The 41,889-nt window shown below is 69.5% G+C and carries 25 protein-coding genes; 13 read left to right on the top strand and 12 right to left on the bottom strand.

The window, feature by feature from the left end; genetic code table 11:
- Positions 1–77: 77 nt before the first annotated feature.
- Together FMQ63_RS28205 and FMQ63_RS28200 are read right to left on the bottom strand one after the other, a co-directional pair.
- On the bottom strand, positions 78–899 hold the full coding sequence (locus FMQ63_RS28205) for a glycerophosphodiester phosphodiesterase (RefSeq protein WP_011552662.1): 822 nt from the start codon (positions 897–899) through the stop codon (positions 78–80).
- Positions 900–933: 34 nt separating this feature from the next.
- Positions 934–2,805 (bottom strand): Ig-like domain-containing protein, encoded by a 1,872-nt coding sequence (locus FMQ63_RS28200; protein WP_228556511.1) that lies wholly within the window; start codon positions 2,803–2,805, stop codon positions 934–936.
- Between the two features lie 395 nt (positions 2,806–3,200).
- Between FMQ63_RS28200 and FMQ63_RS28195 the strand changes: the two genes are divergently transcribed.
- The 3 genes from FMQ63_RS28195 (at position 3,201) to FMQ63_RS28185 (ending at position 7,929) form a co-directional block, all read left to right on the top strand.
- The gene (locus tag FMQ63_RS28195; protein WP_228556510.1) at positions 3,201–4,298 is read left to right on the top strand and encodes a hypothetical protein; all 1,098 of its coding nucleotides are present in this window, start codon (positions 3,201–3,203) and stop codon (positions 4,296–4,298) included.
- 205 nt (positions 4,299–4,503) lie between these two features.
- A complete protein-coding gene (locus FMQ63_RS28190) occupies positions 4,504–6,966 on the top strand; it encodes a serine/threonine-protein kinase (protein WP_020477643.1) in 2,463 nt (820 codons plus the stop codon).
- Between the two features lie 216 nt (positions 6,967–7,182).
- Positions 7,183–7,929, top strand: a complete 747-nt coding sequence (locus FMQ63_RS28185) for a hypothetical protein (protein ID WP_020477644.1) — start codon at positions 7,183–7,185, stop codon at positions 7,927–7,929.
- Positions 7,930–7,954: 25 nt separating this feature from the next.
- Here FMQ63_RS28185 and FMQ63_RS28180 read toward each other — a convergent pair whose 3' ends face one another.
- Both FMQ63_RS28180 and FMQ63_RS28175 read right to left on the bottom strand, forming a co-directional pair.
- Positions 7,955–9,160 (bottom strand): hypothetical protein, encoded by a 1,206-nt coding sequence (locus FMQ63_RS28180; protein ID WP_026113971.1) that lies wholly within the window; start codon positions 9,158–9,160, stop codon positions 7,955–7,957.
- A gap of 92 nt (positions 9,161–9,252) precedes the next feature.
- Positions 9,253–10,821 carry a hypothetical protein gene (locus FMQ63_RS28175; protein WP_026113970.1) on the bottom strand — a complete coding sequence of 523 codons (1,569 nt, stop codon included), beginning with the start codon at positions 10,819–10,821 and terminating at the stop codon, positions 9,253–9,255.
- Positions 10,822–10,995: 174 nt separating this feature from the next.
- Here FMQ63_RS28175 and FMQ63_RS28170 point away from each other — a divergent pair, with 174 nt between their 5' ends.
- The gene (locus FMQ63_RS28170; protein WP_011552670.1) at positions 10,996–11,364 is read left to right on the top strand and encodes a hypothetical protein; all 369 of its coding nucleotides are present in this window, start codon (positions 10,996–10,998) and stop codon (positions 11,362–11,364) included.
- Here the strand turns inward: FMQ63_RS28170 and FMQ63_RS28165 are convergent.
- The 3 genes from FMQ63_RS28165 to nadA all read right to left on the bottom strand — a co-directional run bounded on the left by FMQ63_RS28165 (position 11,357) and on the right by nadA (position 13,840).
- A complete protein-coding gene (locus FMQ63_RS28165) occupies positions 11,357–12,091 on the bottom strand; it encodes a class I SAM-dependent methyltransferase (RefSeq protein ID WP_020477645.1) in 735 nt (244 codons plus the stop codon). The genes FMQ63_RS28170 and FMQ63_RS28165 overlap by 8 nt on opposite strands.
- A gap of 138 nt (positions 12,092–12,229) precedes the next feature.
- Complete coding sequence (locus tag FMQ63_RS28160; protein ID WP_011552672.1) at positions 12,230–12,829, bottom strand: hypothetical protein; 600 nt, start codon at positions 12,827–12,829, stop codon at positions 12,230–12,232.
- A gap of 78 nt (positions 12,830–12,907) precedes the next feature.
- Entirely contained in the window at positions 12,908–13,840 is a 933-nt protein-coding gene (gene nadA / locus FMQ63_RS28155; protein ID WP_011552673.1) for a quinolinate synthase NadA, read from the bottom strand.
- Positions 13,841–14,194: 354 nt separating this feature from the next.
- Here nadA and FMQ63_RS28150 point away from each other — a divergent pair, with 354 nt between their 5' ends.
- The 4 genes from FMQ63_RS28150 to FMQ63_RS28135 all read left to right on the top strand — a co-directional run bounded on the left by FMQ63_RS28150 (position 14,195) and on the right by FMQ63_RS28135 (position 21,849).
- The gene (locus tag FMQ63_RS28150) at positions 14,195–16,609 is read left to right on the top strand and encodes a hypothetical protein (RefSeq protein ID WP_011552674.1); all 2,415 of its coding nucleotides are present in this window, start codon (positions 14,195–14,197) and stop codon (positions 16,607–16,609) included.
- Positions 16,606–17,394, top strand: coding sequence for a methyltransferase domain-containing protein (locus FMQ63_RS28145; protein WP_011552675.1), 789 nt, complete (start codon positions 16,606–16,608; stop codon positions 17,392–17,394). The genes FMQ63_RS28150 and FMQ63_RS28145 overlap by 4 nt, the downstream gene beginning before the upstream one ends.
- Positions 17,391–20,303, top strand: coding sequence for an ATP-binding protein (locus tag FMQ63_RS28140; RefSeq protein ID WP_011552676.1), 2,913 nt, complete (start codon positions 17,391–17,393; stop codon positions 20,301–20,303). Before FMQ63_RS28145 ends, FMQ63_RS28140 begins: the two co-directional genes overlap by 4 nt.
- 157 nt (positions 20,304–20,460) lie before the next feature.
- On the top strand, positions 20,461–21,849 hold the full coding sequence (locus FMQ63_RS28135) for a peptide MFS transporter (RefSeq protein WP_011552677.1): 1,389 nt from the start codon (positions 20,461–20,463) through the stop codon (positions 21,847–21,849).
- A gap of 155 nt (positions 21,850–22,004) precedes the next feature.
- Here the strand turns inward: FMQ63_RS28135 and FMQ63_RS28130 are convergent, their stop codons facing one another.
- Positions 22,005–23,459 (bottom strand): POT family MFS transporter, encoded by a 1,455-nt coding sequence (locus FMQ63_RS28130; protein ID WP_011552678.1) that lies wholly within the window; start codon positions 23,457–23,459, stop codon positions 22,005–22,007.
- Positions 23,460–23,813: 354 nt separating this feature from the next.
- Positions 23,814–26,714 (bottom strand): excinuclease ABC subunit UvrA, encoded by a 2,901-nt coding sequence (gene uvrA, locus FMQ63_RS28125; RefSeq protein WP_011552679.1) that lies wholly within the window; start codon positions 26,712–26,714, stop codon positions 23,814–23,816.
- 453 nt (positions 26,715–27,167) lie between these two features.
- Here uvrA and FMQ63_RS28120 point away from each other — a divergent pair, with 453 nt between their 5' ends.
- Complete coding sequence (locus FMQ63_RS28120) at positions 27,168–30,113, top strand: choice-of-anchor D domain-containing protein (RefSeq protein WP_011552680.1); 2,946 nt, start codon at positions 27,168–27,170, stop codon at positions 30,111–30,113.
- A 61-nt stretch (positions 30,114–30,174) separates the two neighbouring features.
- Here the strand turns inward: FMQ63_RS28120 and ogt are convergent, their stop codons facing one another.
- Both ogt and FMQ63_RS28110 read right to left on the bottom strand, forming a co-directional pair.
- The gene (gene ogt, locus FMQ63_RS28115) at positions 30,175–30,702 is read right to left on the bottom strand and encodes a methylated-DNA--[protein]-cysteine S-methyltransferase (RefSeq protein WP_020477646.1); all 528 of its coding nucleotides are present in this window, start codon (positions 30,700–30,702) and stop codon (positions 30,175–30,177) included.
- Positions 30,656–32,248: an AlkA N-terminal domain-containing protein gene (locus FMQ63_RS28110; RefSeq protein WP_011552682.1), complete on the bottom strand. Its 1,593-nt coding sequence runs from the start codon at positions 32,246–32,248 to the stop codon at positions 30,656–30,658. Before FMQ63_RS28110 ends, ogt begins: the two co-directional genes overlap by 47 nt.
- 194 nt (positions 32,249–32,442) lie before the next feature.
- Here FMQ63_RS28110 and FMQ63_RS28105 point away from each other — a divergent pair, with 194 nt between their 5' ends.
- Complete coding sequence (locus FMQ63_RS28105; RefSeq protein WP_011552683.1) at positions 32,443–33,375, top strand: metallophosphoesterase; 933 nt, start codon at positions 32,443–32,445, stop codon at positions 33,373–33,375.
- Here the strand turns inward: FMQ63_RS28105 and FMQ63_RS28100 are convergent.
- Positions 33,372–34,280: a phosphatase PAP2 family protein gene (locus FMQ63_RS28100; RefSeq protein WP_011552684.1), complete on the bottom strand. Its 909-nt coding sequence runs from the start codon at positions 34,278–34,280 to the stop codon at positions 33,372–33,374. The two genes, FMQ63_RS28105 and FMQ63_RS28100, sit on opposite strands and share 4 nt — an antisense overlap.
- A gap of 87 nt (positions 34,281–34,367) precedes the next feature.
- On the opposite strand from FMQ63_RS28100, the gene FMQ63_RS28095 reads away from it, so the two are divergent.
- The 3 genes from FMQ63_RS28095 to FMQ63_RS28085 all read left to right on the top strand — a co-directional run.
- Positions 34,368–35,189, top strand: a complete 822-nt coding sequence (locus FMQ63_RS28095) for a GNAT family N-acetyltransferase (RefSeq protein WP_011552685.1) — start codon at positions 34,368–34,370, stop codon at positions 35,187–35,189.
- Between the two features lie 161 nt (positions 35,190–35,350).
- Entirely contained in the window at positions 35,351–38,590 is a 3,240-nt protein-coding gene (locus FMQ63_RS28090) for a PD-(D/E)XK nuclease family protein (RefSeq protein WP_011552686.1), read from the top strand.
- On the top strand, positions 38,587–41,889 hold a 3,303-nt coding region (locus FMQ63_RS28085; RefSeq protein ID WP_141276786.1), incomplete at its 3' end, for an exodeoxyribonuclease V subunit beta. The genes FMQ63_RS28090 and FMQ63_RS28085, both read left to right, overlap by 4 nt.

Raw genomic sequence — 41,889 nt, 5'->3', positions numbered from 1 at the left:
GGCCTTTTCCTGGGCGGGGGCGGCCTGGGCGGGCTTCGAGCGCGTGCGAGCGGTGGTGCGAGGCATGAATCCGGGGCTTATCCCGGCTTCGAGGGGGCGTCCATGATCTGCCTCAGGACGTCCGGCCGGTCGGTCATGATGCCGCCGACGCCTTCCGCCAGGAGCTGGTGCATCTCCGCCGGGTCATCCACCGTCCAGACGTTGACCCACTTGCCCCGGGCCGCGCACTGCTGGAGGAAGTCCGAGTCCACCAGCCGGATCTCACCGAAGTAGAGCGGCATGTCGAGCACGGTGTAGCGCGGGTCCTCCGGCGGCGTGTCTCCGCCACGCAGGGCGATGACGAAGGCCGCGAGTGCATCGCGGGGGTAGAAGTGGCAGGCGGAAGGGAGACGCTCCGCCAGCCGCTCGGCCACGGTGTCCAGTTCGCTGCCCATGCACACCCGCTCCAGGGCGCCTTCCTCTTGAAGCACCTGGGCGAAGGTGTCCTCGATGCCGGGGACATCCGGCTTGAGCTCCACGTTGAGGCGCAGGTTGGGGAAGGCGCGCAGCAGTTCGCGGAAGCTGGGGATGCGCACGCCCTGGCCCCGGAATGGGAGGGTGCGGCCTTCATCGGGCGTGAAGTGGAAGCCCGCGTCCAGCCGCTGGAGTTCGGCCAGCGTGAGCGCGGCCAGAGGGCCCGTGCCGTCCGTGCAGCGCTCCAGCGTGGCGTCATGGGCAACGACGAGCTCCCCGTCCCGGGTGAGGTGGAGGTCGAGCTCCAGCATGTCCGTGCGATAGCGCTCCACGGCCTGCCGGAAGGCCGCCAGCGTGTTCTCCGGCGCCACGGCCGCGCCCCCACGGTGGGCGATGTGCAGCGTGGGCCGCAGGCCGCGGAGGAAGGGGAGGGGAGAGGATGCCATGCCGCCAGTGTAGCGACTGGCGGCGTGGGGCTGGCTAGCGGTTGAAGCGGTAGACGAAGATTCGTGGAGGGGCACCGCCAGGGCTGGCATCCCATGCCACCCAGGGGGTGCCGTCCGTATCCAACTGGACCGATACCGTGGCGGCGCCGTTGGACTCCGGAATCGCACTGGGCGCAGTGCCGAACGGCAGCCAGGCGTCGCCGGTCCACGTCCTGACGTGCACGCGCCTGGCGGTGCCCTCTTCTTCGATCCAGGCGATGACCGGGGTGCCCTCGCTGTCCAATGCGAGCGCGGGGCTGTCCGCGGGGGTGTTGCCGGGAGCTGCGCTGAGAGGGCCGCCCAGTGCCTTCCACTGGCGGTCTTCCCACTGACGCACGAAAATGTCCGTCGCCGTTGTGCCAGAGCCGCTGGGATTGGATTCCTTCCAGGCGAGGACGGGCACGTCAGCGGCCGATACCTTCAAGACAGGCTGAGACGCGAAGGTGCCACCCGAGTGGTGCCTGATGGCTCCGCCCAACGCGTTCCAGCCTACGGCCGTGCGTTGCTTGACGAAGATGCGCGCGTCCTGGGTCGGCGTACCTCCAGCGTGCATGACTTCAGCCCAGGCGACGACGGGGAGCCGCGAGCTGTTCAACGCCAGGGTGGGGGTGGAGACGATTCCGCACTGTTCTGGAGCGCCGCGAGACGGGCTGTCGACTTGAAGCCAGTTTCCGTCGCTCTGCGTCTGGACGGCGAGATGGACATCCCCCTGGCAGCCGAATCCCGAGTAGGCGCCAGTCGCGTGCGCGAGAAAGGGTGTCCCCGTCGTGTCGAACGCGAAGGAGGGGGCTTCGCGCTGCACGGGCCAGTTCGTAGGCCACGCCGTGTCCCAGTCACTGGCGGTCAGTGCAAAACGTTCCCATTCGGCGCCCGCCCAGCGATGGATGGCCGTTTCGGCCACGTCGACAAGGTTGAGTTCTTCGTCCTCTCGTTTGAAAAAGTGGGAGAAGGCAACGACCGGTTCGCCGTCGTTGCTGAAGTGGAGGTCGGCGGTGGTGCTGGTGGGCTTCAGGACGGTGCCCAGTCGCTCCCACGTTTGCCCCGTCCAGCGACGTACCCCCACGCCGTTGTCGACCTGGAACGCAACGACCGCGGCTTGCGGAGCGTGCTCCCTCAGCGCCAGCCGTGACAGGGTCGCAGCACCTTCTTCGATGACGAGCCCATCGCGGGGACCGACCGGGAGCCACGCAGGGACGTTCCAGGACCAACTCACCAAAGGCGCTGCTACTGGGTTCCCCGCGAGGTCCCGGACACCGGTGAGCTTCACCTCCACATCTCGGGGCAGCGGAAGCTCGACGCCTGCTTGAATCTCCAGGGTCCGCTGGGATTCGGAGAGGCTCAGTGTCCTGGCGACGCTTTCACCGTTGACGAGGAGTTCGACGCTCAATGCGGCGAGACTGTCTGGATGGAGCGCTTCGGAGAACTCGACCCGGATGGGGTGGGATGCGCTGACGTCCGCTTCCCCGTCGGCCGGCGCTCTCAGGGCGATGGTAGGCGGTGTCCGGTCGATGGTGACGACGAGTGGCTCGCTCTGCCACGTTGCGTTCTGGAGCCTGACACGGGCAGTCAGGGAGTGTTGCCCTTCCGTATGCTCCGAGGTGTCCCATGCGAATTCGGTCGGGGCCGTGACGTTCCCAAGGGATGCGCCATCGAGCAGGAGCTCGACGTCGTCGGTCGACTCGCCGTTGGTTTTGACGTGGACGGTGACAGTGTCGCGAACGTGGGTCGCGCCCCCGGCGAGTTGGAGCCTGACATAGGGCGTCCCGCTGTCCGGGAGTTCCGGTGGCTCGACGACGTCGGGGACATTGATGCAGGCCGTCAGGACGCCGAAGCCAAGCAGGGCGGTGAGACACGTTTGGGAGGTCATGAAGTGAACGAGTGCAGGACGTATTCCATGGTGGCATGCCGAGTGCGGCGCAAGCCAGGCCACGCCACGGGGCGAGGGTGGCGGTGTTTCCATCGCCGGACGGGAATCCGGCTGCATGGACCCTCAGCCCGCGATGAGCGCTGACGTGAGCGCCACGCGCTGGTTCGCGAACACGCACGGTGCGTGACGGCAGTCTGGATTTCGCGACAGACACGCGGTCACAGGAATCGTTCACTCGGCGCAACAGAGAGGGTCGCGATTTCACCAGACTGACACCTCCGACAAGGAGGCTTCCTTGCCGCCCCCCTCGAGGCACCGGTATAAGGCGCCAACCCCTGGCCGACAGGCGTCGGTGTTCACGAACCGCGGCGCCGTAACGAATGGAGATTCTCGAAATGCAACTGCGCAAGACGCTAGGCGCGGCGGCGCTGGTGACCGCGGCGACGATGGCATCCATGGCTGGCTGTTCTGGCCGTGACGACGATACGGATCCGCTGCCGGACGCTGGCTGCCTCGGCACCTGTAGCCCGGACTCCGGGACTGGCGACGCGGGCACGGGTGACGCGGGTACGGGTGACGCGGGCACGGGTGACGCGGGCATTCAGACGGTGACCATCCGCGAGGCGCGCCTTCTGGGCGACCGTCCTCAGATCATCCTGGAGGGCGTCGTCGTCACGACGGTGGTCTACGTCTCTTCGAAGGACACGGGCGTTTCGGCGGACTTCTGGGTGGCTGATCCGAACAACGCTCAGGACGGCATCTTCGTCCAGAAGTACCGGACGGATCCGCCGACCACGTACGTGCCTGCGAAGGGCGACATCGTGACCATCCAGGGCTACGTCCAGAACAACAGCCGCTTCCGGGACCGCGAGGGCTACCGCAAGGTCCTGAAGAATAACTTCGACTTCCGCGGCGCAAGCGAAGCCACCCCGATGGTCATCACCAAGACGGGCACGATGACAGCGCCCAACGACATCGCGGTCAGCATCGACAACGGCTTCGGTAACGCGGATGGTGGCGTCGGCCGGCCCAACCTGGAGCACCTGGGCGCTCGTGTCCACATCCAGGGGCCGCTGACTCTGACTGACGCCAATCCCATGGCCATGAAGCGGCTCGCCACTCCCGATGATGGCGAAGACACCATGCACTTCGGCTTCGAGGTCTCCGGCGGCGTGCTCGTGAACAACCTCACCACCTTCGGTACGACGACCGATGGTGGCACGCCGCGCTGCGACTACCGCGTCATGGTGAACGACGGTGGCTCCGTGACCTTCCCGGATGGCATCCGCGGCGTGTGGGACACCTTCACCCACGCGCCCTGCATGGACGGTGGCACCAGCACGTTCAGCTGCTTCAATGACGCGGGCGTGATCCCCGGCACGACGAACACGTGGACGACGGTGCTCTACCCCGAGGGGTGTGACGACCTGCAGGGTGTGGTCACGGAGCCCGAGACGTTTCGTCCGGCCGCCCCCGGCGCCCAGACGGAGTAAGGGCCCGCGACGAGGGCGTGTCCCTCGTCGGTTGATTCGGCCGCCCCTCGCCCACCCGGGGAGGGGCGGCTTCTTTTTGGGCCCGGAAGGCGGGGTGGGTGTCCGGAACCCACCGATGCGGGTCCCTGGCTCCCAGGAGCCGGTGATTGTGGGTAAGCTCCGGAAAAGTCCAGTCCATTCACCTTCAGACAGACGGCCTTTCTTCGTGAGCTCGCCCCAGACGGCCATTCCGTTCGGTAACTACCTGCTGATCAAGCGGCTCGCCGTGGGAGGAATGGCGGAGCTGTTCCTGTCCCAGCGACCGCCGGACCCCGAACTGGTGGTGCTCAAGCGCATCCTCCCGTACCTCTCGGAGGAGCCCGAGTTCGTCCAGATGTTCCTGGACGAGGCGCGCATCGCCGCGCAGCTCCACCACCCCAACATCGTGCAGGTGCACGAACTGGGGAAGGAGGGCGACAACATCTTCATCGCCATGGAGTACGTGGAGGGCGTGGACCTGCGGCGCGTCATGGCCGAGGAGTCCAAGTTCGGCGCCACGGTGCCCTATGGTGTTGCCGCGCGCATCTGCGCGCAGGTGGCCGCCGGCCTGGATTACGCGCACCACAGCCGCGGCGTGGATGGGCGCCCGCTGGAGTTGATCCACCGCGACGTCAGCCCGCAGAACGTGATGATCGGCTACGACGGGCGCGTCAAGCTGGTCGACTTCGGCATCGCCAAGGCGGGCGCGTTCATGGAACGCAGCAAGCCGGGCGTCATCAAGGGCAAGTTCCTCTACCTGGCGCCGGAGCAGGTGTCGCAGGAGCGGCTGGACCACCGCGCGGACATCTTCGCGCTGGGCACCATGCTGTACGAAATCACCACCGGCCGGCAGCCCTTCGCCAAGCCGACGACGGAGGGCATCCTCTACGCCATCCGCTACGAGGACCCGTCGCCGCCGCACCTGATTCGCGACGATTACCCGCCAGCGCTCTCGCGCATCGTCATGCGCTGCCTCACGAAGGACCGCGCCCTGCGCTACCAGCGCGCGTCGGAGGTGCACGACGCGCTGGAGTCCTTCCTCGCCTCTGGCACCCTCCGGCAGAGCCTGGACGTGTCGGAGTACATCGGCCGGCTGCTGGGCGAGGAGGAGGAGCGCACCATCCTCCACATCCCCGAGGCCAAGGGCCTCGGCCGGCGTGAAGCCACCGTGCCACTGCAGGGCGCTCGGCTCTCCCAGGACGCCGAGCCGCCGCGGCGCCCGTCCGTGCTGGAGTCCACCGCCCCCACGCTGTCTTCGACCACGCCCGAGTCCGACCTGGCCTCGGTGCCCAGCGCGCAGCTCACGCCCGGCCTCACCGCTCGGCCCACGCCTCGCCGCGCCTCCAGGGACTCGGTGCCGGTCTCCTTCTCCGGCGACGAGCCCGAGCCCGCCACGCTGATGGCGCGTCCGCGCGACCTGCCTGCCCTCCAGGCGGAGGACGACGACGAGGATTCGGAGATGTCCACTGCCGTCGCCACCTCGCCCGTGGGGTACCGGGCCACGGCGCCGGTGGTGGAGGACCTGGACATCGGCGACGGAGAGTCCACCGTGCCGCAGCGGAGTCGACCCAGAGACGTTCCATCCCGTCCTGCCCCGACACCGCCGGCTCCGGTTCGTCGCTCCTCGCCGCACATGGCGCCTCCTCCGGCGCGTGTGGCGGAGCCGTCCCGCACGCGTCGCCCTGGCCCGTCGTCTCCCTCCCACGTGGCGGCCCCGCGCCGGCCCCCTCCGCCGGAAGAGGACGCAGCTCCTTCCGTGTCCATCACGCCGGTGCCTCCGCGTCGCGCATTCTCGCTGGACCTGGAGCTCTCCCAGTCCGTCTCCCTGACTCCCGCCACGGTGAATCAGCGGCCGCCACCACCGCGGAGCCCGCCGCCGTCCCGAGGCGCCCGGCATCAGGACGAGGACGAGGTCGACGAAGACTTCTTCCATACCGGCCTGAGCCACTCCTCGCTGGAGTACACCGACCCTCGGCCCACGCTTCGGGATGATCCGGACGATGACGAGTCCACCATGGGCTATGGCGGGGACTCGGGCGAATTCACCGCCGACACGCGGGCCACGCCGCCCAAGCGCAAGCGTTCGGCGGCGCTGATGGTGGCGTGCGTTGTGGGGCTGCTCGCCTTGGGCCTTGGCCTGACGTGGTGGTTCTTGGTCGGCGCGCACGGAGCATTGGCGAGGCCGCCTCAGGACTTGTCGGTCGGCGCGCTGGACCAGCAGGGAACGGCGTCACCCGTTGTCCAGCCCGCCACGGGACAGGCGCTGCCGGCCGCCAGACTCACGAACGCGCCCCCCACGGCGCAAGACGACGGACGCCCGGAAGCGACGGCGCAGACTGAACCGGCGAAACCTCCGGAGCCGCGAGCACCAGCGTCTCCTGAGGCCAACGCGGACGCGCTGCCCGCGGCCACCGCCGAAGTCTCTCGGGTGAGCGTCCGCTTCGATGCTCCCGCCCGTACGGTGCTCCGGCGTGAGGGGGGCGAGCGCCTCCCCATCAACACCCTGGTCTCGCTGCCCGCGGGCCCCATCCGGGTGAGCTACCAGTGCCCGGGGCGTCGGAAGCCGAAGGGTACAAAACCCTACCTCATAGAGCCGGCGAGCGAGGGGCCGCTCGTCCTGCAGATTCCATGCAAGAAGCGACGCCAGTGACATCGGGCGTTTGAAGCGTATGCGGCATCCTGCCCCAGCGGCGGACAAGTGGGCCCTGGTGGGCTTGAGTGGCCTTAAGCCGTTGGAATTCCAGGGCTTTCGCCTTCCCGAGCGCGTTTACACATGTCAGACGGGTCCGTAGAATCCGGAACCCTTATGGCGCGCCCGAAGAGTCAGAAAAACGTAATCAGGAAGCGGAGTTACACGGCCGGCCGGGTGGCCCGGCAGGTTCCCCTCGTCCCCGAGCCCAACAGGCTCTTGAAGGTCTGGCGTCGCGTGCTCGAACGCCGGCTGCGCACGCGCCTGCGCGCGAAGGTGGCGTTGGAGATTCACGACAACACGCACACCATGCTGACGTTCCAACGCCAGCGGGCCATGTGGCGGCTTCGGCTGCACCACATGTTCCTGGTCGCTCCGGACGACGTGGTGCAGGCGCTCGCCAGCTTCGTGCGCAAGGGTGACCCGGACGCCAGCGTGCTGCTGGACAAGTTCATCGAGCGCAACCGCGTCTACATCCGGCGCCTGTCTCCGGCGCAGATGCGCAAGCGCATCCGGCTGGAGCCCGTGGGGCAGCACCACGATTTGGAGCGCATCTACGCCCGGCTGAACGAGCGCTACTTCGAAGGCCGCATCGACGCGGCCATCACCTACGGCCCGGCGCCGCGGGTGAAGGGGCCTCGCAAGAGCATCAAGATGGGCTCCTACTCCGCGGACTCGAAGGTCATCCGCATCCACCCGGCGTTGGACCAGCCGGTGGTGCCCCGCTACTTCGTGGAGTGGATTGTCTTCCACGAGATGCTCCACCACGTGTACCGGACGCGGAAGGGCGAGGACGGGCGGCGCTGCATCCACCCGCCCGAGTTGATGGAGCACGAGAAGCAGTTCCACGACTACGCCCGTGCCCTCGCGTGGGAGCGGGAGAACCTGGACCTGCTCCTGCGTGCCCGCGTGACGCCGGCCTGAGTGGCCGTGTGTGGGTCCCCTGTGCTCAGGGGATGATGAGCCCGCCGGGGCTGCGCCGCTCCAGCGTGGGGGCAGGCGCGGCCTCCGCGGGGCCGGTGTCCGCGCCGGGCCGTGCACCGGCCCGCGCCCCGGCGGCGGCTACCAGGGCCAGCACCTTCTCGAAGAGCCGCTCGGCGAAGCGGGAGAAGGGCTCCTGGGCCCCATGGAAGAGCCGGCGGGCTTCGGCCCGGGCGATATCCGCCTCGCGTGGGCGGCTGCTCCGCTCGAAGTAGTCCGCCATCCGCCACAGCCGCAGCGCGTAGCGCTGGCGTACCTCGGGGGTGAAGAAGTCCCGGGCCACGCCGAGCACCGCCGCCTGGAGCTGCTCCTGGCGCTGCACGTCGCTCAGCGACAGCGGGCTGTGCATCACTTCGTCCATCTTCTGCACCAGGGCCTGCATGTCGAGCTCCGGAGGCAGCCACGAAGCCAGCTCCACGGTGTCGTGGAGGACGTCGGCTTCCTGCGCGCGGCGGATGTCCTCGGGCTCGGGCGGAGGCAGCTCCGTGGGCGACTGCTGCGGCTGGACACCAAAGTGGCGCAGCACCACGTCCAGTCCTTTGGGGAAGGGCGTGCGGGTGCGCAGGTTGGTGCCGGCGGCCTCGGCCAGCAGGGCCGCGGCTTCTTCGGGCGGCAGCTCCACGATGCCGCCGTGGGCCAGCCCGTCCTTCACCAGCTTCCGCCAGGTGGCGCGATTCCTGTCGCCCAACTGGAGCGCCACCACTCCGCGCTCGTCGGACAACTGCATCTGCACCACCTCCACGCCCGCGCCGCGCAGCACCCGTGCCAGCACGAGCGCTCGCTCGCCGCCACCGGTGACGGCGCTGGCGAGCGCGTTGAGGGCCTCGGGGGCAGCGGCGGGCGGCTCGGCCGGGGCGGCACGCGCGGGCCCGGCCACGGCGACGCCCCGTGAGCGAAGCTGGTACAGCGCCTTCTTCGCGGCCTTGGCCAGGGGCTTCACCGACGAGGATGCCAGGGCCTCCGGCAGGACGGCGTTCCCGTCCGACACGGCGGCCTCAAGCACGGCCAGGGCCAGAGGCTCCGGAAGGGCCTCCACGCGGGCGAGGGCGGCTTGGGACACGTCGCGCGCCATGGCGCGGGCGGACTCCACCGCTTCGGCGGGAAAGGCGGGCAGCGGCGCGCCGGAGCGCAGGGCGTCCAGCAGGGAGCGAGGGTCCGAAGAGGAGGAACTCATACCGGACCTTCTACTGCACGGCACCCGCCCCGGGGCATGCCCCGCGCGGGTATTGCGCCCACCAGGTCACAGTGCCGCGAGCGGCGGAGGACTCAGCGCCGGCGCACCAGCGCGCTCTTGCCCGGCTCCGCCACCACGGCCAGCTCGGATTGGAGCTGCGGACCGAACACTCGCGACGGCGACGCACCGCGGACGAGGAAGTGGTCGTACCAGACGCCCTGCCGCTCGTAGTCCATCTGCTGCGGCCGCCACTCGGAGGGGAAGGTGGGGGGCTCCTCGCCGGTGTAGCGCAGCGGGGAGTGCGGCGTGGACGCGAAGGTGAAGTTGGGCACGCCACCGCGCGCCCGGGCCAGCACCGCCGCGCTGTGGATGAAGACGGGCTGACGCACCACCCGGGAGCCGGGGTCGAACATCAACCCCATGACACGAGGGCGCGGGGCGGTGGCGGCCACCAGTGGCCCCCATTCGGCCTGCGCCTCCCGAGAGAAGGCGCGGTAGCCGCGCGCCATGACGAAAGCCAGCACCACCGCGCACGCCAGGGCGGCGACGCGCAGGGGCCTCCGCCACGCGGGAATGGCCGCCGGGACGGTGGCCACCAGGAGCGCGGCGGCCAGGTGCGCGTAGCGCGTGTTGAGGTAGTAGACGTAGCCGCGGATGTCGAAGGGCAGCAGAAAGTAGAGCGCCAGGGCCAGCAGGCCCAGCCCCATCAGCCGCGAGCGCGCCACCATGCCCTGGGTGGCGGAGCGCTCCGGCCGCAGCAGCCCCGCGACCCAGCCCGCCACCGCCACCGCGCCCACGGCGTACAGGGCCCACCGGTCCGAGCCATCCCGGAAGGTGTTGGCGAGCACCTGGAAGAACTCGGCGCGGTTCTGTTCGAAGCCCTTCCACGCCAGGTTCTGTGGAGAGAACGTGGGGCCCCACGCCTTCCAGGGCACCCCGGGCTGGATGTCCGCGGGCTCGCCGAAGCGAAGCACCACCCAGCCGAGGAACAGCGCGACGCCGGGCACCACCCCCAGCAGCGCGGGCACGCGAGGCCGCAGCCGCGCGACGAACCCCCGCGCTTCCGCGTCCTCCGGCACGCGCGTGGTGAGCAGCAGCAAGGGCAGTCCGAAGGCGAGGAACCCGAAGGCCTGCACGTGGAAGAGGAGCACCGCCACCAGGCACACCGCCAGCCCCACGCCCCACGTCCGGCGGCGAGGCGTGTCCTCCAGCGTCCGCACGAAGAGGCCGCAGCACAGCAGCGTTAGCGGCAGCGCGGCGCAGTAGTTGATGAAGCCCCAGTTGAAGCTGTCGCCGTAGGCGAAGGGCAGCGCCAGCAGGGCGGGCCAGGTGGGCCGGCCCAGGCTGCGCAGCAGGAATCCGAGGCTGAGCGGCAGGCCCACCACGTAGGCGGAGAGGAAGACGCGGTTGGCCATCTCCAGCGGCAGCAGCCAGTTGAGGCCGCTGACCAGGTAGTAGTAGCCCAGGTACGGCGTCAGCGCGTGACGCGCGGCGAACAGTTGCGGGTACAGCGTGGTGGGGTCATCCAGCCGGTGCAGGACGGAGATGAGGTACAGGTGCTGGGGCAGGTCCACCAGGGGCAGGTGGCGCGACACCCAGAGGGGGAGCACCCCCAGGACGAGCGCGGCGGCATGGACGAGGCGGGAGTGTCGGGGTGTCACGGACGGCGCGGACTGTACGCGGCGCCTCCCTGCACGGCGAGCCGTCCGTGCAACCCGGCCAGCGCCTGTTTTCCAGGTAGACAAAGGTATGGCTGTCGGCCTTGGCAGTCGGGAAGGGCTGCGGTATAGGCGCCGTTTGAGCAGGGGCGCCTGCAGTGCCCCGAGGAGAGCAACATGACGCGCATCGGAATGTGGGTGGCCGGAGGGCTGATGGCGAGCGGCCTGCTCCTGGCACCGGGCGCGGCGGAGGCCTGCGAGGCCCACCGGCGTCCGGCCCCGGAAACGAAGGCCGCCGAGGCCACGCCGAAGGCTGTCGAGCCTTCCGCCAGCGGCGTGGAGCGCCCGTTGGATGTGCTGGACTCGCTCATGGCCGCCAAGTGCCAGTGCGGCAGCAAGGCGGACTGCACGTGCAAGAAGGGCTCGTGCGACTGCAGCAAGTGCAAGAAGCCCAAGCGCCAGGTGATGGACGCGCTGCGCGGCCAGCCCGCGAACCTGCAGTTTGACGAGGCGCGCTACGACGCGTCCGCGGGCATCTTCATCTAGGCGTCTGGGCGGAGCCCTTCTCCGCCTTCACCACCAGCAGCGACGGTAGGGACACGCGCTCGAAGCGCACGAAGCCCGCCGCCGCGGCCTCCCGGCGCAATTCGGCCTCCCCTCGTGGATGCAGGCCCACGCCGCGGTGGAGCAGCGCCCGAGGCGCTCCCACCGAAGCGTAGGTACTGGCCACCCAGCGGCCTCCGGGACGCAGCACGCGGTGGACCTCCATCATCATCCGGGACAGGTCCGCGACGTAGGGCAGCGCGTCACTCATCAACACCGCGCCCAGCACACCGTCGTGGAAGGGGAGGTAGGGGGCTTCGGCGCGCAGGAAGTCCACGGCGACGCCGGCCTCGCGCACCTGGGCCAGGCCCTCTTCCAGCATGGCGCGGGACACGTCGAGCGCGGCCACGGGCGGCGCGTCGGGCTCATGCGCCAGCCGCCGCGCGAGCAGCCCCGTGCCGCAGCCCACGTCCAACACGGTGCCTTCGGGTTTGCCCAGGAGGCTGCGGTAGAGGACGAATTCGCTGTCGCCATCCAGCGGCTGGCGGGTGAGGGCGCGCTGGAGCACGGGGCGCATGTAGCGCTCGTAGGAGCGCGCCACCCAGCGCTGCTCCATGCCCCGCTGCAGCGGGCCGGACGCGGCGGGGTCCACCACCAGGTCGGCGACGCCCTCGGCGACTGGGTGGCTGGCGCCGCACGCCTGGCAGCGCAGCGGGCCGAAGAAGAGCACCGGGGCGTCTACCTCTGGCTGGAGGGCGCCACGCCGGCACCGGGGACATCGCAGGAGAGGAACGAGCGCGCGCCGCATGGGGCTGGCAAGGCTACCGCTCCCCGTGCGGCGCGAGAACCCGTTTTCCGCCGGACTCCGTCAGGCCGAGGGCTGCGTGCGTGGCACGCGCTTGTCCTCGGCCACCAGCACCGGCCAGCCGCGGGCCATGGCCTCGCGGAAGAAGGCGGCCAGCTCCCGGCGGCTGTGATTCACCGCGCCCAGGAACGGGTCGATGAGGGACTCCTCACCCAGGCTGCGCGTGGCCGCCAGCTCCACCGGCGTGCCGCAGCGCTCGCAGCGGATGGACACCTGGCGCACCAGGGCCACCGGCACCGCGTACCGGGCGCCACAATCTCCGCACTTCCACACCAGGGCGCGCTCACCCGCCTCGCGGCGCGCCAGGTTCTCCAACTCGTCCGCCAGCCGCAGCAGCGCCGGGAGGTCCTGGGGGGGATGCGCGAAGATGGCGGACGGGCCGAAGCCCGTCTCGGGCGCGCCCAGCGACGGGGGACGGTCCCCCTGTAGCAGGATGCGCAGCCTGTCCTTGGCTCGCATGTCTCGGAATTCAGCGCCGGTGAGCGCGCGCTCCACCGCCTCATGGACCGGAGGCAGCTCCGGCTCGAGGCGCTCATCGTCCGGCAACGTCTGGGGGAAGTTCACCAGTCGGTGCGCGGGGACTGCGAGGAATCGGAAGGCCACGGTGGCTCCATCGCATTGTGTTTCGCGGGGTGCAAGACGCGAGTTGGCAAATGTCCGCTGCTGCCGTTCATCCGCGGACTACTGAGACCAGTCCAGCATGCGTTGCAGCGGCGCGCGAGCACGCTCGCGCAGGTCCTCGGGCATGGTCAGCTCGGGCGTGCGCTCCTTCATGCACCGCCAGAGCTTCTCCAGCGTGTTCAGCCGCATGTACGGGCACTCATTGCACGCGCAGCCGTTGTCCGGCGGCGCGGGAATGAACGTCTTGTTCGGCGCGGCCCGCTTCATCTGGTGGATGATGCCCGCCTCCGTCACCACGATGAACTGCTGCTTCGGGCTACGCACCGCGTAATCCAGAATCGCCTTGGTGGAGCCGATGAAGTCCGCGTGGCGCAGCACCGCCTGCTCACACTCGGGGTGGGCCACCACTTCCGCCTCCGGGTACTCCACCTTCAGCTGCACCAGTTTCTTCTCGCTGAAGATTTCGTGGACGATGCAGCTGCCCGGCCACAGCACCATGTCGCGGCCCGTCTGCTTCATCACGTAGCGGCCGAGGTGCTGGTCCGGCGCGAAGAGAATCTGCCGGTCCTTCGGCACCTGGTTCACGATTTTCACCGCGTTGGACGACGTGCAGATGACGTCGCTCATGGCCTTCACCGCGGCGGAGCTGTTGACGTAGCTCACCACGAAGGCGTTCGGGTGTTTGTCCTTGAACGCCTTGAAGGCTCCCGGCGGGCACCGGTCCGACAGCGAACAGCCCGCCTTGAGGTCCGGCAACAGCACCTGCCGGGACGGATTGAGAATCTTCGCCGTCTCCGCCATGAAATGGACGCCACAGAAGACGATGACGTCTGCCTTCGTGCTCGCCGCGGCTTGCGCCAGCGCCAGGCTGTCTCCCACGAAATCCGCGAGGTCCTGAACTTCGCTCTCCTGGTAATAGTGCGCCAGGATGACTGCGTTCATGGAACGCTTGAACTCCTGGATTTCCTTCGCGTAGTCGACTTCGGCGCGCATGGCACCTCCCGACTCCCACCTTTAACCGGGACTTGAAGTGCCGGCCAGGGTGCGGTTTGCCCCACTTCGCTGGTGCATGGGTGGCCGCGAATCAAGCGGGCGGCCCTTTTCCAACATCCGCCCTGTCCTCATGCTGGGGCACTCCCTTCCCCATGAGGTCCGGTAAGATGGCGAGCCGGGCCGGACGCCGCGCATGCGGTTCGGCCATTGCATCTGGGAACTTCGAACCACGGGGGGAATGTGAGGGGTCGCCGTCGGAAGCTCCGGCGGGGCGGTGGAGGCTGGCGGTCACATTCCGACCCGTGAAGTGGTTCATCCGGGGGCAGGCGGCTCTGACCCGGTGGAGGAGGACATATGACCGTGACGACGCGCGCAGTGCTGGTCGTGCATCCGGAGGCGGAGCGTCGTGGACGGCTCCGCGCCTTGCTGGATGGCTACGAAGTGCTCGAGGCCTCCAACCGGCAGGAGGCGGTCGAATTCCTCACGAAAACCGCTCCCGCGCTGGTGTTGACGCATCCGGACATTTTTCCCCGGTTGTTGAAGGATCTGGAGCGCTACACCCCGCGCTCCATCCGCGCGGTGCTCTGCCCCAGGGACAATGCGCAGGCCCACCACAGCCTGGTGGACGTGGCCGCCGCGGGGCACATGTTCTTCACGCTGGAGGATGACCCCAGCCCGGCGCTGCGCCGCGCCGTCCAGGAATTGCTGGAACTGCGCGAGTCCGAGCGCCGCGAGCCGCACGGCGTCCTGGAGGCCTGCTTCACGGCGGATGGCACGACGTTCCGGGCGCGGCTTCTCGACGTGGCCACGGGAGGCCTGGGCCTGCGCCTGGAGTCCAGCGTGCGCATCGAGCGGCTCACGCCGGGCACGGAGCTGGGAGGGCTCCAGGTGCTGCGCGGCGACACGCTGGTGCTGCGCGCCGGCCATGCCACGGTGCGCATGGTGCGCCCGCTGCGCGCGCACGAAGGCCAGGGCTTCCACCTGGGCGTGTCGCTGGAGCGCCCCGTGGAGCACGCGCGCTCGTCCGCCGCGCCGCTGCTCAACGACTCGGTGCGCATCCGCGGCTTGCTGCGCCGCGCCGTGCGCGCGGGGGTGGGCTTCGGGCTGCGAACGCACGAAGGCAACCGGTTGGTGGACTTCTCCCGCGCGGAGGTGCTGCCGGAGGAGTCCCGCCTGGTGCTGCGAGAGCAGTCGCAGCCGGGCACGCTCTTCCATCCAGGAGACGTGGTGCGGCTGTGCCTGGACTTCGGTGGCGTGTGCCATGTGGGCACCACGGCGGTGCTGGCCTCGGAGCCGAACCAGGTGGAGGTGGCCCTGCCGCGCACGCTGAGCCTGCACCACCGCCGCAACAGCCTGCGCTTCCGCTCCTCCGCGGAGCGGCCCTTCGCGGTGTCCTTCAATTCGCCGCTGACGGGGGAGGCCATCGTCCGCCCGCTGTTGGACCTGCACACCGGCGGCTTCGCCTTTCCCTTCGACGCGGGCCGGGAGGCCTTCCCGCCGGGGCTGGTGCTGGACGACGTGATGCTGCAGTTGCCAGACGGCACGCGCTCGCGCTGCCGCGCCCAGGTGCAGGACACCGGGCAGCTCACGGTGACGGAGGAGGGCGCCAGCATGAGCCGCCCGCGCCGCTGCGGCCTGCGCATCCTGGAGCTGGCGCCGGAGGCCCGCGCCGCCATCCTGGACGCCTTCATCAAGGCACGGTGTCCCGATGCGCGTGATGCGTCCGAGCTGCCCTTCTCCGACGTGTGGGACTTGTTCCGCTCCGCGGACGTCCGCTTTCCCGACTACCCCTTCCACGAGACGGCGACGCCCGAGCCGCTGGTGGTCGCGCACCAGCGGCTGGGCAATGGCATCCACGGCCTGTCCAAGGCCATCGTCTATCAGCGCGAGGGCCGGCTCTACGGCCACATCTCCGGGCTGCGCATCTACTCGCGCACCTGGCTGTCGCAGCACCTGGTGGTGCGGCCGGGCTACCACCGGCACGAATCCATCTCCCAGGAACTGGTGGCGCTCGCGGCCGACTACGCGGAGAGCCTGGACGACGTGGAGTACCTGCGCGCGCTGTGGCGCTGCCGCAACCGGTGGACGTCGCGAATCTACGGCGCCATCGCCAGCCGGTTGGAGCGCCCAGGCCTGAGCTGCCTGCATGCCTTCACGCCGTGCCGGCTCCCCGTGGACGCCGCGTTGCCGCCGCCTCGGAGCGATTTGCGCGTGCGCCCCGCGGAGACGTCCGACCTGCGCTGGCTGGAACAGCACCTGCGGGAGACGCAGGACGTGGTGCGGCTGCGCAGCTCGGACCTGGTGGAGGGCGAGATGACCATGGGGACACTGGGCGGGCGCTACTCGGACGCGCGGCTGCGGCGCTCGCGCAGCATCTCCGTGGTCGAGGGCAAGGACGGGCCCCAGGGGTTCGTCCTCATGGAGGACTCGTCGCCCGGTCTCTTCTGGGCGGAGTGGTACAACGCCTTCTCGCTCGTCATGGTGGAGCCGGATGCACGGGAAGCGGATGCCGTGCGCCAGGCGCTGGTGACACACGCGGTGGCGAACTCGGCCCGGCGCGGCCGCTCCACCGCGGAGTGCCTGGCCTCGGACGCGGACCTGCCCGCCCTGGAGGCACTGGGTTTCCACAACCTGGGCAAGGTGATGGAGTTCACGGCCCACCGCCGGCTCGTGCGTGACTGGAATGCCTACCTGCTCGCCGTCTTCGAGCGGCTGGCGGCCCATGGCCGGGGTGGTAGCCGGATGGATGACAAGGACATCGCGGCATGACCTACCTGATGGAGTCGGCCCAGGAGGTGCACCGCCTGCAAGCGCAGGCGAGCGCCACCTCCTACGCGGAGCGGCTGAGGCTCACCGGGTTGAGGCCCGGGGACGCCGCACTGGATGTGGGCTGCGGTCCCGGCGTCATCACCTCGGAGATGCTGGACGTGGTGGGGCCGCACGGCCGCGTGGTGGGTATCGAGCCGCAGGCCGAACACCTGGCGGCGGCCCGGGGACTGCTGGCGGGCAGGCCCAATGTGGAGCTGCGTCAGGGCGCGCTGCCGGATACACAGCTGCCCGCCGACCACTTCGACTACGTCTGGTGCCAGTACGTCTTCGAGTACCTGGGAGAGCCGGGCCCCGCGCTGGCGGAGCTGGTGCGCGTGGTCCGCCCTGGTGGGCGCGTGGTGGTGGCGGACATCGACGGGGTGGGGCTGTGGAACTGGCCCTTTCCGGAGGACCTCCAGGAGGCGAGCCAGAAGCTGCTCGCCGCCCTGCGCGCAGCGCGCTTCGACCTGCACGCGGGCCGCAAGCTGTTCCACCTGTTCCGCAAGGCCGGGTTGGTGGACGTGCGCGTGCACATCTCCCCGTTCTATGTGGCGGCGGGTGCGGTGGACGCGCGGCTCCGCGAGGACTGGGTCATCCGCTTCCGGACGCTGCGCCCGCTCGCCGAGCCCTTCTTCGGGGGCGCCGGCCCCTATGACGCTTTCTGTGAACGCTTCCTCGCACTCCTGGACGACGCCGACACCCTCAAATATGCGATGGTGTTGACGACCGAAGGAGTGAAGCGTTGACCGTCCCCGCGGAACTGGCCTCCGCACCGTCAGCCCCCGACACACCCGAGCTGAGTGTCCGGATGCTGCGCAGCGTGATGTTGTACTACGAGCGGACCTACGGCCGGGACCGGCTGGTGCGGGTGTGGCAGCGCGAGGAGCTGCCGCTGACGTTGGCGTACGTGGAGACGCTCACCAACTTCGTCTCCGTGGGGTTCACCGAGCGGCTCTTCGACGTGCTCGACAAGGACTCCGGTGATCCGGACTTCATGACGAAGGCGGGGCGCAGCATCGCCAGTCCGGAGGCGGTGGGCTTCCTCTATTACATGATGAAGGCGCTGGCCACGCCGCGCAGCGTCTACGAGCGCGCGCTGGAGCTGGACCACACGTACAACCGCGTGGGCGGCTTCCACATCGACACGCTCACCGACTCGCGGGTGCAGGTGCGCTACGTCAGCCGCATCCGCGAAAGAGATCGCAACTTCTGCCGCGCGCGCCAGGGCAACCTGTCCGCGTTCCCCGCCATCTGGAACCTGCCCCTGGCGGAGGTGAAGGAGCTGCGCTGCCAGGTGGATGGGGCGGACTGCTGCGAGTACGACATCCGCTGGCAGAGTCTGCCGCCCCTGGCGTGGCGCTACATCGTGGGCGGCATGGCGGGCATGGTGGCCGGCCTGGTGTCGGGCACGTTGAACCTGGCGCCCCCCGTCTTCGCGGTCAGCTCCCTGGGCATGGTGGGCGTGGCGGCGGGGGCGTGGCTGGACACGCGGGCGGCCCTGCTGCGCAAGGACGAGAAGCTGTCGGAGCAGCACCAGGGCCTGCAGACGTCCCTGGAGGACCTGCAGCGGCGCAACGATGAGATCTTCGCCGCCAACAAGGCGCTCGAGGACCGCGTGGCCGAGCGGACGCAGGAGCTGTCCGAGGCCAATACGAAGTTGGAGGCGTCGCTCGCCCGGCAGCAGGAGCTGGACCGGCTCAAGAGCGAGTTCTTCGACAACGTCAGCCACGAGCTGCGCACGCCGCTCACGCTCATCCTGCTGACGCTGGAGGCGCTGGCGAAGGAGGCGGAGTCACTGCCGCCCGAATTGCCTCCGCTGGTGACGAACATGGAGCGCAGCGCGCAGCGCCTGCTGCGGCTCATCAACAACCTGCTGGACCTGGCGCAGTTGGAGTCGGGCAAGGCGCGGCTGCGCTACCAGCCGCTGGAGCTGTTCGGCTTCCTGAGCACGGTGGTGCCGCCGTTCCACACCATGGCGGAGCGGCAGGGCGTGACGCTGCGGCTGGAGGGCGCCACGGTGACGCCCGTCCATGTGGACCACGAGCGCATCGAAATCGTCTTCCAGAACCTGCTCGGCAACGCGCTGAAGTTCACCCAGAAGGGTGGGGTGACGGTGCGCGTGCGCGAGGACGACTCGGAGGTGCACGTCGAGGTGGAGGACTCCGGCCAGGGCATCGCCCCGCAGGACATCCCCGTCATCTTCGACCGCTTCTCCCAGGCGGATAACAGCGGCACCCGGCGCTTTGGTGGCTCGGGCATCGGTCTGGCGCTGGTGAAGGAGACGCTGGAGCTGCACGCCGGCGGCATCTCCGTGACGAGCGAGCTGGGGCAGGGCTCCGTCTTCCACGTGCGGCTGCCCAAGGGCACCGCGCACATCCGCGAGGATTTGCGCGAGCGCCGTCAGGCCGTCATGCCCGTGCGGCGCGAGCGCCGCATCTCCGGGGCCTTCCCCTCGCTGGAGCCGACGGGGACGGATGTCCTGGGCGCGTCGCCTCCGCCGGCCAGGGACCACGCGGGGCCAGGGCCCGAGTCGCCCCGCATCATGGTGGTGGAGGATGATCCGGAGATTCGAAGCTTCCTCGCCCGGCTGCTGGCCCAGCACTACCGGGTGATGGAGGCCATCAACGGCGACGACGGGCGCCAGCGCGCGCTGCGCGAGCGGCCGGACCTCATCCTGTCGGACGTGATGATGCCCGTCATGTCCGGCCTGCAGATGCTGACCGCCCTGCGCAATGACCCGCAGACGGTGGACATCCCCGTCATCCTCCTCACCGCGCGCCAGGAGGTGACGGCCAAGGTGGAGGGCCTGGGCACCGGGGCCAATGACTACCTGGGCAAGCCCTTCAGCCCGAACGAGCTGCTGGCGCGCATCGAAACCCAGCTGCGCCTGCGCGAGGCGGCCGTGCGCGCCGCGGAGAACGAGCGGCTGGCGGCCATCGGCCTGCTCACGTCCGGCTTCGCGCATGAGGTGCGCAATCCGCTCAACGGGCTGATGAACGCGCTGCTGCCGCTCAAGGACATGCTGACGGGTGGCTCTGCCGACGTGGAGCTGAGCAAGGCCATGCTGGAGGTGGTGGAGGAGTGTGGCCAGCGCATCCGCCACCTGGCCGAATCCCTGCTCTCCTTCACGCGCACCAGCGAGTCCCCGGTGGTGCTGTCCCTGGACTCGTCGCTGGACTCCACCCTGAGCGTGCTGGCGTGGAAGGTGCCGCCGGGCGTCAAGGTGGAGCGCGCGTACCACTGCAGCGAGCCCATCCGGGGCAATCCAGGCGCCCTGAACCAGGTGTGGCTCAACCTCCTGGACAACGCCCTGCGCGCGGTGGGCGACAAGGGCCGCGTGCGCATCTCCACGGCCAACACGGCGGAGGAGGCCATCGTCACCATCGGTGATGACGGGGTGGGCATCCGCCCGGAGGACATGGAGCGGCTCTTCCAGCCCTTCTTCTCCACCCGCGCGGCGGGCGAGGGGACGGGGTTGGGGTTGGCGCTCAGCCGCCGCATCATCATCCAGCACGGTGGGAGCATCGCCCTGAGCAGTGTTCCAGGGGAGGGTACGCAGGTGGAGGTCCGCCTGCCGCTGCGCCCCGTGGCGCCCCGTGTCACGGGAGGCCTGCCCGACCTCGCGTCCGAGCCGCGTGTCGGCCGCCTGGGCTGACGCAGCACGCAAAGGCCCCGCCCGAGCCCACGGCGTCCGGGCGGCGGAGAAGGGGAATTCCCTACCCGCTCAGGTGTCCTCCTGGGCACGGCCCGCGTGTCTGCTACAGTCACGCTCCTTTTTCGTCGCACCCTCCTTTTTCAAGGAAACGACCTGCATGCAAGGCACCGTAGCCGCGGGTGATGCCCGCAAGGGGCACCCGCGAGGGCTCTACCTCCTGTTCTTCACTGAGATGTGGGAACGCATGTCGTATTACGGCATGCGTGGCCTGCTCGTGCTCTTCCTCACGAGCAAGGTCAACGGAGGATTTGGCTGGTCCACCGCGGACGCACTCAGCCTCTACGGCACCTATACGGGCCTGGTGTACCTGACGCCCATCGCCGGCGGCTTCATCGCGGACCGCTACATGGGGCAGCGCCGGGCGGTGGTGCTCGGTGGCGTGTTGATGATGATAGGCCACCTCATCCTGGCCTTGCCCAGCGTGACGATGTTCTACGCGGGCCTGGGCTTCCTCATCATCGGCAACGGCTTCTTCAAGCCGAACATCTCCACCATGGTGGGCGGGCTGTACGCGCCCGGTGACGGCCGTCGCGACAGCGCCTTCACCATCTTCTACATGGGCATCAACCTGGGCGCGGTGCTCGGCAACTTCATCTGCGGCACGCTGGGTGAGCGCGTGGGCTGGCACTGGGGCTTCGGCGCCGCCGGCGTGGGCATGCTCCTGGGCCTGATCGCCTTCGTGTCGATGCAGAACAAGCTGCTGGGGCAGGTGGGCCTGGTGCCGGAGCGGATGGTGGCCGCCGCCGAGGCGAAGCCGGGCACCCCGGAGAAGTCGGGCTTCGGCCGCGATGAAATCGACCGCATCCTCGTCATCTTCATCATGGCGCTGTTCGTCGTCGCCTTCTGGACGGGGTTCGAGCAGGCCGGTGGTTTGATGAACCTCTACACGAACGCGAAGGTGGACCGCGGCATCCTGGGTTGGGAAGTGCCGACGACCTGGTTCCAGAACTTCAACTCCATCTTCATCGTCACGCTGGCGCCGATTTTCGCCGGCCTGTGGAGCTGGCTGGCCGCGCGCGGCAAGGACCCGAGCATCCCGGTGAAGATGAGCATGGGCCTGCTGTTCCTCTCCGCCGGCTTCCTCTTCATGCTGGGCGCCTCCAGCGAGAGCGCCTCGACGGGCAAGGCGGCGGCGTGGTGGGTGGTGATGGCCTACCTGCTGCACACCATGGGTGAGCTGTGCCTGTCGCCCGTGGGCCTGTCCATGGTGACCAAGGTGGCGCCGGCGCGCATCGTTTCCGCGATGATGGGCGTGTGGTTCCTCGCGAACGCGGCGGCCAACAAGCTGGCCGGTGTCTTCGGTGGCTACTCGGAGAAGCTGGGCGAGTTCAGCGTGTTCCTCTACATCTCCGTGGGAACGGGCATCGCCGGCGTGCTGCTGCTCGTCGTGTCGCCCATCCTCAAGCGGATGATGCACGGCACGGACGAGGTGAAGCCCGCCGCGCCCACCTCCGCGCAGCAGGGCGGCTCGGTGGCGGCGGCCTGAGCGGTCGCGGACTCCCCTGATTGAAGTCCAGACGCCGGCGTCCCGATGGGGGCGCCGGCGTTTCTGTTCGCGGACTGCTGGCGCCACGCCTGAAACACAAACGCCGGCACACCTTACAGGTGCACCGGCGTTCACTGCGCGGGCTGACCGCCTGGCTACGCGGACTTCGCCGAGCCGGGCGTCACGCCGGCAGCGGAGCGCTCCTCGGTGGGGATGGGCGCGGACGTCTGGTAGTAGTCACGCACCACGTAGCGGCGGGCCACCAGGGCCATTCCCACTGCGGCCACCAGGGCGAAGCCGGCGTAGAAGAAGAACTGCCCGGAGCCCGTGAAGACGTTGAGCTTCGCGGTGATGGCCACCGCCGCGTTGGCCAGCGTGTTCGTCACCAGCCACACGCTCTGGATGGTGCCCTTCATCTCACGCGGGGCCTGCGTGTACGCGAACTCCAGGCCCGTGGTGGACATCAGGATTTCGCCCAGCGTCAGCACGATGTACGGCAGAATCTGCCACGCGATGTTCAGCGTCGTGCCGCCTTCCATCGTGACCTGGAAGATGCCGGCGATGATGAACGACAGCGCGCCCACCACCAGGCCCAGGGGCATGCGCCGCAGCGGCGTCAGCTCCCAGCCGAAGCGCTGGAAGGCTGGGTAGACGACGGCCGTCAGGAAGGGGATGAGAATCATCACCAGCAGCGGGTTGATGAACTGCATCTGGCTGGCCTGGAAGGTGAACGGCCCCACCTGCGGGTCCATGGACCGGGCCTGCACCACCCACGTGGACGCCTTCTGGTCGAAGAGCATCCAGAAGAAGGGCACGAAGGGGAGCAGCAGCGCGCTCACCCGGAACACCGCCTTCACGCCGTCCACGGCCTCCTCGGGGTGCTCCCGCTTCGCGCCGTCCAGCCAGCCGCCGCCCTGGCCGCGGTTGCGCAGTGCGCTGGCCACCACCTTGAAGAAGCTGTGCGGGTTGGCGCCCGTGGCCGGCACCCGGACGTACTTGTGACGGCCCGCCCAGAAGATGAACGTCGCGATGAACATCAGCACCCCGGGGATGCCGAAGGCCACCGACGGCCCGAAGTGCTTGAGCAGCAGGGGGATGAACAACGACGCGAAGAACGAGCCGAAGTTGATGGTCCAGTAGAAGATGGCGAAGACCTTCTTCACCAGGTGGCTGTTGGACTCATTGAACTGGTCCCCCACCATGGCCGCCACGCAGGGCTTGATTCCGCCACTGCCAATGGCGATGAGCGCCAGGCCCGTGAAGAACCCCGTGACGTTGTTCTCGAAGATGGCGAGGCACGCGTGGCCCAGGCAGTACACCAGGCTCAGCCCCAGGATGATGCGGTACTTCCCGAAGAACCGGTCCGCCAGGTAGCCGCCGATGAGCGGGAAGAAGTACACGCCCGCCATGAACGTGTGCATCAAGCTCTTCGCTTCGGCCTCCCGCAGCGCGTTGTCCGGTATCTGCGTGCGCAGCAGGTAGTCGATGAGGAACACCGTGAGGATGTTCCGCATCCCGTAGAAGCTGAAGCGCTCACACGCCTCGTTACCGATGATGAAGGGGATTTGCGGCGGGAACTTGTTGCTCTGCGCGGCGGGTGCCTGGGCCATGCGACGGGGTGCTCCCTCGTGACGAAAGGTGGGGGCTCCTAGATTCCGAGAAGCCGCACCCTACCCAACGGGCCGCCGGGACTCCACCGAACGAAAGGGGCCCGCCGCGCCACCCGGCGCTTTCCTGGCCGCACCCACACCGGAAATCTCCCGCCCGACTGCCTGCGTCATTCCGGTGGGCGTGTGTGTTTGTTGATACAATTCAAGTTGCCTGGCTGGGTTTGACAGGCATTGGAATATCCCTATCATTTCCCATGATGTCTTTCCTCCAAGGTGGTGCGAGGGGATGGGGGTGAATGAAGGCACCCCCGTCCCCCCGCTCCATTTTCCCAGGAGGCATTGCGCGGTGCGTCGTCAGCCCCGCGCGCCCTTCTTCACGGGCACCGGGTCGTCCACGCGCACGCCCACGCGGGCCCTGCGGGCCTTGGTCAGCACGTGGCCCAGGTAGCGGCCGGTGTGGCTGCCTTCGACCTCGGCGACCTGCTCGGGCGTGCCAGCGGCCAGAATCCTGCCGCCGCCCGCGCCGCCCTCGGGGCCCAGGTCGATGAGCCAATCCGCGCTCTTGATGACGTCCAGGTTGTGCTCGATGACGAGCACGCTGTTGCCCGCCTCGACCAGCCGGTTGAGCACGGACAGCAGCTTGCGGATGTCCTCGAAGTGCAGGCCGGTGGTGGGCTCGTCGAGGATGTAGAGGGTGCGCCCGGTGGCCACGCGCGCCAGCTCGCGGGCCAGCTTGATGCGCTGGGCCTCGCCGCCGGACAGGGTGGGGGAGGGCTGTCCCAGGCGGATGTAGCCCAGGCCGACGTCATGGAGCGTCTGCAGCACCCGCATGATGTCGCGGTGCGCTCCGAAGTGCTCCATCGCCTCGCGCACGCTCATGTCGAGCACCTCGGCGATGTTCTTCCCCTTGTAGCGCACGCGCAGGGTGGCCTCATTGAAGCGCTTGCCGGCGCAGACCTCGCAGGGCACGTAGACGTCCGCCAGGAAGTGCATCTCCACCAGCTTCACGCCGTCGCCTTCACACGCCTCGCAGCGGCCGCCCTTGATGTTGAAGCTGAAGCGGCCCGGCCCGTAGCCGAACGCGCGCGCCTCGGGCGTCATCGCGAACACCTCGCGGATGTTGTCGAAGAGCTTGGTGTACGTGGCCGGGTTGCTGCGCGGCGTGCGGCCGATGGGGCGCTGGTCGATGTCGATGACCTTGTCCAGGTGCTCCATGCCCAGCACGGCCTTGTGCTTGCCCGGGGATTCACGGCTCTCGTAGAGGTGCCGCGCCAGGGCCGGGAAGAGAATCTCGTTGATGAGCGTAGACTTGCCCGCGCCGGACACGCCGGTAATCGCGCTGAAGACGCCCAGCGGAATCTCCGCGTCCACGTTCTTCAGGTTGTTCTCCTGCGCCCCCTGGATGACCAGCTTGCGCTTCGGGTCCGGCTTGCGGCGCTCCTGTGGAATCTCGATTTCCTGCCGCCCGGAGAGGTACGCGCCGGTGGAGCTGGCCTCGTTCGCCATGACCTGCTCCGGCGTGCCCTGGGCCACCACCTGGCCGCCCAGCTCGCCCGCCCCCGGACCGAAGTCCACCAGCCAGTCCGCCTCCTCCATCGTCTCCTCGTCGTGCTCCACGACGATGACGGAGTTGCCCAGGTCCCGCAGGCGCTTGAGCGTCAGCAGCAGCTTGCCGTTGTCGCGCTGGTGCAGGCCGATGGAGGGCTCATCCAGGATGTAGATGACGCCCGTCAGCTCACTGCCCATCTGCGACGCCAGCCGGATGCGCTGGCTCTCACCGCCCGACAGCGTGGACGCGGTCCGGTCCAGCATCAGGTAGCCCAGGCCCACGTCCACCAGGAAGGACAAGCGGCTGCGAATCTCCTTCAGCAGCTCGGTGGCGATCTTCCGCTCGTGCGCGGACAGGGCCATGTCGCCCAGGAAGCCCAGCGAGTCGGAGATGGTCAGCCGGCTCAGCTCGACGATGCTGCGCCCGTGCACCTTCACCGCGCGGCTCTCTGGCTTCAGGCGCTCGCCCTTGCACGAGGGGCAGGGCTTGTCGCTGAAGTACTTCTGGAGCTCGGTGCGGCGCGCCTCGGAGGTGGTCGTCTTGAAGTTGCGCATCATGCGCTCGACCAGACCCTCCCATTCCATCTTGTACTTGCCGCCCTCGCCCCACGCGACGGTGAAGGACTTGCCACTGGCGCCGTACATCAGCGTGTCCTTCTCGCGCTTGGTCAGCTTCGCGTAGGGCACGTCCAGATCAATCTTGAAGGCCTTGGCCAGGCTCTCCACGAAGTCGGCCGTCCAGCCCTCACCGCGGTTCATGCTGCCGGCCCACGGCTCGATGGCGCCATCGCGGATGCTGCGTGACGTGTCCGGGACGATGAGGTCCGGGTCCATCTCCGGCTTGGTGCCCAGACCGTTGCAGTCCGTGCACATGCCCAGGGGGTTGTTGAAGGAGAAGGACGCGGGCGTCAAATCACCGAAGGACAGGCCACACTTGGAGCAGGCATTGAGCTCGGACATCACCCGGTCGGAGGCAAGCGTGCCCTTCTCGTCGGTGATGATGAGCGTGCCCTTGCCCTCACGCAGCGCCGTCTCCACGGAGTCGGTGAGGCGCGTCTTCACGTCCGGCTTGAGCACCACGCGGTCGATGACGAGCGCGATGTCGTGCTTGGACTTCTTATCCAACTCGATGCGCTCCTCCAGGCTCTTGAGCGCGCCGTCGATGCGAGCACGGGAGAAGCCGCGCTTCTGGGCCTCGGCGAGCAGGTCCTTGTGCTCGCCCTTGCGGTTCGTCACCAGCGGCGCCAGCACCTGGAGCTTGGTGCCCGCGGGGGCCTTGAGGATTTCATCGACAATCTGCTGCGCGCTCTGCTTGCCCACCTTCACGCCACAGTTGGGGCAATGCTGCACCCCGATGGAGGCATAAAGCACCCGCAGGTAGTCGTGCACTTCCGTGACGGTGCCCACGGTGGAGCGGGGGTTGTTGCTGGCCGCCTTCTGCTCGATGGAGATGGTGGGCGACAGGCCGCGAATGGTGTCGTACTTCGGCTTCTCCATCTGTCCCAGGAACTGCCGGGCATATGCAGAGAGGCTCTCCACGTAGCGGCGCTGGCCTTCCGCGTAGAGGGTGTCGAAGGCGAGTGAGCTCTTGCCCGAACCCGACACGCCAGTGAAGACGACGAGCTTTTTCTTGGGAATGTCCAAGGAGACGTTCTTGAGGTTGTGCTCCTTGGCGCCTCTGAGGGAAATGACGTCGGGCTCGGACATGGGCGGGCGATCTACCACTGAATAGGTGTTCCGGTAGGGGGAAACACGTCGGAACCGTTCCGGATGCAGGGGAACGTCCTGGGTTGCGCCCCGCATCCCACATCTGGCGACCCTCCAGGCGGGGAGGCGTCCCTGAAATCCACGAGCCTCTTCTAGTCCACGCAGAGTGGGCGAAGTCGCGCCGCCTGGCTGCCTGCCCCGCCCGGACGGAGGATTCGCCTGTGTGGCATCTGGAGTTCCTGAAGGAATTTCAGGAGTGTCCTGCGGAAGGACACCTGCATTTCCCGGGTGGGCTCTGGCGTTTCCCTGCGAGGCCTGGGGTGTGCCGCGTGGGAGCGCCCCTCGCCTCTCTGTGGGCGGACCGGGCACCGGGGTTGCAAAGGGCCCCACGCTGAGCCGTGAGGTGAACCAGGGTGTGTCCCTGGCGTCTCCCGGTGGGGCGGGGAGGACGTTATGCGCAGGGCGTTTGGGCTGGTGGCATTGGTGGCGGTGATGGTGGCGGGAGGGGCGTGTGAACGGCCCGCCTCTCAGAGGGCAAAGAGCGCCTTCGTCGTCCGGCCTGAGACTGTGGACTTCGGTCCCGCGGCGCTGGGGCATACCAAGACGTTCAAGCTGCGAATCGCCAATGCGGGCCGGGCTTCCTATCGCGTGGAAGGCGCCGTCTCCAGCGTGCCCAACGTCAACATTCCTCCCTTCGAACCCTTCATCCTGTCCGCGGGTGGCGAGCAGGACATCGAAATCCACTTCCTGCCGCAGGTAGAGGGCGAGATTCAGGGCGTGGTGGAAATCATTACCGACGCCGAGGTCGGTGGGCGCGTGCCGGTGTCCGGGCGCGGCGTGAAGGCCTTCATCGAGGTGTCCTCGGAGGCGCTCGATTTCGGCAACGTGGCCATGGGCCTGGTGGAGATGCGCGAGGTGACGGTGCGCAACCCATCGGACGTGGACAGTTCGCTGACGCTGTCGGTGCAGGGCGCGGACGCCGACCAGTTCACCGCCGGGCAGGGCCTGCCCTCCTCGCTGGCTCCGGGCGAGGCGTTGGTGGTGCCTGTGGCCTACGCCCCGCGCCGGCTGGGCGCGGCCGAGGCGGCGCTGCACGTGGTGGTGTGTGACGGGTGCGCGCCGGTGATGGTGCCGCTGACGGGCACGGGCGTGGCGTCCAGGCTGGAGGTGACGCCGCTGCGCGTGGACTTCGGGCGCGTGGCGCTGGGGGCCACGGCGGAGCAGGTCATCACCGTGCGCAACCAGGGCACGCAGCCGCTGAGCTTCTCGGGCTCGCAGTTGGTGGACAGCTCGGAGGGCGTCTTCCGCATCGCCAGTGAGCCGGTGGTGGCCAACGGGCAGTTGGCACCGGGCGCGGCGGTGGAGCTGCGCGTCGCCTTCACGCCGGCGGCGGTGGGCAAGGTGCGTGACGGGCGGGTGGAGATTGGCGTGCGCGAGCAGGGCTCCAGCGCGCCGGGCCCCAAGGTGTCGCTGGCGGGTGAAGGTGGCGGCTCGTGCGTGACGGTGCTGCCCCGGCGGCTGGCTTTCGGAACGGTGGCGGAGGGCATGACGGCGACGCGCGACGTCACCGTCTACAACCGTTGCCGTGCGGACGTGAGCGTCACCGACCTCCAACTCGACACGCACCAGGGCGGCTACTTCACCCTGGCCCAGGCGCCCGCCAGCGTGATGGTGCCCGCGGGGCAGAATGCCCGGGTGAGCGTCACCTTCCGGCCCAAGGCGGGGAGCACGGACGCCAGCAAGGGACAGCTCTCCGTCACGGTGCGTGACAGCGGCTCCGCGGCCACGGAGGCGGTGGCGCTGGAGGGGCGCAGCCGGGTGTTCGCGCCGTGCCAGTACGTGCTGCCCCAGCAACTGGACTTCGGCAAGGTGCCGGTGGGCGCGGAGGTGGCGCTGGGGGTGACGCTGCGGAACTCGGGCACGGAGGCGTGCTACCTGGCGTCGATGCAGCTCGTCCAGGGTTCGGACAGGGTGTTCTCCGCGTCTCCCGTGCGCAACGGCGTGCTGGAGCCGGGCGCGAAGGCGACGCTGGTGGTCCGCTTCAGGCCCTCCGAGGAAGGCGGCTTCTCGGGGCTGGCCGAGGCCTGGGTGAACAGCCCCACGCAAGGGCACCCGCTGGTGGAGCTGCAGGGCGAGGGCGTCGTGGGATGCTTCGCGGTGCAGCCCACCACGGTGGACTTCGGCGTTACCAAGCTGGCGTGCGGCCCGCGCACACGGGAGTTGGTGGCCGTGAACTCGTGTGTCGGGCCCATCCAGGTGAGCCAGGTGGCGATCGACGCAGGGGCGGGCGAGTTCACCGTGGATGGTGGCGGCAACGCCCCGTGGACGCTGGCGAGCCAGAGCGCGCGCGCGCTGACGGCGACCTATGCCCCGGTGGATGACGGCGCTGACACGGCGGCGTTGCGTTTCACCCTGGCGGATGGCTCCGTCTACACGGTGGGCATGGTGGGATGGGGCGTGACGCAGGCGGAGCAGACGGACCGCTTCTTCCAGGAGTCACAGGCGAAGGTGGACGTGCTCTTCGTGGTCGACAACTCGGGGTCGATGATGGAGGAGCAGCAGAACCTGGGGCAGAACTTCGCGGCCTTCCTGAGCGCGGCGGACGGCGCCGCGGTGGACTACCGCATCGGCGTCACCACCACGGGCTTGGACCCGTCTCCGGGCGGCTGGTCCGAGTGCCCGGGCGGCTCGCAGGGCGGAGACAATGGCCGCCTGTTCCCAGTGGACGGCTCCCGGCCGCGCATCATCACCCCGGCGACGCCGGATGCCGCGGGCGTCTTCGCCAGCAACACCCGCGTGGGTGTCTGCCATTGGAACGAGCAGGGACTGGAGGCCGCCTACCGCGCGTTGGCGGACCCGCTGCTCTATAACGAGGATGACCCGCGCACCGCGCAGCCCAACGACGGCAACGCAGGCTTCCTGCGCGAGGATGCCCGCCTGGCCATCATCTTCGTGTCGGACGAGGAAGACTTCAGCGCGCAGCCGGTGTCCTTCTACGAGACGTACCTGCTGGCGCTGAAGGGCAATGACCGCTCGAAGCTGAGCGTCAATGCCATCGTCGGGCCGTCGGACCTGGCCAGGTGCCCCACGTCCAGCAGCTCGGGCACCCGCTACATCCAACTGGCGGAGGCCACGGGCGGCGTGGTGGAAAGCATCTGCACGCCGAACTGGGCCAGCTCGTTGGAGAAGCTGTCCGACAGCACCTTTGGCGCGAACCGCAAGTTCCCCCTGTCCGAGACGCCGGAAGCTCCAGGCAGCATCGTCGTTGATGTGGACGGCGTCCGCGTGACGTCCGGTTGGGAGTACGACGCCCGCGAGAATGCCATCCTCTTCGACCGCTTCACGGCGCCCGAGGCGGGTTCGCTGGTAGAGGTGACGTACCCGCTGGGCTGCGGCTGAACCGGCGTGCGGAGCGTGATGCCGCCGGGCGTCTGTCTTCAGGACGAGGCGCCCGACGGCATCAGCGCGTTGGTGGCCGCGTCGTCCCGCGCGATGCATGGCGGCGCTCGTGGTCGAGCAGCCACTGCTTGCGCTCCAGTCCACCGCCGTAGCCCGTCAGCGAGGCGTTGGCCCCCACCACCCGGTGGCAGGGGACCACCACGCCAATCGGGTTGGCGCCGTTGGCCATCCCCACGGCGCGCACGGCCTTGGGGCGGCCGATTCGCTGGGCCAGTTGGCCGTAGCTCGTGGTGGCGCCCGCGGGGATGTCACGCAGCGCGCGCCAGACTTCTCGCTGGAATGGCGTACCCGCGGTGGCCACGGGCAACGAGTCGATGACGCTGACGTCTCCGCGCAGATAGGTCTGCATCGCGGTCGTCCTGCCGAAGGGGTCGCTCGCGGGCTCGAGCACGTAGCCGTTCACGCCGTAGTGGAGCCGCAGCAGCCGGAGCATCCGGGGCTCGTACTCCTCCCAGTCGAGCGCGCGCAGGCTGCCCGCTTCGTCACAGACGACCAGCATCGAGCCGATGGGCGTGGGGGCGCGGTCCATGAGCAAACGCAGCGGTGGGGGCATCGTCATCTCTCTGTCGCGAGGAGGAACGGGAAAGGTGGGGTGTGGGTCCGGGCCGGGCGGCATCCGCGGCCCAGAGGTGCTGTGCTGCATAGGCACGCCAGGGGCTCCAGGCCGCGGAGCGGCGGAGCGCTTCATCTGGAGAAGGCCGCACGCCATCCTCGCCCGTGAGCGCACGCAGCAGTGCGACATCCGCCGAAGGGAAGGCATCCGTTTCGCGCACGGCGCGCAGCGCGATGTACTGCGCCGTCCAATCTCCGATGCCGGGGATGCGTTTGAAGCGTTCGACGGCCTCCTCCAGCGTGGCGCGTGGCTGGAACAGCCTCGGGTCCGCTGCGGCCGCCGCGGCCAGGCTCGACAGGGTCCGTGCCCTGGCGGCGGGCATGCCGAGCGAGCTCAAGTCCTCCTGCGCCAGTCTCTCCGGCCGGGGAAAGGTGCGCATCAGCCGGGCGTCTCCCGTCGATGCGACACCGGCGGGCTCGCCATACGCCGCGACCAGCCGCGCCCCGAGTCCGCGCGCCGCGGCGACCGTGACTTGCTGTCCCAACACGGCCCGGACCGCGAGCTCGAAGCCGTCCCAGCCTCCCGGCGCTCGCAGTCCCGGCCGCAGGGACACCAGCGGAGCGAGGTGCGGGTCGCGGGACAGGTGTTCCCGGATGACGTCCATGTCCGCGCCCACGTCGAAGACGCGCCGGACCTGCCCCACCACCGTGGGCAGGGCCTGAACCTGGGGGAGGCGGAGCGTCGCGAGCAACCCGTCGCGTCCAGGGGCTCGGAAGACTTCGACGGCGCCCTGACCGCCCGCGGTCGCCACGGTCCGCCGGTAGCGCCCGGCCTCGATGTGTTCCAGGCCCGGTAGGGCCCGTGCCTCCAGATGCGCCAGCATCGCTTCCCAGTCATAGGGGGGCTGGTAGGGGATGAAGAGCGTGACACCCGCGGCGGCATCGCCCACCGGGGCTCGGCTCCGGCGGAGCGCGCTGGGAGGCCGTCCATACAGGGCGCGGAACACGTCGTTGAAGCGGCGGACGCTGCGGAACCCCGAGGCCAGTGCCACCTCGGCCATGGGCAGGGTCGTCTCGTGCAGGAGCTGCCGGGCGAACAGCACACGCCGTGTCTGGGCGACGGCTACGGGCGAGGCTCCCAGGTGCTGCTGGAACAACCGCCGCAGCTGCCGGTCGCCCACGCCCAGCCGGCCCGCGAGCTCCTCCACCCCGGCATCGTCGTCATCCAGGCCGCCCTCGGCGATGAGCGCCAGGGCCCGGGCGACGGTGTTGGAGGTGCCCCGCCAGAAGGCGAGGTCCGGTGACGTCTCCGGGCGGCAGCGCAGGCAGGGCCGGTAGCCCGCCTCCTGCGCCCCGGCGGCGCTCGGATAGAAGGTGCAGTTCTCGAACCGGGGCGTCCGGGCCGGGCAGATGGGCCGGCAATAGATGCGCGTCGTCCGGACGGCGGTGAAGAACCGGCCGTCGAAGCGGGCATCTCGGGTCTGCATCGCGCGGTAGCACGCGCTGGCGTCCAAGCCGTTCATGGAGGGCAAACTCCCATACCGGGTGGCCGCTGTCTGGCCGCTTTCGGACTTCAATGGCACGGGTTGGACGGGGTGCGTCATCCGCTGGGCCCAGGGTTCGGCCGCCCGGGGAGGTTGCGTTCTGTCAGGCATTGGCGACATGAGATGATCTCGACTCGACAGGGCGGTACGGCGCGTGCAGCCTTTCAAGCAAGATGCCGGAACCCCTACTTGTCGCGGCCGTGGGCGACATCCATGGCCGCTTCCACCGTGTGGAGACGTGGCTGGACGCGCTTGAGCAGGCTCGTGGCCGCCGGGTGGACCTGGTGCTGGCGGTGGGCGACGTCGAAGCCTTCCGCCGCTCGGATGACCACCGGCGCAAGGCCGCCAAGCGAGCCATGCCCGCCGAGTTCGCGGAATACGCGGATGGACTCCGGCAAGTGAAGCGGCCCCTGTACTTCATCGGGGGTAACAACGAGGACTTCGAGGCGCTGCACGACCTCCAACTGGGCGGCACGCTGGCGCCGAACGTGACGTACCTGGGCCGAGCCGGGGTTCGCGAGCTGTGCGGACTGCGGGTGGCGTACCTGTCAGGCATCCACGCGCCGCGCTTCGTCGACCAGCCACTGAAGCCACCCTCCACGCCGGACATGGTGAAGCAGGCCGGCTACTTCCGCACGCCGGAGGTCGAACAGGTGGCGGAGCTCCGCGACGTGGACCTGATGCTGGTCCACGAATGGCCGCGAGGCATCGTCCAGCGCGCGCGGGAGGAGAACCCGTCACCGCCAAGGCCGCTCCCCTCTTATTGGATTGGCAATCCCGTGACGCGGCGGCTCGTGGACACGGTGTTGCCGAAGTGGATGCTGTGCGGCCACTCGCACAAGGGCTTCGCGGTGACGCTGGAGGGCCCGGGACGTCCGGCCACCCGCATCGCCTGCCTGGACCAGGCGGCCAGGGCCCAGGAGTCCATCTTCTGGTTGGAGTACGAGGACCGTCAGGCCCTGCGCGCGGGCTGGGGCCTGTCGGGCGCCATCTCGTGGACCGCCGGCCAGCGCTGGGACATGAACTCGCTGCCCCCGCTGGCCGCGGAGGGAGAGGGCGCCCCCGCGGAGTTCGGCCTCGGAGAGGCGATGCCGGCGCGGAACTAGAAGGTGCCGGAGATGCCCATCATCCGCGCGCTGGCCACGGGCGCCATCTGGATCTGCCCTGACTGGATGTCCGGCGAGGCCTCGCCCTTCCGGCCATGGAGCAGCAGGGGCACGGCGACGCCGAACGCCGAGCCGAGCAATGCGCCGGTGGCCACGTCCGTGAGGTAGTGCTTGTCGGCGCCCATGCGCAGCAGGCCCACGGAGGTGGCCACGGGCAGGCCCACCGCCCAGAGCCACGCCTGGTGCTTGTAGCCGCGCAGCGCGGCGACGGTGCCCGCGGACACCACCAGCGAGAAGGCGAGGTTGGTGTGGCCGCTGTAGAAGGACAGGTTGTTGTCGCTGGGGTGGTCGGTGAGGCCCTTCTGGTCCTCGGGCAGCACGTGGACGAAGGGGCGCTCGCGGCCGGCGATGAACTTCACCGTCTGGTTCGCCAGGGAGGCGAACACCGCGCTCTGGACGATGATGGTGGCGTCCTGGGCGAAGTAGCGAGTCGGAGCGCCCGAGCCATGGCCCATGGCGTACTGGATGCCGAGCACTCCCGCCGGCAGCGCGCCGAAGCCGATGATGTTGCTCCAGTTGTGGGCCCGTTTGCGGGCGGACGGCGTCGACCCGACGATGCCGCGTCCCCAGCGGTCCAGCCGGTTGAGGCGGTCCGTCCCATCCGGCGCGCGGTCGCACCAGCGGCACTGCGCCGGGGCCAGGTTGTCTTTGAAGAACGCCTCACTGGAAATCCACAGCACGCCCGCCACGCCGGTGCTGACGCCATCCCGGGTCCAGTCGAAGCGGAGCTCATGGAGCCGCGGCTCGTCCGAGCCGTCTTGCGCGGCGGCGGGGGCGAAGGGGACGACGCTCAGAAGGACGGCAACGGCAAACGCTCGATAAGGAAGGCGCACGGCTGGCAGCATAGGGGCGCAATCCCGTCGGGTTCCAGCGAAGTCACATGACTTCCTGCGTAGACTCGGACCCGCATGTCTTTGGAGGTGTGCCCTCTCATGCAATTGACTTCCGCGTCGGAACTGCCACTGCGCACCCTCTCCACGCTGTTTGCCCGCGCCTTCGAGGGGTATTTCGTCACCGTGCCCGATGCCCCCGGCCTGTTCGATGCACGCGTGCGCAGTGAGCACATCTCGCTCGAGGAAAGCCGCGTTGCGCGCGTGGACGGGGAGCCCGTGGGGCTCGTGTTGATGGCCCGCCGGGGACGGGAGAGCCGCGTGGCGGGCATGGGGGTGGTGCCCGCCTGGCGGAATCGCAAACTGGGAGGTGCCATGCTGCGCCCACTGCTGGAGGACGCGCGAGCGCGTGGCGACACCCGGATGCTTCTGGAGGTCATTGAACAGAACGCCCCCGCGGTGACGCTCTACGAACGGTTGGGCTTCCAGCGCGTGCGCCGGCTGGTGGGCTTCATGGGGACGCCCGAGCCCTGGGTGGGGGCATCCGCGCTGGAGGAAGTCGACCCGTGGGAGTGCGCGCGGCTGCTTCCCGAAGGATTGCCCTGGCAACTGGCTCCCGCGACAGTCATGGGGTTGGCGTTGCCCGCGCGAGCATTCCGGCTGGGCCCCGCGGTGGCGATGGTGGCGGATGTGTCGGCGCCCACGCTGGTCGTCCGGTCCGTGGGGGTGGAGCCCTCGGCCCGAGGGCAGGGCGCTGGCCGCAGGCTCCTGGGGGCTCTTGCCGCCCGGTGGCCCGGGAAGGCGCTGGCCGTGAGCGCCGTCGTGCCGGAAGGCCCCCTGGCGCGCTTCTTCCAGGGGGCGGGATTGGGGGCGACTCCGCTCACACAACTCGAGTTGGAGCTGCCACTGGAGGTGCGCTCATAGCCCCCGCGACTCGCTGTAAACCCGGGAGGCGCGGCGCGGATATCGATGGACTGGCCGGGAATACGCGGACAGCGGCCGGGCAGGCACGGAAATGACCTGGGCGGCGGGCCTTGAATGGAGCATGAAAGTCACCCGCCCGGTCGTTCTAGAATCCGCCCCGCATGCCCTTTCGCTCTGGCCACACCCTCCACGTGTACCCCGACGCCGGCCGGCGTCAGGCCGCGTTGCGGGCCATGGGCGACGCCAGCGGGTTGAGTGTGGGCGCGCACCTGCTGACCTGGGAGGAGATGCTGCAGGCGCTGGGCGGCGCGCGGGAGCTCAACCGGCGTCCATGCCCGGCGGTGGCGGCGCGAGCGGTGGTGGCCTCCCTGGGATTGGAGCTGGGGCCCACACCTTTCGGCGACTATGTGCGAGAGCCCGCCTTCGCGCGCGCCGCGCTGGACGTGGTGCTGGACCTGAAGGCCGGGCGCCTGTCCGCTCGGGAGCTTCAGGACGCGGTGGAAATCCTGCCCCAGGAGCGCAGGACGCGAATCCGCGTGATTGCGCGCCTGTACCACCTGTACGAACAGCGGATGGCGGAGCTCTGTCTCGCCGACCGCGAGGACGTGCTGCGCGGTGCACGCGAGGCGCTGGGCCGAGGCGCGTGGCCCGTGGGGTGGGAGGGGCTGAGCACGCTCGTGCTGCACGGCGTGTACGACGTGAGGCCCTCGGGGCTGGAGTTGTTGCTGGCGTTGGCGGCGGCGTGCGAGTCCCGTCGGGTGACGTTGCGCGTGGAGACACCGGTGGGTGGCTCGCCCGCGGCGGACGCGGCGCTGACGGCGCTGTTCCGCGCCTTCGAGAACCGCGGCGATTCCATGACGCACGTGGACCTCTTCAAGGCGGACGTCACCTTCGAAGGCCGGCCTTTCATCGACCTGGGGCGCCACCTCTTCTCACCCCGGGCGCCGCGCGACGTGTTGAAGGACGCGGTGCCGTCCCTGCGCGTGTGGAACGCGGCCACGGCCCGTGACGAGGCGCGTCTGTTGGCCCGGGACGTGCGGCGCTTGCTGGCCGAAGGCGTGGCGCCCGGCGACATCGCGGTGGCGTACCGCGAACTGGGGCCCGAGGCCGGCTGGCTCGCGGAGTCGCTGGGAGAGCTGGGCGTGCCGGTGCGTCTACCCTGGGGCGAGCCGCTGGGGCTCGCTGGGCCCGTGCGTCTGGCGCTGGACCTGCCGCTGCTGGTGGAGGATGGCTTCCCGGTCGAGCGCATGGCGGAGTTGATGGGCAGCCGCTACGCGCCAAAGCTGTCACGCGGTGGACCGGATGCGCCCGCGACGCTCTTTGCCCAGGCCGCCGTGCGTGATGACCGGCTGGGCGCGGTGCGAGGCCGGGGCGCCTACGACGTGCGCTTGGACGGGCTGGCCCGGCGGCTGCTCGCGCTCAACGGTACGCGCAAGGCGCAGGACAGCACCCGCGTCGACGCCGTGAAGCTGCTGCGTGAGCGCTGTCTGCTGTTGGTGGAAGCCTGCCGCCGCATTCCCGAAGAAGGCACCGCCGCGGAGTTGCTCGCGGCGTGGTGGCAGGTGGTGGAGCGGCTGGGCCTCGTGGATTCGGAGGGCGCGTTGGCGCCGCGCGAGGAGGGTGGGTTGGGCGCGCGCGCGGCGGATGCGCGGGCTCGGGACGATGCCGCGCGCGAAGCGCTCCGCCTGCGGGTGCAGGGCCTGACGCGGATGATGAAGGCGGTGGGCGGCGGACCGAAGATGCGCCGCCGGACGTTTGGCCGTTGGCTGCGTGACGCGATGGCGGATGCGCACCTGCCTCCGCGCGGGCCCCGTGGCGCCGCCGTCGAGGTGCTCGACGTGGCCGAGTTGCCGGGCCGTTCCTTCCAGGACCTCTTCCTCGCGGGGCTGACGGAAGGCCGCTTCCCCGGGCGTGACGCACCGTCTCCGTTGCTGGCGGACGCGGAGCGCGCCGCGCTCAACAAGCATCTGGGCCGCGACGTCTTCCGGCTCACGGGCGGCGAGTTCGACGAGCGCGCGGCGTGGCGCCTCACCGAAGACCGCCTGCTGTTCGCCAGCGCACTTGCTGCCGCCGAGGCGAACGTCAGCCTGTCCTTCGCGGTGGAGTCCGCGGGCGGTCAGGAGCAGGTGCCATCGGCGTTCCTGGAAGAGGTGCGCCGGCTCACCGCGCTGAAGTGGGAGCCGCGCTCGCTGTCACCCATTCCACCGCTGGACGAAGTGCTCACCGAGTCCGAGCTGCGCCGCTGCGTGGCGCTGGAAGCCCTGTCCCAGCCCAAGCTGCGCGTCACCGAACCCGATGCGGCGGCCGCGGTGCTTCGGCGCCGCTTCGCACCCGAAGCCTGGTATGCGGGCGCGCGCGAGCTGTCCGAAGTGGAGATGGAGCGCCTGTTCTTCTTCGGCGATCCGAAAGTGCAGCCCGGCCCGTACTCCGGCTCGGTGGACCTCGACACGCAGCGCGAGTCCCTGCGCGAGACGTTCCGGTTCGACATCACCCGGCCGCTCTCCGCGTCTGCGCTGGCGCGCTTCGGCAACTGCGGCTTCCAGGGCTTCCTTTCGTATGGCCTGAAGGTGGCCGAGCCGGACGTGCCGGGCGAGGAGTTCGACGCCCGGGGCCGCGGCACCTTCTGGCACAAGGTGGTGGAGGAGGTCTTCGCGGCCCTGAAGGAGAAGCAGTTGTTGGGCAAGGCGCCGGAGGAGGTTCCGGACGAGGTGCTGGACGCCGCGCTCAAGGCCGCCATCAAGGACTTCGAGCGCGTGCACCACGTGGGACATCCGGAGCTATGGAAGCTGGCGCATGAGCGGGCCCGAGCGATGGCTCGCCGCATCCTCGTGGACGAGCGGCGCGGCCTGCCCTTCGACACGATGACGCCGGAGAACTTCGAGTTCCGCTTCGGCCCCGCCGCCCGTGACGACAAGTGGAGCAACGTCGTCCTTCACGCGGGCGAGGAGCCCGTGTACTTCGAGGGCACCATCGACCGGCTCGACAAGTCGGGCGGCGAGGTGGGCGTCATCGACTACAAGTCGGGCCGGCTGGACAAGCGCTCGCTGAAGGAGCGGCTGCTGACGTCCGACTTCCAGCTCCCGCTGTACCTCTACGCGGCGCGCGAGAGCGGCCATACGGAAGCGCGGCAGGCCGCGTGGTTCTCCTTGCGCACGGGCATGGCCATCCGCCTGTCCGAGGTCATCTCCGACGCGGAGCTGGACGAGCTGCTGTCGAAGGACCCCGAGGTCCGCGCGAAGGTGGCGGAGAAGGAAGGCCTCAACCTGCCCAACGCCGTGGAGGCGCTGGTGGGCACGCTGCGGCAGGGCCAGTTCGCCGCGCGGCCCCAGGACTGCGGGACGTGTGGCTATCGCGCGGTGTGTCGGATTACGGACAGGCGCATCACGGAGGACGGGGGATGAGCAGCGAGCCATCCCTCTTCGCGTTGGAGCGCAACCTCGCCCTGATGGCGGGCGCCGGCGCGGGCAAGACGTACAGCCTGGTCACCATGACGTTGCACCTGCTGGCCGGCGCGCGTGTCGCCGGCGGTGCGGTGCGCCCGTCGCGGCTGTGCATGCTCACGTTCACGGACAAGGCCGCCGCGGAGATGCGCTCGCGCGTCCGCCAGCGCCTGGACGGGCTGGCCCAGGGCGATACGCGCCTGGACCAGGAAGTGGACCTGCGTGAATCCCTGGCGCGGTTGGACAAGCCGTTCCCGCTGCCGGATGCCTGGCGGCAACTGCGCGAGGAGCTGGGCGCGGCCACGGTGGGCACCTTCCACTCACTGTGTGGCCAGTTGCTGCGGCGCGCACCGCCCGCGGTAGGCATCGACCCGAACTTCGAGGTGCTGGACTCGCTCGAGGCGACGGGGCTGGTGCAGGACGTCTGCGAGCGCGTGGTGCTGGACGCGCTGGAGGCTGGTGACGCGCAGGTCCGGGAGCTGTGCCAGGAGCTGGGCTTCTCCGGTTCGGGCTTCTCCGACGGGCTGGTGGCCGCGTTGATGGCCGTCTACGGCAAGCTGCGCGAGGAAGGGTTGCGCGCGGAGAATGCCGCCGTGAGTGACGCCGCCGAAGCGCGCGCGGAGCTGGAGTCGTCCGTCACGCGGTGCCTGGAGCTGTGTGCCGAGGCGCGGGGCCTGGACGCGAAGGGCGAGTGGAGCCGGTTGCTGGGCGGGCTGGAGCGCGCGCTCAACGGCATGACGCCTGAGAACTTCGGGCAGGGCGAGCGCTTCCCGTGGCTGCGCGCGTGCTTCAAGGCGGACGGTCGCAACTTCGCGCGGCTCAGTAAGGGGGCCGCGGGGCCCGTGCGAGAGTTCTACTGGCGCGTCTTCGGCAAGAGCGATGGCTCCGTGCCCCGGTTGGATGATGCCTGGGCCGCATGGCGCACCGCGCCCTTCGAGGTGACGTTCCGCGAGTTGCTGACGCGCGTGGAGACGCGGCACGACACGGAGTTGTCCCGCCGCAACGTGCTGGACTTCACGTCCCTGCTGGTGAAGTCGCGCGACCTGCTCCGCGCGCATCCCGAGTTCCGCCGCCAGGTGCAGGAGCGCATCGGCGCGCTGCTGGTGGACGAGTTCCAGGACACCAACCGCCTCCAGTTGGAGCTGGTGCTGCTGCTGGCGGAGAAGCGCGAGGACGGCCCGCGCGAGCTGGCGCCGGATGCGGACCTGGTGACGGCGCTGCCGCTGGAGCCCGCCTTCCTCTGCGCGGTGGGTGACCGCAAGCAGTCCATCTACGAGTTCCGTGGCGCGGACGTGTCCGTCTTCTCCGTGCTGGCGAAGAAGCTGGTGGACGAGGGCGGCACGCGCGGCTTCCTCCAGCACAACCGTCGCTCCGTGCCCGGGCTGCTGTCGTTCTTCAACCGCACCTTCGCGGGGGTGCTCGTCGCCGCGGATGCCCGGGCACCTCGGCCCTTCGAGGTCATCTACGTTCCGGAGCAGGACGACCTCGCCGCGGTGAGGCCGTCGCTGTCGGAAACGCCAGTGGTGGAACGGTTGCAACTGGAGGAAGCGGACACGGCGGCGGACCTGCGCTGGCTGGACGCGGACGCGATTGCCCGCCGGCTGCGGTGCCTGCTGGCGCCGGGGGCACCTGCGTCCGTCGCGCGTGAGGATGGCGAAGGGTTGCGTCCTGCTCGGGGCGGAGACGTGGCCATGCTGTTCCGGACCTTCACGCACCTGGAGGTGTACCGGCAGGCGCTCATCCGCCACGGTGTCCCGCACCGCGTGCTGCGCGGCCGTGGCTTCTACGGCGCGCAGGAGGTGTTGGACCTGGCCTCGCTGCTCGCGCTGCTGGCGGATGCCGAGGATGCTTTGGCCTTCGCGGCGGTGCTGCGCTCACCCTTGGTGGGGTTGAAGGACGCGTCACTGTTCCTCCTGGCGGGAGACGCGCCCCTGTCCTTGTCGTCGCCCCGGTTGACGGACCCGGAGGTGTTGGTTTCGTTGTCCGAGCGTGAGCGGCAGCGTCTGGAGCGTTTCCTCGCCGCGCTTCCCGGCCTGAGGCGCGAGCGCGACCGGATGGGCGTGAGGGAGCTGTTGGTAGCCGCGCTGGACGTGACGGGCTACCGCGAAGCGCTGGCGGGCTCGCCGTATGCGGAGCAAGCCAGCGCCAACGTGGAGAAGCTGCTGGCGCTGGCGTCGCGGCGGGACGAGCGCGGCACGGGCGGTTGCGTCGCCTTCTCTCGCGAGCTGCGGATGCTGGCGGAGAACAACCCCACGGAGGCCCAGGCGGACCTGCTGGACGCGAGCGACCCTCGCGCGGTGCAACTCCTCACCATCCACAGCGCCAAGGGACTGGAGTGGCCGGTGGTGGTGGTGCCCTCGATGGGCGGCCGGAGGCGTGGCACCTCGGGCCGTGCCCACTTCGAGCGCACGCATGGCATCTCCCTGCGACCGTGGGTTCCGGATTCGCTGGACGACTACACCTCCAGCCGCTTCGACGCGGTGCGCGCGGAGCTGAAGGCGCGCGAGGACGCCGAGTACCGCCGCCTGCTCTACGTCGCGCTCACGCGTGCCAAGGACATGTTGGTGCTGGCGGGCGGCGCGGAGCCACGCGGTGGCAAGGACTCCTGGTGGCACCTCATCGACGGGCGCCTGGAGGTGGACGCGGACCTGCGTGACCTGGTCGATGAGCTGGACGTCGACACGCTCCCTCCACCGGCGGACCCGGAGCCGCCCGGTCCTGAGGCCCTGTTGCTCGCCGAGGCGCGCGTCGAAGCCGCGCTGCTGCGGGTGCGAGGTCAGCGTGTCGCGCAAGCGGAATCACTGGGCGCCGCGGTGGCTTCCGCGGAGGCGTTGCAGGACTTCATCGCCTGTCCGCGCCGCTTCCACTACGTGCACCGGCTGGGGCTTCGCGGTGCGCCGTGGCCCTGGGAAGTGCTGCCCCGTGGCGCGCCGCCCCTGGTGGAGCCTGACGGCTGGCTTCCCGCCGAGCGTCCCGAGGACCTGGTGCAGCGGCTGCTTCGCGGCGTCGACCTCCGATTGGCGGCGCCGGATGTAGACGCTTCGGAGCGGCGGGCCCACCTGGAGACGCTGCTGCGTGACGCGGGCGCGCTTCCGGACGAAGAGGGCATGGATGCGGTGCTGAACACCTTGGAGCGCTTCCTGACGTCGGCGTTCGCACGTGAACTGGCGCGGGCGCCGTCACAGACAATTCACCGAAGCCTTCCGTTCATGCTTGCCCTGGAGGGCGAGGTGGGGGTCGAGGGGGCGGTGGACCTGCTG

The sequence above is a fragment of the Myxococcus sp. CA005 genome, from assembly GCF_006518205.1.
Lineage (GTDB): Bacteria > Myxococcota > Myxococcia > Myxococcales > Myxococcaceae > Myxococcus > Myxococcus xanthus.
Note: the sequence above shows the minus strand (reverse complement) of the source record. Positions and strands in the feature narration are given on the sequence as shown.

Coding starts and splice junctions, on each gene's coding strand:
- FMQ63_RS28170 (WP_011552670.1), top strand. CDS start 10,996: ATGACGCGCATCGGAATGTGGGTGGCCGGAGGGCTGATGGCGAGCGGC.
- FMQ63_RS28205 (WP_011552662.1), bottom strand. CDS start 899: ATGGCATCCTCTCCCCTCCCCTTCCTCCGCGGCCTGCGGCCCACGCTG.
- FMQ63_RS28150 (WP_011552674.1), top strand. CDS start 14,195: ATGACCGTGACGACGCGCGCAGTGCTGGTCGTGCATCCGGAGGCGGAG.
- FMQ63_RS28200 (WP_228556511.1), bottom strand. CDS start 2,805: ATGACCTCCCAAACGTGTCTCACCGCCCTGCTTGGCTTCGGCGTCCTG.
- nadA (WP_011552673.1), bottom strand. CDS start 13,840: ATGCGCGCCGAAGTCGACTACGCGAAGGAAATCCAGGAGTTCAAGCGT.
- uvrA (WP_011552679.1), bottom strand. CDS start 26,714: ATGTCCGAGCCCGACGTCATTTCCCTCAGAGGCGCCAAGGAGCACAAC.
- FMQ63_RS28120 (WP_011552680.1), top strand. CDS start 27,168: ATGCGCAGGGCGTTTGGGCTGGTGGCATTGGTGGCGGTGATGGTGGCG.
- FMQ63_RS28090 (WP_011552686.1), top strand. CDS start 35,351: ATGCCCTTTCGCTCTGGCCACACCCTCCACGTGTACCCCGACGCCGGC.
- FMQ63_RS28195 (WP_228556510.1), top strand. CDS start 3,201: ATGCAACTGCGCAAGACGCTAGGCGCGGCGGCGCTGGTGACCGCGGCG.
- FMQ63_RS28135 (WP_011552677.1), top strand. CDS start 20,461: ATGCAAGGCACCGTAGCCGCGGGTGATGCCCGCAAGGGGCACCCGCGA.
- FMQ63_RS28180 (WP_026113971.1), bottom strand. CDS start 9,160: ATGAGTTCCTCCTCTTCGGACCCTCGCTCCCTGCTGGACGCCCTGCGC.
- FMQ63_RS28145 (WP_011552675.1), top strand. CDS start 16,606: ATGACCTACCTGATGGAGTCGGCCCAGGAGGTGCACCGCCTGCAAGCG.
- FMQ63_RS28110 (WP_011552682.1), bottom strand. CDS start 32,248: ATGAACGGCTTGGACGCCAGCGCGTGCTACCGCGCGATGCAGACCCGA.
- FMQ63_RS28130 (WP_011552678.1), bottom strand. CDS start 23,459: ATGGCCCAGGCACCCGCCGCGCAGAGCAACAAGTTCCCGCCGCAAATC.
- ogt (WP_020477646.1), bottom strand. CDS start 30,702: ATGGACCGCGCCCCCACGCCCATCGGCTCGATGCTGGTCGTCTGTGAC.
- FMQ63_RS28105 (WP_011552683.1), top strand. CDS start 32,443: ATGCCGGAACCCCTACTTGTCGCGGCCGTGGGCGACATCCATGGCCGC.
- FMQ63_RS28100 (WP_011552684.1), bottom strand. CDS start 34,280: ATGCTGCCAGCCGTGCGCCTTCCTTATCGAGCGTTTGCCGTTGCCGTC.
- FMQ63_RS28095 (WP_011552685.1), top strand. CDS start 34,368: ATGCAATTGACTTCCGCGTCGGAACTGCCACTGCGCACCCTCTCCACG.